At 73.0% G+C, this 56,478-nt stretch carries 53 protein-coding genes and 1 pseudogene (1 of these 54 cut by a window edge); 39 read left to right on the top strand and 15 right to left on the bottom strand.

Annotation, left to right across the window (positions count from 1 at the left end; translation table 11 throughout):
• Positions 1-154: 154 nt before the first annotated feature.
• From dop to prcA, 5 genes are all read left to right on the top strand, one after another.
• A complete protein-coding gene (gene dop, locus AMK16_RS29775) occupies positions 155-1,666 on the top strand; it encodes a depupylase/deamidase Dop (protein WP_073920422.1) in 1,512 nt (503 codons plus the stop codon).
• A gap of 174 nt (positions 1,667-1,840) precedes the next feature.
• Positions 1,841-2,053, top strand: coding sequence for a ubiquitin-like protein Pup (locus AMK16_RS29770; RefSeq protein WP_030233608.1), 213 nt, complete (start codon positions 1,841-1,843; stop codon positions 2,051-2,053).
• Between the two features lie 117 nt (positions 2,054-2,170).
• A complete protein-coding gene (locus AMK16_RS29765; RefSeq protein ID WP_079191814.1) occupies positions 2,171-2,683 on the top strand; it encodes an endonuclease VII domain-containing protein in 513 nt (170 codons plus the stop codon).
• Positions 2,635-3,474, top strand: coding sequence for a proteasome subunit beta (gene prcB, locus AMK16_RS29760; RefSeq protein ID WP_073920420.1), 840 nt, complete (start codon positions 2,635-2,637; stop codon positions 3,472-3,474). The genes AMK16_RS29765 and prcB overlap by 49 nt, the downstream gene beginning before the upstream one ends.
• A 46-nt stretch (positions 3,475-3,520) precedes the next feature.
• Complete coding sequence (gene prcA / locus AMK16_RS29755) at positions 3,521-4,285, top strand: proteasome subunit alpha (RefSeq protein WP_073920419.1); 765 nt, start codon at positions 3,521-3,523, stop codon at positions 4,283-4,285.
• A gap of 187 nt (positions 4,286-4,472) precedes the next feature.
• On the opposite strand, the gene AMK16_RS29750 is transcribed toward prcA, so the two are convergent.
• Positions 4,473-5,486, bottom strand: coding sequence for a LacI family DNA-binding transcriptional regulator (locus AMK16_RS29750; protein ID WP_073920418.1), 1,014 nt, complete (start codon positions 5,484-5,486; stop codon positions 4,473-4,475).
• A gap of 146 nt (positions 5,487-5,632) precedes the next feature.
• Here AMK16_RS29750 and AMK16_RS29745 point away from each other — a divergent pair.
• From AMK16_RS29745 to AMK16_RS29690, 12 genes and pseudogenes are all read left to right on the top strand, one after another.
• Positions 5,633-7,002: pseudogene (locus AMK16_RS29745) on the top strand (MFS transporter).
• Positions 7,003-7,011: 9 nt separating this feature from the next.
• Entirely contained in the window at positions 7,012-8,373 is a 1,362-nt protein-coding gene (gene pafA / locus AMK16_RS29740; RefSeq protein WP_073920416.1) for a Pup--protein ligase, read from the top strand.
• A gap of 118 nt (positions 8,374-8,491) precedes the next feature.
• Positions 8,492-9,433 (top strand): FKBP-type peptidyl-prolyl cis-trans isomerase, encoded by a 942-nt coding sequence (locus tag AMK16_RS29735; RefSeq protein ID WP_073920415.1) that lies wholly within the window; start codon positions 8,492-8,494, stop codon positions 9,431-9,433.
• A gap of 71 nt (positions 9,434-9,504) precedes the next feature.
• Positions 9,505-9,885 carry an FKBP-type peptidyl-prolyl cis-trans isomerase gene (locus AMK16_RS29730; RefSeq protein WP_073920414.1) on the top strand — a complete coding sequence of 127 codons (381 nt, stop codon included), beginning with the start codon at positions 9,505-9,507 and terminating at the stop codon, positions 9,883-9,885.
• Between the two features lie 173 nt (positions 9,886-10,058).
• On the top strand, positions 10,059-11,015 hold the full coding sequence (locus AMK16_RS29725) for a helix-turn-helix transcriptional regulator (protein ID WP_073920413.1): 957 nt from the start codon (positions 10,059-10,061) through the stop codon (positions 11,013-11,015).
• A gap of 68 nt (positions 11,016-11,083) precedes the next feature.
• Positions 11,084-12,052, top strand: a complete 969-nt coding sequence (locus AMK16_RS29720) for a helix-turn-helix transcriptional regulator (RefSeq protein WP_073920412.1) — start codon at positions 11,084-11,086, stop codon at positions 12,050-12,052.
• A gap of 15 nt (positions 12,053-12,067) precedes the next feature.
• A complete protein-coding gene (locus tag AMK16_RS29715; RefSeq protein ID WP_073920411.1) occupies positions 12,068-12,295 on the top strand; it encodes a hypothetical protein in 228 nt (75 codons plus the stop codon).
• Positions 12,296-12,321: 26 nt separating this feature from the next.
• Positions 12,322-12,522 (top strand): hypothetical protein, encoded by a 201-nt coding sequence (locus AMK16_RS29710; RefSeq protein WP_073920410.1) that lies wholly within the window; start codon positions 12,322-12,324, stop codon positions 12,520-12,522.
• Between the two features lie 183 nt (positions 12,523-12,705).
• Entirely contained in the window at positions 12,706-12,993 is a 288-nt protein-coding gene (gene tatA / locus AMK16_RS29705; RefSeq protein WP_073920409.1) for a Sec-independent protein translocase subunit TatA, read from the top strand.
• Between the two features lie 47 nt (positions 12,994-13,040).
• The gene (tatC, locus tag AMK16_RS29700) at positions 13,041-14,006 is read left to right on the top strand and encodes a twin-arginine translocase subunit TatC (protein WP_073920408.1); all 966 of its coding nucleotides are present in this window, start codon (positions 13,041-13,043) and stop codon (positions 14,004-14,006) included.
• Positions 14,007-14,135: 129 nt separating this feature from the next.
• Positions 14,136-16,976 carry a DEAD/DEAH box helicase gene (locus tag AMK16_RS29695; RefSeq protein WP_073920407.1) on the top strand — a complete coding sequence of 947 codons (2,841 nt, stop codon included), beginning with the start codon at positions 14,136-14,138 and terminating at the stop codon, positions 16,974-16,976.
• A 90-nt stretch (positions 16,977-17,066) separates the two neighbouring features.
• Entirely contained in the window at positions 17,067-17,750 is a 684-nt protein-coding gene (locus AMK16_RS29690) for a TetR/AcrR family transcriptional regulator (RefSeq protein ID WP_073920406.1), read from the top strand.
• Positions 17,751-17,801: 51 nt separating this feature from the next.
• Here AMK16_RS29690 and AMK16_RS29685 read toward each other — a convergent pair whose 3' ends face one another.
• The 4 genes from AMK16_RS29685 to AMK16_RS29670 all read right to left on the bottom strand — a co-directional run bounded on the left by AMK16_RS29685 (position 17,802) and on the right by AMK16_RS29670 (position 22,679).
• Entirely contained in the window at positions 17,802-18,842 is a 1,041-nt protein-coding gene (locus tag AMK16_RS29685) for an RluA family pseudouridine synthase (protein WP_079191809.1), read from the bottom strand.
• 19 nt (positions 18,843-18,861) lie between these two features.
• Positions 18,862-20,418 carry a serine hydrolase gene (locus tag AMK16_RS29680; RefSeq protein WP_073920405.1) on the bottom strand — a complete coding sequence of 519 codons (1,557 nt, stop codon included), beginning with the start codon at positions 20,416-20,418 and terminating at the stop codon, positions 18,862-18,864.
• Positions 20,419-20,884: 466 nt separating this feature from the next.
• Positions 20,885-21,724 (bottom strand): siderophore-interacting protein, encoded by an 840-nt coding sequence (locus tag AMK16_RS29675; RefSeq protein ID WP_073920404.1) that lies wholly within the window; start codon positions 21,722-21,724, stop codon positions 20,885-20,887.
• Positions 21,725-21,773: 49 nt separating this feature from the next.
• Positions 21,774-22,679, bottom strand: coding sequence for a 5'-3' exonuclease (locus tag AMK16_RS29670; protein WP_073920403.1), 906 nt, complete (start codon positions 22,677-22,679; stop codon positions 21,774-21,776).
• A 318-nt stretch (positions 22,680-22,997) separates the two neighbouring features.
• Here AMK16_RS29670 and AMK16_RS29665 point away from each other — a divergent pair, with 318 nt between their 5' ends.
• Positions 22,998-23,546: a helix-turn-helix domain-containing protein gene (locus AMK16_RS29665; RefSeq protein ID WP_073920445.1), complete on the top strand. Its 549-nt coding sequence runs from the start codon at positions 22,998-23,000 to the stop codon at positions 23,544-23,546.
• Between the two features lie 15 nt (positions 23,547-23,561).
• On the top strand, positions 23,562-24,278 hold the full coding sequence (locus AMK16_RS29660) for a helical backbone metal receptor (protein WP_073920402.1): 717 nt from the start codon (positions 23,562-23,564) through the stop codon (positions 24,276-24,278).
• 38 nt (positions 24,279-24,316) lie between these two features.
• Here the strand turns inward: AMK16_RS29660 and AMK16_RS29655 are convergent, their stop codons facing one another.
• The gene (locus AMK16_RS29655) at positions 24,317-25,438 is read right to left on the bottom strand and encodes a TDT family transporter (protein WP_079191808.1); all 1,122 of its coding nucleotides are present in this window, start codon (positions 25,436-25,438) and stop codon (positions 24,317-24,319) included.
• A gap of 70 nt (positions 25,439-25,508) precedes the next feature.
• Here AMK16_RS29655 and AMK16_RS29650 point away from each other — a divergent pair, with 70 nt between their 5' ends.
• The gene (locus AMK16_RS29650) at positions 25,509-26,432 is read left to right on the top strand and encodes a LysR family transcriptional regulator (RefSeq protein ID WP_073920401.1); all 924 of its coding nucleotides are present in this window, start codon (positions 25,509-25,511) and stop codon (positions 26,430-26,432) included.
• Between the two features lie 140 nt (positions 26,433-26,572).
• On the opposite strand, the gene AMK16_RS29645 is transcribed toward AMK16_RS29650, so the two are convergent.
• From AMK16_RS29645 to AMK16_RS29635, 3 genes are all read right to left on the bottom strand, one after another.
• Positions 26,573-27,280 carry a gamma-glutamyl-gamma-aminobutyrate hydrolase family protein gene (locus tag AMK16_RS29645; RefSeq protein ID WP_073920400.1) on the bottom strand — a complete coding sequence of 236 codons (708 nt, stop codon included), beginning with the start codon at positions 27,278-27,280 and terminating at the stop codon, positions 26,573-26,575.
• A gap of 53 nt (positions 27,281-27,333) precedes the next feature.
• Entirely contained in the window at positions 27,334-28,809 is a 1,476-nt protein-coding gene (gene eat / locus AMK16_RS29640) for an ethanolamine permease (RefSeq protein ID WP_073920399.1), read from the bottom strand.
• 110 nt (positions 28,810-28,919) lie between these two features.
• Complete coding sequence (locus tag AMK16_RS29635; protein ID WP_073920398.1) at positions 28,920-29,666, bottom strand: FadR/GntR family transcriptional regulator; 747 nt, start codon at positions 29,664-29,666, stop codon at positions 28,920-28,922.
• An 82-nt stretch (positions 29,667-29,748) separates the two neighbouring features.
• Here AMK16_RS29635 and AMK16_RS29630 point away from each other — a divergent pair, with 82 nt between their 5' ends.
• From AMK16_RS29630 to AMK16_RS29620, 3 genes are read left to right on the top strand one after another with little or no spacing between them, the layout of a single operon-like run.
• Positions 29,749-31,176, top strand: coding sequence for a glutamine synthetase family protein (locus AMK16_RS29630; protein ID WP_073920397.1), 1,428 nt, complete (start codon positions 29,749-29,751; stop codon positions 31,174-31,176).
• A gap of 17 nt (positions 31,177-31,193) precedes the next feature.
• Entirely contained in the window at positions 31,194-32,570 is a 1,377-nt protein-coding gene (locus tag AMK16_RS29625; RefSeq protein WP_242438983.1) for an aldehyde dehydrogenase family protein, read from the top strand.
• A gap of 5 nt (positions 32,571-32,575) precedes the next feature.
• On the top strand, positions 32,576-33,370 hold the full coding sequence (locus AMK16_RS29620) for a 3-oxoacyl-ACP reductase (protein WP_073920395.1): 795 nt from the start codon (positions 32,576-32,578) through the stop codon (positions 33,368-33,370).
• A 156-nt stretch (positions 33,371-33,526) separates the two neighbouring features.
• Here AMK16_RS29620 and AMK16_RS29615 read toward each other — a convergent pair whose 3' ends face one another.
• Positions 33,527-34,729 carry an amino acid deaminase/aldolase gene (locus AMK16_RS29615; protein ID WP_073920394.1) on the bottom strand — a complete coding sequence of 401 codons (1,203 nt, stop codon included), beginning with the start codon at positions 34,727-34,729 and terminating at the stop codon, positions 33,527-33,529.
• A 232-nt stretch (positions 34,730-34,961) separates the two neighbouring features.
• Between AMK16_RS29615 and AMK16_RS29610 the strand changes: the two genes are divergently transcribed.
• Genes AMK16_RS29610 through AMK16_RS29600 form a run of 3 tightly spaced genes read left to right on the top strand, consistent with a single transcriptional unit; the run spans position 34,962 to position 37,729 of the window.
• On the top strand, positions 34,962-35,768 hold the full coding sequence (locus AMK16_RS29610; protein WP_073920393.1) for a hypothetical protein: 807 nt from the start codon (positions 34,962-34,964) through the stop codon (positions 35,766-35,768).
• Positions 35,765-36,967: a type VII secretion-associated serine protease mycosin gene (gene mycP / locus AMK16_RS29605; protein WP_073920392.1), complete on the top strand. Its 1,203-nt coding sequence runs from the start codon at positions 35,765-35,767 to the stop codon at positions 36,965-36,967. The genes AMK16_RS29610 and mycP overlap by 4 nt, the downstream gene beginning before the upstream one ends.
• 21 nt (positions 36,968-36,988) lie before the next feature.
• On the top strand, positions 36,989-37,729 hold the full coding sequence (locus AMK16_RS29600; protein WP_073920391.1) for an SseB family protein: 741 nt from the start codon (positions 36,989-36,991) through the stop codon (positions 37,727-37,729).
• 202 nt (positions 37,730-37,931) lie between these two features.
• Here AMK16_RS29600 and AMK16_RS29595 read toward each other — a convergent pair whose 3' ends face one another.
• Positions 37,932-38,309 carry a DUF1844 domain-containing protein gene (locus AMK16_RS29595; protein ID WP_073920390.1) on the bottom strand — a complete coding sequence of 126 codons (378 nt, stop codon included), beginning with the start codon at positions 38,307-38,309 and terminating at the stop codon, positions 37,932-37,934.
• 373 nt (positions 38,310-38,682) lie between these two features.
• Here AMK16_RS29595 and infC point away from each other — a divergent pair, with 373 nt between their 5' ends.
• From infC to AMK16_RS29550, 9 genes are all read left to right on the top strand, one after another.
• The gene (gene infC / locus AMK16_RS29590) at positions 38,683-39,420 is read left to right on the top strand and encodes a translation initiation factor IF-3 (RefSeq protein WP_073920389.1); all 738 of its coding nucleotides are present in this window, start codon (positions 38,683-38,685) and stop codon (positions 39,418-39,420) included.
• A 103-nt stretch (positions 39,421-39,523) separates the two neighbouring features.
• The gene (gene rpmI / locus AMK16_RS29585; protein ID WP_073920388.1) at positions 39,524-39,718 is read left to right on the top strand and encodes a 50S ribosomal protein L35; all 195 of its coding nucleotides are present in this window, start codon (positions 39,524-39,526) and stop codon (positions 39,716-39,718) included.
• 101 nt (positions 39,719-39,819) lie between these two features.
• The gene (gene rplT, locus AMK16_RS29580) at positions 39,820-40,206 is read left to right on the top strand and encodes a 50S ribosomal protein L20 (protein WP_073920387.1); all 387 of its coding nucleotides are present in this window, start codon (positions 39,820-39,822) and stop codon (positions 40,204-40,206) included.
• 200 nt (positions 40,207-40,406) lie between these two features.
• The gene (locus AMK16_RS29575) at positions 40,407-41,267 is read left to right on the top strand and encodes a TrmH family RNA methyltransferase (RefSeq protein WP_073920386.1); all 861 of its coding nucleotides are present in this window, start codon (positions 40,407-40,409) and stop codon (positions 41,265-41,267) included.
• A gap of 56 nt (positions 41,268-41,323) precedes the next feature.
• The gene (locus tag AMK16_RS29570; RefSeq protein ID WP_073920385.1) at positions 41,324-42,472 is read left to right on the top strand and encodes a sensor histidine kinase; all 1,149 of its coding nucleotides are present in this window, start codon (positions 41,324-41,326) and stop codon (positions 42,470-42,472) included.
• Positions 42,473-42,627: 155 nt separating this feature from the next.
• Positions 42,628-43,755: a phenylalanine--tRNA ligase subunit alpha gene (gene pheS, locus AMK16_RS29565; RefSeq protein ID WP_073920384.1), complete on the top strand. Its 1,128-nt coding sequence runs from the start codon at positions 42,628-42,630 to the stop codon at positions 43,753-43,755.
• Complete coding sequence (gene pheT / locus AMK16_RS29560) at positions 43,755-46,283, top strand: phenylalanine--tRNA ligase subunit beta (protein WP_073920383.1); 2,529 nt, start codon at positions 43,755-43,757, stop codon at positions 46,281-46,283. Before pheS ends, pheT begins: the two co-directional genes overlap by 1 nt.
• A 454-nt stretch (positions 46,284-46,737) precedes the next feature.
• A complete protein-coding gene (locus AMK16_RS29555; protein WP_073920382.1) occupies positions 46,738-48,078 on the top strand; it encodes a transcriptional regulator in 1,341 nt (446 codons plus the stop codon).
• A gap of 62 nt (positions 48,079-48,140) precedes the next feature.
• Positions 48,141-48,668, top strand: coding sequence for an NUDIX domain-containing protein (locus tag AMK16_RS29550; RefSeq protein ID WP_443333618.1), 528 nt, complete (start codon positions 48,141-48,143; stop codon positions 48,666-48,668).
• A 211-nt stretch (positions 48,669-48,879) separates the two neighbouring features.
• On the opposite strand, the gene AMK16_RS29545 is transcribed toward AMK16_RS29550, so the two are convergent.
• On the bottom strand, positions 48,880-49,782 hold the full coding sequence (locus AMK16_RS29545) for a 3-hydroxybutyryl-CoA dehydrogenase (RefSeq protein ID WP_073920380.1): 903 nt from the start codon (positions 49,780-49,782) through the stop codon (positions 48,880-48,882).
• 154 nt (positions 49,783-49,936) lie between these two features.
• Between AMK16_RS29545 and AMK16_RS29540 the strand changes: the two genes are divergently transcribed.
• Positions 49,937-51,193, top strand: coding sequence for a glycoside hydrolase family 10 protein (locus AMK16_RS29540; protein WP_073920379.1), 1,257 nt, complete (start codon positions 49,937-49,939; stop codon positions 51,191-51,193).
• Positions 51,194-51,196: 3 nt separating this feature from the next.
• Here AMK16_RS29540 and AMK16_RS29535 read toward each other — a convergent pair whose 3' ends face one another.
• Entirely contained in the window at positions 51,197-51,394 is a 198-nt protein-coding gene (locus AMK16_RS29535) for a DUF1918 domain-containing protein (RefSeq protein WP_073920378.1), read from the bottom strand.
• Positions 51,395-51,451: 57 nt separating this feature from the next.
• Entirely contained in the window at positions 51,452-52,357 is a 906-nt protein-coding gene (locus AMK16_RS29530) for a DMT family transporter (protein ID WP_073920377.1), read from the bottom strand.
• On the opposite strand from AMK16_RS29530, the gene AMK16_RS29525 reads away from it, so the two are divergent.
• Entirely contained in the window at positions 52,356-53,819 is a 1,464-nt protein-coding gene (locus tag AMK16_RS29525) for an aminotransferase-like domain-containing protein (protein WP_073920376.1), read from the top strand. The genes AMK16_RS29530 and AMK16_RS29525 overlap by 2 nt on opposite strands.
• Before the next feature lie 267 nt (positions 53,820-54,086).
• Positions 54,087-54,662, top strand: coding sequence for a histidine phosphatase family protein (locus tag AMK16_RS29520; RefSeq protein WP_073920375.1), 576 nt, complete (start codon positions 54,087-54,089; stop codon positions 54,660-54,662).
• Between the two features lie 208 nt (positions 54,663-54,870).
• On the opposite strand, the gene AMK16_RS29515 is transcribed toward AMK16_RS29520, so the two are convergent.
• Positions 54,871-55,602: an SDR family NAD(P)-dependent oxidoreductase gene (locus tag AMK16_RS29515; protein WP_073920374.1), complete on the bottom strand. Its 732-nt coding sequence runs from the start codon at positions 55,600-55,602 to the stop codon at positions 54,871-54,873.
• A gap of 95 nt (positions 55,603-55,697) precedes the next feature.
• Here AMK16_RS29515 and AMK16_RS29510 point away from each other — a divergent pair, with 95 nt between their 5' ends.
• On the top strand, positions 55,698-56,478 hold the 5' portion of the coding sequence (locus tag AMK16_RS29510; RefSeq protein ID WP_073920373.1) for a LysR family transcriptional regulator. Its footprint extends 68 nt past the window's final position; the window shows 781 of its 849 coding nt (coding positions 1-781); its start codon is at positions 55,698-55,700; its stop codon lies beyond the right edge, outside the window.

Raw genomic sequence — 56,478 nt, 5'->3', positions numbered from 1 at the left:
TGATCTCCCCACGAGCGCGCAGTGGTCCTAGGCTCTTGCGTACCGCCGGCCGCGCAGTGCGGGGACGGGCCACGCACGAGGACACGCACCGGAGCACCAGCGGTACTTGAGCGCCGCTCCCGGAAGGGGAGCGCCGCCGGGCAAGGAGGGCCGCATGACCGTACGGCGAGTAATGGGGATCGAGACGGAGTACGGGATCTCCGTTCCGGGGCACCCGAACGCCAATGCCATGCTCACCTCGTCCCAGATCGTCAACGCCTACGCGGCGGCGATGCACCGGGCGCGACGCGCCCGCTGGGACTTCGAGGAGGAGAATCCGCTGCGGGACGCCCGCGGCTTCGACCTCGCCCGCGAGGCCGCCGACAACAGCCAGCTCACCGACGAGGACATCGGCCTGGCCAATGTGATCCTCACCAACGGCGCACGGCTCTACGTCGACCACGCGCACCCCGAGTACAGCTCCCCGGAGATCACCAATCCGCTCGACGCCGTGCTCTGGGACAAGGCCGGAGAACGGATCATGGCCGAGGCGGCCGTCAGGGCCGCCCAGCTGCCCGGCGCCCAGCCGATCCACCTCTACAAGAACAACACCGACAACAAGGGCGCCTCCTACGGCACGCACGAGAACTACCTGATGAAGCGGGAGACCCCCTTCTCGGACATCGTGCGCCACCTGACCCCCTTCTTCGTCTCCCGCCAGGTCGTGACGGGAGCCGGACGCGTGGGAATCGGCCAGGACGGCCGCGAACACGGCTTCCAGATCAGTCAGCGCGCGGACTACTTCGAGGTCGAGGTCGGACTCGAGACCACCCTCAAGCGCCCCATCATCAACACCCGCGACGAGCCGCACTCCGACGCCGAGAAGTACCGCCGGCTCCACGTGATCATCGGCGACGCGAACCTCTCCGAGATCTCCACCTACCTCAAGCTCGGCACGACGTCCCTGGTCCTGTCCATGATCGAGGACGGGTTCATCACCGTGGACCTGGCCGTGGACCAGCCGGTGCGCACCTTGCACCAGGTCTCCCACGACCCGGACCTCCACCACCTGATCACGCTGCGCAGCGGCCGGACCCTGACCGCCGTACAGCTCCAGATGGAGTACTTCGAGCTGGCCCGGAAGTACGTGGACGAGCGGTTCGGCTCCGACGCGGACGACCAGACCAAGGACGTGCTGGGGCGCTGGGAGGACGTGCTGGGCCGGCTGGAGACGGATCCGATGAGCCTGTCCGGGGAGCTGGACTGGATCGCGAAGCGGGAGATCCTGGAGGGCTACCGGCGCCGGGACGGGCTGGACTGGGACGCGGCGCGGCTGCACCTGGTGGACCTCCAGTACGCGGACGTGAGGCCCGAGAAGGGCCTCTACAACCGCCTGGCGGCCCGCGGCAAGATGCAGCGGCTGGTGTCCGAGCAGGACGTGGAACGGGCGCAGAGCAAGCCTCCGGAGGACACCCGGGCCTATTTCCGGGGCCGGTGCCTGGAGCAGTACGCGGACGACGTGGCCGCGGCCTCCTGGGACTCGGTGATCTTCGACCTCCCGGGCCACGACTCGCTCCAGCGGGTCCCGACGCTGGAACCCCTGCGGGGCACCCGGGCGCACGTCAAGGAGCTCCTGGACCGGTGCCGTACGGCGGAGGACCTGGTGCGGGTGCTTTCGGGGCGCTGAACGCGGCTGAAAGGCCCCCGGCGAGGGAATCATGGGGACAGCCGGACTTGTGGAAGTGCCGGGACGAATGTCGGACCCTCCTTGTAGGGTCCGACGTAGGGTCTGATCTTGAGGGATCCCGAATTCGCGGGGTCTCTCGACGTGAGCGTGCGAACCGAGCGGGGTGAGGTAGACATGGCGACCAAGGACACCGGCGGCGGACAGCAGAAGGCGACGCGCTCGACCGAGGAGGTCGAGGAGGCGGCGGTCGAGGAATCGACCGACCTCAAGGAGCGCCAGGAAAAGCTCTCCGACGACGTCGACTCCGTACTTGACGAGATTGACGATGTCTTGGAGGAGAACGCCGAGGACTTCGTGCGCTCCTTCGTTCAGAAGGGTGGAGAGTGATTCTGCCTTCGAATTGAAGGTAATACTCCTCGTGGAGGGTGAGTGTCGGAGGCTGAGAAGCGGTGCGTGAGATGTGGGGAGACGAAGCCCCGCAGCTCCTTCGCTGCAAACAAGGCGATGCGCGACGGCTTGCAGGTCTACTGCAGGCCGTGCGTGGCCGACTATCACCAGGAGCGCCAGAAAGCCAAGGGTCGGAATGTGCGTCCACGCGTTCCTGCCCCGCAAGGGCACAAGTACTGCCGCCGTTGCGGGGAGGTCAAACCGCATTCCGAATGGGACCGCAACAAGACGGCATCGGACGGCTTGTCCACTCGCTGCAAGGTATGTCGTGCGGCGGAGGGCCGGGCGGGGCATCTCAAGCGTTCCTATGGCATCACCGAGGCTCAGCGTGACGAAATGATTGCAGCTCAAGGCGGACTTTGCTGTATTTGCCTAAAGGCTCCGGCTGTGCATGTGGATCACTGCCACGCGACGGGTAAGGTCCGAGGCGTACTGTGCTTCAACTGCAACTCGGCCATCGGCAAGTTGGGAGACGATCCCGACACTCTGCGTCGGGCCATCTCATACCTGGAGGGACACGCGTGGAAGCCAACAATCTTGGCACAGGGCGTCTACCGGCAGCCTTCCTGACGCCGGGGTCGTCGTCCTTCATGGACTTCCTGGGCGCGCACTCGCCCGAGATGCTCCCGGGCAACCGCAAGCTGCCGGAAGGCGTGATCGAGGCACCGCACGGGACGACCATCGTGGCCGCCACCTTCCCCGGCGGGGTCGTGCTCGCCGGTGACCGGCGGGCGACCATGGGGAACATGATCGCGCAGCGGGACATCGAGAAGGTGTTCCCGGCCGACGAGTACTCCGCGGTGGGCATCGCCGGTACGGCTGGCCTGGCGGTGGAGATGGTCAAGCTGTTCCAGCTGGAGCTGGAGCACTTCGAGAAGGTGGAGGGGACGACCCTTTCGCTGGAGGGCAAGGCGAACCGGCTGTCGACCATGATCCGGAGCAATCTGGGCATGGCGATGCAGGGTCTGGCCGTCGTGCCGCTCTTCGCCGGTTTCGACGAGGCCAAGGAGAAGGGCCGGATCTTCTCCTACGACGTGACCGGCGGCCGTTCCGAGGAGCACGGCTACGCGGCGACCGGCTCGGGTTCGATCTTCGCCCGGGGCTCCATGAAGAAGCTCTACCGTCCCGACCTGACGGAGGAGCAGGCCACCACGCTGGTCGTGCAGGCGCTGTACGACGCGGCCGACGACGACTCGGCCACCGGTGGGCCGGACCTGTACCGGCACATCTATCCCATCGTCACCGTCATCACCGACGAGGGCTTCCGCAGGCTGACCGACGAGGAGTCGCAGGAGCTCGCCCGTACGGTCACCAACCGCAGGCTGGAGCAGCCCGACGGCCCGCGCGCCGCCCTGCTCTGACCATCCGCCGTTCCGTAGGAGCCCAGAAGAAAGGGACGGACAGCCGGTGTCGACTCCGTTCTATGTGTCACCCCAGCAGGCCATGGCCGACCGGGCGGAATACGCCCGCAAGGGCATCGCCCGCGGCCGCAGCCTTGTCGTGCTGCAGTATGCCGACGGCATCGTGTTCGTCGGCGAGAACCCCTCCCGTGCGCTGCACAAGTTCAGCGAGATCTACGACCGGATCGGCTTCGCGGCCGCCGGCAAGTACAACGAGTACGAGAACCTGCGGATCGGCGGTGTGCGTTACGCGGATCTGCGCGGATACACCTACGACCGCGACGATGTGACGGCCCGTGGTCTGGCGAACGTGTACGCGCAGACGCTGGGCACGATCTTCTCCTCGGCGGGCGAGAAGCCGTACGAGGTGGAGCTGGTGGTGGCCGAGGTCGGTGCGACCGCCGCGGGCGACCAGATCTACCGGCTCCCGCACGACGGGTCGATCGTCGACGAGCACGGCTCGGTCGCGGTCGGCGGCAACGCCGAGCAGATCAGCACCTTCCTCGATCAGCGGCACCAGGACGGGATGACCCTGGCGGAGGCGCTGAAGCTGGCGGTGCAGGCCCTGTCCAGTCAGGCCGGGGGCGCGGACAAGGCGATCCCGGTCGAGCGGCTGGAGGTGGCGGTCCTGGACCGGACGCGGGCGCAGCAGCGGAAGTTCAAGCGGATCCGCGGGCGGCAGCTGGCGCGGCTGCTGGAGGCGGACGTGCCGGCGGCGGCGCAGGCGGACGCCGTGTCGAACGACGAGAGCCCGGACGACGAAGCGGAGTAGCGCACGGCGGTACCGGGCTCGGTGCGAGGCCCCGGTCGGTCCCTCAGGGGGGCGGCCGGGGCTTCGTCGTGTCCGGGGCCGTGTCCGGGGTCGTGCCGGGCCGGGCCGTCCGCGGTGGGGACGGCGGGACGGGGGCGGGATGGGACCGGGTCGGGACAGGACGGGACCGGGTCGGGAGGGGACGGGGTCAGGAGGGGACGGAGGTCGGGGCCGGGCCCGAGGAGCCGCGCACGATGAGCTCGACGGGGAGGTCGGGGGCCGTCCAGGAGGCGCCGTCGAGGACGGCGAGGAGGGCGCCCATGCCGTGTTCGCCGACGCGTTCGGCAGGGAGGCGGACCGTGGTCAGCTCCGGTTCCACGGCGGTGGCGAGGGCGAGGTCGTCGAAGCCGGTGACGGAGAGGTCCTCGGGGACGCGCAGGCCGAGGCGGCGGGCGGCCTTGCAGGCGCCCGCCGCGAGGATGTCGTCGTCGCAGACGACGGCGGTGGGCCGGCCGTGGTCCCGGGGGGCGGTTAGGGCGGCCTCCACGGCCGCACGGCCGCCGTCGACGGTCAGGGGGGCCGGCACGGTGCGCAGCTCGGCGTGGGGCGTCAGGAGGGCGGCCAGGGCGTCGGCGCGGACGTGGAAGGTCCAGGAGTCGACGGCGGAGGCGAGGTGCAGGAAGCGCCGGTGGCCGAGGGCGAGGAGGTGGGCGGCGACCTGGCGGGCGCCGTCGGCGATGGCGAGGTTGACGTGGGCGGCGGCGCTGGTGGCGGTGGGGTCGCTGTCCAGCATGACCAGGGGGAGGCCGTCGCCGCCGAGGGCGTCGAGGGCGTGGACGGCCATGGAGGAGGCGATGACCCCGTCGAGGGCGGCGCGGGCGGAGGCGAAGGGGTCGCGGGCCGGTCCGGTGCCGTCGGGGGAGGGGTAGAGGACGACGCCGAAGCCGTGTTCGGCGGCGACGCGGGCGGCGCCGGTGTAGACGCGGGCGAAGAACTCGTTGGTGAGGGCGGGGACGACCAGGAGGGCGGTGCGGGTGGAGCCGAGGCGGAGGTTGCGGGCGGCGAGGTTGGGGCGGTAGCCCAGCGTTGCGGCGGCTTCGCGGACCAGGCCGGCGGTGCGCTCGGAGACGCGGCCGCGCCACTTGTCGCCGAGGACGAGGGAGACGGTGGCCTGGGAGACCCCGGCTGCGGTGGCCACGTCCCGGCTGGTGGGTCTCGTCACACGGGGCTCCTGGAACGCGGGGTCGGCGGGGGTGGGCGGGCCTGCGGGGGGTCGGCTGCCTGGACCGGGGGACTGCGGCCATGGTACGTATATGAGTGACGTTATACGTATTACCCCGGCTGGATCCGGGCAGAAGGGGGCGGGACATGGCCGCGGGTTACGCGGAACTGCTCAGGACCCGGCACGCCGCGAGGTTGCTGGTGGGCACGCTGATAGGCCGGCTGCCCAACGGCACGGCGCCGATCGCGATCGTGCTCTTCACCCGTGCCGAGGGGGGCAGCTACAGCCTGGCGGGCGCGCTCGCGGCCGCCTACGGCGTGGCCAACGCGGTGGGCCAGCCGCTGCTCGGTCGGGCGGTGGACCTGTTCGGCCAGCCGCGGGTCCAGCTGCCGGCCGCGGTGGTTTCCGCGCTCGGCATGGTGTGGCTGTCCGTGTCCGGGACGGGGTCGGCGGCGGCCGCGTACGCGGCGGTGGTCGTCGCGGGCCTCTTCACGCCTCCGCTGGAAGGCGGCCTGCGGGCGCTGTGGCCGACCGTGCTGGGTGGCAAGGAGGAACGGGTGCACGCCGCCTATGCGATGGACGCGGTGGCCCAGGAGGTTATGTTCACCGTCGGCCCGCTGCTGGTGACGCTCTTCGTCGCGCTGTGGTCGCCGGCCGGGGCGCTGCTCGCCCTCAACGCCATCGGCGTGCTGGGTGCGCTGTCGGTCGTGGTCAGCGAGCCGTCCCGGCGCTGGCGTTCGGCGCCGCGCGAGGCCCACTGGCTGGGCGCGCTGCGCTCGCGGGGGCTGCTGGCGCTGCTGGGGGCCTTCTTCTTCGTGGGTACGGCGCTCGGGTCGATCACCGTGGCCGGTGTGGCGTACGCCGACGACCACGGCGGTCAGGCGGTGTACGGGTGGCTGATGGCGGCGGTCGGGCTGGGCGCGCTGATCGGCGGGGTCTGCTACGGGGCGCGCCGGTGGACGGGCGCCTCCGAGCGGCGGCTGCGGATGCTGGTGGCACTGCTGGCGCTCTGCTACCTGCCGCTGATGCTGACTCCGGCACCGGTGGCCATGACGGTCCTGGCGGCGCTTTCCGGTGTCTTCCTGGCGCCTTCCCTCGCGTGCGCGTTCATCGTCGTCGACCGGCACGCCCCGGCGGGCACGGTGACGGAGGCGTTCTCCTGGCTGGTGACCTTCTTCGGCGTGGGGGCGGCCATCGGGACGGCGGGCGCCGGGCCGGCGGTGGAGCTGGGCGGCACCGCCGCGGGCTTCGGGGTGGCCGGCGCGGCCGGTGTCGCGGCGTTCCTGGTGCTGACGGCCACTCAGCGGGCGCTGGCAACCCCGGGCCGGGGCCGGGAAGTGGCGGGCTCCGCTGAGGGGCCGTCCGAGGGGTCCTGCGCGGCGCCGTCCACGACGCGGTCGGCGCCCTGATCCAGGGGGCGGCGGGCGGGTGGCGGGCGGGCGTGTCGGACGGGCGATCGGAAACTGATCGGAACGGCGCTCTCGAACCCGGTTTCAGAAGGGGGCAGAAGGCGTAATGTTCAGTCATGGACCGCCGCATTTTCGGGCTGGAGAACGAGTACGGCGTCACGTGCACGTTCAGGGGACAGCGCCGACTGTCTCCTGACGAAGTGGCGCGCTACCTCTTCCGCCGTGTTGTGTCATGGGGCCGCAGCAGCAATGTCTTCCTGCGGAACGGCGCCCGCCTGTACCTCGACGTGGGTTCGCATCCGGAATATGCAACTCCCGAATGCGACAACGTGACCGAGCTGGTCACGCACGACAAGGCCGGCGAGCGCATTCTCGAAGGCCTGCTCGTCGATGCCGAACGCCGCCTGCACGAGGAGGGAATCGCGGGCGACGTCTATCTCTTCAAGAACAACACCGACTCGGCGGGCAACTCGTACGGCTGCCACGAGAACTACCTGGTGGCCCGGCACGGGGAATTCTCCCGCCTGGCGGACATTCTCATTCCCTTCCTCGTCACGCGGCAGCTCATCTGCGGCGCGGGCAAGGTGCTCCAGACCCCCCGGGGCGCGGTCTACTGCGTGAGCCAGCGGGCCGAGCACATCTGGGAGGGCGTCAGCTCCGCCACCACCCGCTCGCGGCCGATCATCAACACCCGCGACGAACCGCACGCGGACGCCGAACGCTACCGACGGCTGCACGTGATCGTCGGCGACTCGAACATGTCCGAGACGACCATGCTGCTCAAGGTCGGGGCCACCGATCTGGTGCTGCGCATGATCGAGGCGGGCACCGTGATGCGGGACCTGACCCTGGAGAACCCGATCCGGGCCATCCGTGAGGTCAGCCACGACATCACCGGACAGCGCAAGGTGCGCCTGGCGAGCGGCCGGGAGGCCTCCGCGCTGGAGATCCAGCGGGAGTACTACGACAAGGCCGTGGACTTCGCCGAGCGCCGGGGCATCCGTACCGGCGTGGTGGACCAGGTGCTGGAGCTGTGGGGCCGCACCCTCGACGCGATCGAGGCGGAGGACCTGGACCGGATCGGGACCGAGATCGACTGGGTCATGAAGTACCAGCTGATCGAGCGGTACCGGGCCAAGCACAACATGACCATGTCGAACCCGCGGGTGGCGCAGATAGACCTCGCCTACCACGACATCCACCGCCGGCGCGGGCTGTACTACCTGCTGGAGCGCAAGGGGCAGGCGGCGCGGATCTGCAACGACCTCAAGATCTTCGAGGGCAAGTCGGTGCCCCCGCAGACGACGAGGGCGCGGCTGCGCGGCGACTTCATCCGCCGGGCGCAGGAGCAGCGGCGGGACTTCACGGTGGACTGGGTGCACCTGAAGCTGAACGACCAGGCGCAGCGGACCGTGCTGTGCAAGGACCCTTTCCGGTCGGTGGACGACCGCGTGGAGAAGCTGATCGCCGGCATGTAAGCGCAGGATGTGACATCGCACCGATCTTGGCCAGGGCCTCGTACGGATCTCGTACGGGGCCCTGCCCACGGCTTAGAGTGGCGGGCGACCACCTTGCCGTCTGAGATCTGAGGAACACGTGCGCCGACTTGCCGGCCTGCTTGTCGTACCCCTTCTGCTGCTGTCGACAGCGGCCTGTGGCGACGACAAGGGCTCCGACTCCGCCCAGATGAAGAACGGGGTGCCCGCGATCAGCAAGGGCGCCAAGTTCGGGGAGACGCCCACCCTGTCCAAGGGGCAGGGCGAGCCGCCGAAGGAACTGAAGGTGGAGACCCTCAGCGAGGGCACCGGCCCGGTGCTGAAGAAGGGCGACATCGCCCAGGTCAACTACCTCGGCCAGGTGTGGGACGGCAAGGAGCCCTTCGACGCCAGCTTCGGCAAGGGCAAGCCCTTCGACGTCACCATCGGCGCCGGCATGGTCATCAAGGGCTGGGACCAGGGCCTGGAGGGCCGCAAGGTCGGCAGCCGTGTCGAACTCGTGATCCCGCCGGCTCTGGGCTACGGCGAGCAGGGCTCGGGCGACAAGATCAAGCCCAACGCCACCCTGGTCTTCGTCGTGGACATCGTCAAGGGCACCTCCGTCCCGGCCTCGGCCACGGGCAAGGAGGTCGCGCAGGACAACAAGGACCTGCCCAAGGTCGGCACGAACACGGACGGCAAGGAAGTCTCCGTGACCGTCCCGAAGGACACCGCCGAGCCCGCCAAGCTGGTCTCGAACTACGTCCTGGACGGTGACGGCCCGGCGGTGAAGGACTCCGACAGTGTCGTCGTCAAGTTCAACGGCAAGACGTGGAAGGACGACAAGACCTTCGAGTCCACCTACGCCACCGACACGACCGTCACCTGGCCGATGGCGGAGCTCTCCGTCAAGGGCCTGAAGGAGGGCCTGCTCGGCAAGAAGGTCGGCAGCCGGATCTTGCTGGTCATCCCGCCGGACATGGCCTTCGGTGACAAGGAGCAGGGGACCATCCCGGCCAAGTCGACGCTGGTCTTCAGCCTCGACATCCTCGCCGTGATGTAAGACTGTTCCGGTCGCCTCCCGGCCGGGTGCCGGGAGACGCCCCCTGTTCGTACGTATGAGGAGCACTTTCCGTGAGCGACAAGCTCGAGAAGCCCGAGATCGACTTCCCCGAGGGCGAGGCCCCCAAGGAGCTCGTCAAGGAGGACATCTGGCTGGGCGACGGCGAGGAGGCCAAGCCCGGCGACCGGGTCTCCGTCCACTACGTGGGCGTGGCCTTCTCCACCGGCGAGGAGTTCGACGCCTCCTGGAACCGTGGCTCCGCGCTCCAGTTCCAGCTCGGTGTCGGCCAGGTCATCGCCGGCTGGGACCAGGGTGTCCAGGGCATGAAGGTCGGCGGCCGCCGCAAGCTCGTCATCCCCGCGCACCTGGCCTACGGTGACCGCGGCGCGGGCGGTGCGATCGCCCCGGGCGAGACGCTGATCTTCGTCTGCGACCTGGTGAAGGTCGGCTGATCCGGACGTCCGCGATCGGCTGATCCGCACGTCCGCGATCGGCCGATCCGCACGTCCGCGCTCAGCGCAGGGGCCCCCGCCGACTGGCGGGGGCCCCTCGCTTTTGTCCGGGCGCGCCGGGGCGGTACGGTCAGCGGTCACGAGGGTGTGTCGAGGACGGGGGAACGGCGTCGATGGCGATTGCCAAAGCCGAGCGGCTGATGAATCTGGCGCTGTGTCTGCTGGGGACCCGCCGGCCGCTCAGCAAGCGCGAGCTGCGCGGTTCCATCGAGGCCTACCTGGAGGCCGGCAACGACGAGTCCTTCAACCGCATGTTCGAGCGGGACAAGGACGACCTGCGCGAACTCGGCCTGGTCATCGAGACGGTGGAGAACCTGGAGGGCGAGACCGGCTACCTGGCCCGCCGCGACAGCAACCGGCTGCCGCCCGTCGCCCTGGACGCCGAGGAGGCTGCCGCCCTGGGCCTGGCGGCCAAGGTATGGCAGCAGGCCCGCCTCGCCGGAGCCGCGAGCGGCGCCCTGCAGAAGCTGCGCGCCGGTGGCATGCCGGAGGCCGAGGACCCCTACGAGGGCCAGCACAGCGCCATCGAACCGCGCATCCCCGTCCACGAGGCGGCCTTCGAGCCGCTGATGCTGGCCTGCCGGGACCGGCGGCCGGTGGTCTTCGACTACCGCAAGTCCACCGCCGCCCGGCCCGAGGCCCGGCAGGTGGAGCCGTGGGCCCTGGAGTGCTGGCGCGGCCACTGGTACCTGGCCGGCTTCGACCGCGACCGCGGCGCCGAGCGGGTCTTCAGGCTCTCCCGGATCACCGGCAAGGTGCGCTCCCGCGCCGGCAGGTACACGGCCGAGGTGCCGGACGTGGTCACCGTACGGGAGACCGTGGAGAGCTGGGCCGGGGAGAGCGCCGACCGCTCCGCGCTGATCCGGCTGCGCGCCGGGGCGGGTTACCCGCTGCGCGCCAAGGCCACCTCCGTGCGCGAGGGCGCGGACGGCTGGGACGAGCTGGAGATCCCGTACGGGCACGGACTGGACGCCTGGCTGGTGGAGTTCGGCCCGGACGTCGTGGTGGTGGGGCCGGCCGACCTGCGCTCGGACGTCGTGGACCGGCTGCGCGCCGTGGCCAAGGGCTGAGAGGGGCCCCGCGCGAACCGCGGGCCGCACGAACCGAACCGCACGCCCTGAGGGGGAGACGTACCAGCATGGCTGCCAACGCCATCGACCAGACCCGCCGGATGCTGTCCCTGGTGACCTACCTGCGCGAGCGCCCCGGCGCGCACGTCGCCGACGTCGCCCGCGCCTTCGGGATCACCGAGGACGAGCTGATCTCGGACCTCGACGTGCTCCCCATGTGCGGGACCAGCTTCCGGGGCGGGGACCTGCTCGACATCGACACCGACGGGGAGCGCATCTGGTGGCGCAACCCCGACGCCTCGGGGGAGTCCACCGCCGAGCCGCTGCGCCTGGCCGCCGACGAGGCGACCGCGCTGCTGGTCGCCGCCCGCGCGGTCGCGACGCTGCCCGGGCTGCGCGAGAGCGACCGCGACGCGCTCCTGCGGGCCACCGCCAAGCTGGAGGCGGCGGCCGGCGAGGCCGCCGGGGCCAGCTCCCGGCTGTCGGTGACCTTCGAGTCCGAGGGCGGGGTCTTCGCCGACGTGGACCGGGCCATCGCGGAGCGCCGCCGGCTGTGGCTGCGCTACTACTCGCCCGCGCGCGACGAGCTCACCGAGCGCAAGGTCGACCCGATCCGGCTCTTCGCGGTCGGGCACACCTACATGGAGGGGTGGTGCCACCTCTCCGAGGCCCGGCGCACCTTCCGCCTCGACCGGGTCGCGGAGATCCGGCTCCTGGACGAGCGGGCCGAGCCGCCCGCCATCGAGCCGCGCGACCTGTCCGAGGGCCTGGTCCAGCCCGCCGCGGAGGACCCCGAGGTCGTGGTCGAGGTGGGCCCGGGCGGGCGCTGGGTCGCCGAGTACTACCCCCACGACAGCGCCGAGGAACTGGCCGAGGGGGGCCTGCGGATCACGCTGCGCAGCCCGGACCCGGCCTCGCTGCGCCGGCTCGCGCTGCGGCTCGGCCGGGAGGGACGGATCGTGGCCCCCGCAGAGCTGGCGGAGAGCGCGCGGAAGGCGGCTCGAGAAGCACTCGCGGGGTACGGGGAACAGGTCTGAGGGGAGCAGCGGCCGATGTCGCCTACGTCCGGAGCCGTCGCGTTCAAGGCGGCCTGTCCCGACTGCCGCGCCCGCTTCGAGCTGGAAGCGGGCGCCTTGCGGCTGGCCATCGGCGGCAGCCGGCGGACCACCTTCTACTCCTTCACCTGTCCCGAATGCGGCGCTGCGGTCCGTAAACCCGCAGGTGAGCGGATTGTGGAACTCCTGACGGGCGGCGGGGTGCGCACCCTGCGCAGCGTGTGAGGGCGGCGGTGGCCTAGGCTCGTCCCATGCTGTGGCCCATGTTCGCAATTGCCCTCGGCTTCCTCGGGCTCGTCGTCCTCGCCGTGCCCGCGGTCCGTGTCTTCGTGGCGGTCCGCAGGCTTTCCGCGCAGGTCGCACGGGCCAGCGGGCGGATCGCCGACGCGTCGGAGGATCTGGAGCGGGCCGCGGCCGATCTGGCCCGGGCGGGTCGCGCCGCACGACCGTGAAGCAGGACGAACACGGGTGACGGGGGCGTCGGCGACCGGCCCGCGCGCAAGCGGGGGTACCCCGGGGGATTGCCGGGCGTTAACCCCCGGGGGTTACGATCCTTGCCTGAGCGGTTACCGGATATGGGTCCGGACCGACCAGGGCCACCACAACCAGCCGTTTCGGTGAGAAGGAAGACACACATGATCGGCAATCTGAAGCCCCTCGAGATCCTTCTGATCATCGCTGTCATCGTCCTGCTGTTCGGCGCCAAGAAGCTCCCCGAGATGGCGCGCTCGCTCGGCAAGTCGGCCCGCATCCTCAAGAGCGAGGCGAAGGCCATGAAGAAGGACGGCGAAGCAGAGGACGCGGCCCCGGTCGCGGACCAGGCCCCGCAGCAGCCCGTCGCCCCGCGCACCATCCAGGCCGCGCCCGGCGACGTCACCAGTTCCCGGCCCGTCAGCGAGCCGAACCGCACCACCCAGGGCTGACACCAGCCGGACGCGTCAGTCATCTGCAACGAGACAAGGGACGTGGGTTGCTCAAGTCTGCCCGCAAGCAGGGGAAGCAAGGACGACAGGCCAAGGACGCCGAAGGGCGCATGCCTCTCGTCGAGCACCTGCGTGAGCTGCGAAACCGTCTGCTGAAGTCGGTCCTGGCGATCCTCGTGATCACCGCCGTGGCGGCCTTCTTCTACAAGGACCTCATCGACTTCATGCTGAAGCCGATGCTGGACTCCGTCGGCTGCACCGACGGGGTGGTCTCCCAGCGCAACGGTCGCCCCTGCGCCGACATGACCGTGAACGGTCTGATCGCGCCCTTCTCGATCGCCCTGAAGGTCTCCCTCACCGCGGGCGTGGTCCTCTCCGCGCCGGTGTGGCTCTACCAGCTGTGGGCCTTCACCGCCCCCGGCCTGCACAGCCACGAGAAGAAGTACGCGGTCAGCTTCGTCGCGGTCGGCGCCCCCCTCTTCGGCGCCGGTGCGGTCCTCGCGTACAAGATCCTTCCGCAGACCGCCGTCATCCTGCTCGACTTCACCCCCGAGAACGCGCGCAACCTGCTGCCGGTCGACGACTACCTCGACCTGGTCACGCGGATGGTCGTCGTCTTCGGCCTGGCCTTCGAGCTGCCGCTGCTGCTGATCCTGCTGAACGTGACCGGTGTGCTCACCGCGAAGCGGCTGGCGAGCTGGTGGCGCGCCATGGTCCTGGGCATCACGGTCTTCGCCGCCTTCGCGACCCCCACGGGCGACCCCCTCACCATGCTGTCGCTGGCCGCCCCTATCGTGGCCCTGTACTTCGTCGCGCTCGGCATCTGCCTGGTCAACGACCGCAGGCGGGCGCGCGGCAACCCCGACGCGGGCCTGGACGACGACGAAGCCTCCGAGCTGGACCTGACCCCCGCCCCGATCGGCGCCCTGGAACCGGTCCCCGCCCCGGCGGCCCTGCCGGGCCGCACCGACGGCGTGGGCGAGCGGCTCGACGGGTACGACGACGCGACCTGACGGGCGGCCGCCGGGAGGCGCCGTCCGGGACCGTCCGGGCGCCGCCCCCGCCTGCCCGGGGCGGTACGGGCCCTCCCCCCTAAATGATCGCGACTGTTGTCAGGGGCGACGGGTAGGCTCGACAGCAAGATGACCGAAGAACTCTCACCCGCCGAGCGGTACGCCGCTGCCCGGATCCGCGCCGCCGAAGAGGCCACCGCGCTGCACCCCTTCCGGGACATGTACGAATTCGATCTGGACCCCTACCAGGTCGAAGCCTGCAAGGCGCTGGAGGCCGGCAAGGGCGTCCTGGTGGCCGCGCCGACCGGCTCGGGCAAGACGATCGTCGGCGAGTTCGCCGTGCACCTGGCCCTCCAGCAGGGCCGCAAGTGCTTCTACACGACGCCCATCAAGGCCCTGTCGAACCAGAAGTACGCCGACCTCGCCAGGCGCTACGGCGCCGACAAGGTGGGCCTGCTCACCGGCGACAACAGCGTCAACTCCGAGGCGCCGGTGGTCGTGATGACCACCGAGGTGCTCCGCAACATGCTGTACGCGGGCTCGCAGTCGCTGCGCGGCCTCGGCTACGTCGTGATGGACGAGGTGCACTACCTCTCCGACCGGTTCCGCGGAGCCGTCTGGGAAGAGGTGATCATCCACCTGCCCGAATCGGTGACCCTGGTGTCGCTGTCGGCCACCGTGTCCAACGCGGAGGAGTTCGGCGACTGGCTGGACACCGTGCGCGGCGACACCGAGGTGATCGTCTCGGAGGAGCGGCCCGTACCGCTGTGGCAGCACGTCATGGCAGGCCGCCGGATCTACGACCTCTTCGAGGAGGAGTCGGACCACGGAGGCCGCGGCTCCGCCCGCCGGGAGGTCAATCCCGACCTGCTGCGCATGGCCCGCGAGGAGAACAGCCGCACCTACAGTCCCAAGGACCGCCGGCGCGGCAAGATGGTCCGCGAGGCGGACCGCGAGCGCGAGCGCCGCTCCCGGGGCCGGATCTGGACGCCCTCCCGCCCCGAGGTCATCGCCCGCCTCGACGGGGACGGCCTGCTGCCCGCCATCAACTTCATCTTCAGCCGGGCCGGCTGCGAGGCCGCCGTGCAGCAGTGCCTGTACGCGGGCCTGCGGCTCAACGACGAATCCGCGCGGCTGAAGGTCCGCGAGATCGTCGAGACGCGCACCGCCTCCATCCCCACCGATGACCTGCACGTCCTGGGCTACTACGAGTGGCTCGAAGGCCTGGAGCGGGGCATCGCCGCGCACCACGCGGGCATGCTGCCCACCTTCAAGGAGGTCGTGGAGGAGCTCTTCGTACGGGGCCTGGTCAAGGCCGTCTTCGCCACCGAGACCCTGGCGCTGGGCATCAACATGCCCGCCCGCACGGTGATCCTGGAGAAGCTGGTCAAGTGGAACGGCGAACAGCACGCCGACATCACCCCCGGTGAGTACACCCAGCTGACCGGCCGGGCCGGCCGGCGCGGCATCGACGTCGAGGGCCACGCCGTGGTGCTGTGGCAGCGGGGCATGGACCCGGTGGCGCTCGCCGGGCTGGCGGGTACCCGTACGTATCCGCTGCGCTCCAGCTTCAAGCCGTCGTACAACATGGCCGTGAACCTGGTCAGCCAGTTCGGGCGGCACCGCTCGCGCGAGCTGCTGGAGACCTCCTTCGCGCAGTTCCAGGCCGACCGGTCCGTCGTCGGGATCTCCCGGCAGGTGCAGCGCAACGAAGAGGGCCTGGAGGGCTACCAGGAGGGCATGACCTGTCACCTGGGGAACTTCGAGGAGTACGCGCAGCTGCGCCGCGACCTCAAGGACCGGGAGACGGAGCTGGCCAAGCAGGGCGCGGCCCAGCGCCGGGTGCAGGCCGTCGGTTCGCTGGAGAAGCTCAAGCCGGGCGACATCATCCACGTGCCGACGGGCAAGTTCGCCGGGCTCGCGCTGGTCCTGGATCCGGGCGTGCCGGCCGGGCGGGTCAACGGGCACCGGGGGTACGAGTACGCCGAGGGCCCGCGCCCGCTGGTGCTCACCGCCGAGCGGCAGGTCAAGCGGCTCGCCGCGATCGACTTCCCGGTTCCGGTGGAGGCCATCGACCGGATGCGCATCCCCAAGACCTTCAACGCCCGCTCACCGCAGTCCCGTCGCGACCTCGCCTCCCAGCTGCGGACCAAGGCCGGGCACATCGCGCCGGAGCGGCGGGGCCGCGGCCGGGCGGCCGCGGCCGACGACCGCGAGATCGCCCGGCTGCGGGCCGAGTTGCGGGCGCACCCGTGCCACGGCTGCGACGAGCGCGAGGACCACGCCCGCTGGGCGGAGCGCTACCACCGGCTCAAGCGGGACACCCAGCAGCTGGAGCGGCGCATCGAGGGCCGGACGAACACCATCGCCCGCACCTTCGACCGGATCCACGCGCTCCTGACGGAGCTGGACTACCTGCGCGAGGACGAGGTCACCGTGCACGGCAGGCGGCTCGCCCGGCTCTACGGCGAGCTGGACCTGCTCGCCTCCGAGTGCCTGCGCGCGGGCATCTGGGAGGGCCTGAGCCCGGCCGAACTGGCCGCCTGCGTCTCGGCGCTGGTCTTCGAGGCGCGGCAGTCCGACGACGCGGTCGCGCCGAAGGTGCCGGGCGGCGCGGCGAAGGCGGCGCTCGGCGAGATGGTCCGCATCTGGGGCCGGCTCGATGCCCTGGAGGAGGAACACCGCATCAACCAGGCGGAGGGCGTGGGCCAGCGCGAGCCGGACCTCGGCTTCGCATGGGCGGCGTACCAGTGGGCCAGCGACAAGAGCCTGGACGAGGTGCTGCGCGAGGCCGAGATGCCGGCCGGCGACTTCGTGCGCTGGTGCAAGCAGGTCATCGACGTGCTGGGGCAGGTCGCGGCGGCGGCTCCCGCGTCCTCGGGGGACAGCGGCAGCACGGTGGCCCGCAATGCCCGCAAGGCCGTCGACGCGCTGTTGCGGGGTGTAGTGGCCTACAGCTCGGTCGGCTAGGCGCGTTTGGGGGTTCCTCCGAGAACGGGCCCGGCTCGATCTGATCTCCAGCCATGATCGAATCGCCGTGCCCTGTGCGACGATCGAGCCATGAGTGCGGGAGCGGACGAAGGGCCGAGACGGGTCGGCCGGCCACGCGCCGACCGGCTGAGACCGCAGAGCGGCCGGCCGCCGCGCGAGGAACTCCTCTGCGCGGCGGCCGAGTTGTTCACCGCCCGGGGATACGCGGCGACCACCACGCGGGCAGTCGCGGAGCGGGCGGGAATGCGCCAGGCAACGATGTACCACTACTTCGGCGGCAAGGAGGAACTCCTCGCCGAGCTGCTGGAGTCCACGGTGGCGCCGTCGCTGGTGCTGGGCCGGCAGTTGCTCGCCGATTCCGGGCGGCCCGCCGCGCGGCGGCTGTGGGAGCTGTGCCGCTCTGACGTACTGCTGCTGTGCGGGGGCCCGTACGACCTCGGGGCGCTCTACCTGCTGCCCGAGGTGCGGGGCGGGCGGTTCGCGCAGTTCCGCCGGATGCGGGGCGAACTGAAGGGCGTCTACGGGATGTTGCTGGGCGCGGCCCGTGCGGACGCCCGGCCGGCCGGTGACCGGGCCGGCCTCGCGATCCGCAACGACCTGGTCTTCGGGCTGATCGAAGGCGTCATGCTGATCCACCGGTCCGCTCCCGCGCGGCCGGTGGCCGTCTTCGCCGAGGCCACGGCCGATGCGGCGCTGCGGATCGCCGGCGTCGAGGCGGCCTGCCGGGAGCCGGTGGCCGGTAGCGCCTCCTAGGCGCGTCCCGCGCGTCTGGCGTCTCTCCTGCCTCCGGTGCCCCTCGTGTGGCTAGGGCCTGTGGGGCTGACCGTGCCCTTCCTGCCCTCGGGCCGCTGCCGGGTCGCCGCCGGGTGCCGGGGCCGTGGTGTCCGGGGTGCCGGCTTCCCAGCCGGCGCGGTCGTGCCAGGCCTGGAGGGTGCGGCCGCTCTCGAAGCGGTGGGCGGCCCCCGTGACCGGATCGGTGAACTCCAGCACCCGGGACAGCAGTTGGAGGGGGCGCCGGTAGTCCTGCGGATCGGGATCGGTCACCCGCGGGTACACCGGATCGCCGAGGATCGGCAGCCCCAGGGCGTTCATGTGCACCCTCAGCTGGTGGGTGCGGCCGGTGTGCGGCGTCAGCCGGTAGCGGCCCAGTCGGCCCCGCGTCCCGGTCAGCTCTACGACGGTCTGCGCATTGGGCTCGCCGCCGGGCACCTCCGTCGCCGCGATGACCCCGCGGGTCTTCTCGATGCGGCTGCGAACGGTGCGCGGAAGGCTGATCCGGGGATCGTGGGGCGCGAGGGCCTCGTACTCCTTGTGGACCCGCCGCTGCTGGAAGAGGAGCTGGTACGCCCCGCGGTCCCCGGGCCGGATGCTGAACATCACCAGCCCTGCGGTCAGCCGGTCCAGCCGGTGCGCCGGGCTCAGGTCGGGCAGGTCCAGCTCGGCGCGCAGCCGGGCGAGGGCGGTCTGGGTGACGTGGCTGCCGCGCGGAGTCGTCGCCAGGAAGTGCGGCTTGTCCACGACCAGCAGGTGCGCGTCGCGGTGGACGACGCGGAGCGCGAAGGGCACCGGCGGCTCCGCGGGAAGGTCGCGGTGGAACCACAGGAAGGCGCCCGGCTCGTACGGGTCCCCGGCGCGCAGGACACGGCCGCCGGGGCCCAGCACCCGGCCGGCCCGCAGCAGGGCGCCGATGGCCTCCGCGCCCGGGCCGCCGGCGTAGTGGGCGTCGAGGTAGCTGCCGAGGTCGGGCCAGGCGCCCCGCGGATCCGGGGGCAGGCGCAAGCGGACCGGGTCGATTCCGGAGCGCTGGGGGAGGGGCGAAGGAGGTGCCTGGGCTCTGCGTCTCATCGTGGGACAGGCTATGCGGCTACTGACGGGTGAAGGTGCCCAGGTGGTTGTGGTCCAGGTACTCGATCCGGACCGTGCCGTCGGTGAAGGTCACCCCGGTGCGGCCGACCGCGTTCTCGCCCGTCGTCTCGAAGCTGAAGGTGTCGCCGTCGTAGTGGGCGAGCGGGAAGCGCAGGGGCTTCGGGCCGAGGGCGAGGGTGAGCGCGCCCTTGTCGTCGGCGCTCACCGTGAGCTTGCCGTAGTACGGGTTGTCGTAGGCCCCCGTGTACGCGGCGCTGTTCTGGGCGGGCCTGGCGGAGGCGGGCGGGTGGGCGTAGTCGGTGGCGGAGCGGCCCGCCTGGTCCATCTGCGCGTACAGCGCGCCGGCCAGGCCCAGCCAGTCGGCGGTGGCCTTGCCGCGCTCGGCGACGTCGAAGAAGTCCAGCGCGACGGCGTCGGCGAGGCCGACGGGGGCGCCGTTGGTGAGGACGACGATGCCGAGGCGCTCCAGCGGGAGCATGGTGACGTTGGCGTTCGCGCCCAGCTCGAAGGCTCCGGAGTGGCTCAGGCGCAGTCGGCCGGCGTCGTCGTAGGAGACGTTCCAGCCGAGGCCGTAGAAGCCGGTACGGCCGGCGGGCCCGGAGGGCGGCTGCGACACGATGGCGGGCAGATGCGTGCGGGCGAGGGTGTCGGCCGGGACGATCCGCTTCCCGTCGAGGGTGCCGCCGGCGAGCTGCAGGCGCAGCCAGCGGGACATGTCGCGGGCGGTGGAGCTGACCCCGCCGGCCGGGGCCTGGGCGTCGGGGTCGCGGACGTAGCGGGGGCTCCAGGTGCCGTCCGGGTTCCTGACGTGGGTGGCGGCGTGGTCGGGGGCGTCGGCGAAGGCCGAGAACTCGGTGCTCGTGTGGGCCATGCCGGCGGGCTTGAACAGGGTGTCGGCGCTGAGCTTCTGCCAGCTGGTGCCCTTGGCGCGGGCGACGGCCTCGGCGGCGGCCGTGAAGCCGAAGTTGGTGTAGGCGTAGGTCGCGCGGAAGGGGGCGAGGGGTTCGAGACGCAGGTGGTCGAGGATGTACGACTGGTCGTATCCGAGGTCTTCGAGGAGGTCGCCGGCGTGGTCGGGCAGGCCGCTGCGGTGGGAGAACAGGTCGGCGGTCGAGACGTGGTCGGTGACCCAGGGGTCCTTGAGGGAGAAGCCGGGGAGGGACGTGTGGCGGTCCCACTGGTCGGGGTCGGTCAGGGTGCCGGCCACGACGGTGGAGGAGACAGGCTTGGAGAGGGAGGCGATCTGGAAGACCGTGTCGGGATCGACGGTGGCGCTCTCGCCGGTGCGGCGCACGCCGAAGCCCTTGAGGTGGACGACCTTGTCGTTGTGGACGACCACCACGGAGACGCCGGGGACGCCGGTGCGGCGCATCATGTCCTGGACGGTCCCGTCGAGGCGGGCCGTCGCCTTGTCGACCTGGGCGTCCGTGAGCCGGGGTTTCGGCGCGGGCGGGGGGCTGGGGGCCGCCGATGCCGTCCCCGCTGCCGCTGTGGTGGCCAGCAGGGCGGTGGCGGCCGCCGATGCCGCGAGGGTGCGGAGGCTGGGCGTACGCATGAGGCCATTGTCCCGCCGGACGGGTGAGGGCGCGCGGGGTGGCGGGGCGGTGGGGGTGCGGTGCGGTGCCGCCGCCGCTGGGTTTGGCTGTGGAGGCGGCGGGGCGGGCCGTGGTGGGGTGCGGCGGCGTTGCCGGGGCGCTGCCCCGGGCCCCGCGCCTCAAACGCCGGCGGGGCTGGGTTTGGCTGCGGCGTCGGCGGGGCTGGGTGTGGCTGTGGAGGCGGGCGGGGCGGGGTGTGGCTGCGACTGGGCGGGGCTGGTGGGCCGTGGTGCGGCGGCGTTGCCGGGGCGCTGCCCCGGGCCCCGCGCCTCAAACGCCGGCGGGGCTGGGTTTGGCTGCGGAGGCGGGCGTGGCCGGGTGTGGCTGTTGAGGCGGGCGGGCCTGGGTGTGGCTGCGGCGTGGGCGGGGGTGGGTTTTTGTTCCCGGGGCCTGCGGTTCGATCGTGTGCGGAGCCGGGAACGGGGGTCAGGCTGCTGTGGCGTGGTCCTGTTCGGCTTCCACCGCGGCGTTCCAGTCCCGCTTGATCGCACGCCAGCCTTCGTCCGTCTCGCCCAGGCGCCAGTAGCCCGAGATCGACAGGCGTTCGCGCGGGATGCCCCGCTCCATGCGGAGGTGGCGGCGCAGGTCCTTGACGAAACCCGCCTCGCCGTGGACGAAGGCGTGCACGTCCGCGGACGGGAACTCCAGCGACGTCACCGCCTCCACCAGCGCCTCGCCGATCGGGCGGTCGCCGCGGTGGATCCAGACCGGGGCGGTCCCGTCCGGCGTCGAGACCTTCTGCTCGGCCTCCGGGCCCTCCACCTCCACGAAGGCGTGGACCCGCGCGCCCGCCGGCATCCGCTCCATGGCCGCCGCGATCGCCGGCAGCGCGCTCTCGTCGCCGACCAGCAGGTGCCAGCCGGCCGTCGGCTCCGGGGCGTAGGCGCCGCCCGGGCCGAGGAAGCGTACGGTCTCGCCCGGCTGGACCCGCGCCGCCCACGGGCCGGCGAGGCCCTCGTCGCCGTGCACGACGAAGTCGAGGGCCAGCTCCCGGTGCTCCGCGTCCCAGCTCCGCACGGTGTACGCGCGCTGCCGCGGCCACTGGGCGCGAGGGAAGTCGGTCCGGATCCGGTGCAGGTCCCACGGCTCGGGGTAGGCCACGCCCTGCGGCGGGAAGAGGATCTTGATGTAGTGGTCGGTGAACTCGCCCGCGTCGAATCCGGCCAGGCCGTCACCCCCCAGCACGATGCGCACCATGTGCGGCGTCAGCCGCTCGGTGCGTACGACGACGGCGGTGCCGACGGTGCGGGCGCGTCCTTCTGCCACGGTGTCTCCCCTGACTCCCCTGAAACTTAGGATGACCTAAGTTAGCATCTCAGTGGCGCAGCGCGCCGCTCAGGCGCGACACGGCGCCTCCCAGGCCCCACCGGCGGGCAAGGGCCTCGACCAGATCGGGCTGGGCCGGGACCGCCGGAAGCGCCGGGTCGAAGGCCGGCAGCGGGACGTCCGCGGCCACCTGGACCACCTTGGGAGCCACCGCCAGATACGGCCGGGATTCGTCCAGGCGCCTGCGCTGCGCGGGGGTCAGCTTCGAGGCGGGGTCGTCGATCGCCGCGATGATCCCGGCCAGCGAGCCGTAGGCGTCCAGGAGCTTGGCCGCGGTCTTCTCGCCGATTCCCGGGACCCCGGGCAGGCCGTCGCTCGGGTCCCCGCGCAGCAGCGCCAGGTCCGCGTAGCCGGGGCCGTCCACGCCGTACTTCTCGCGCAGCCACGCCTCGTCCGTCACCTGGAGGCTGCCCACCCCCTTGAGGGGGTACAGCACCCGGCGCCGCTTGGCGTCGTCCACCAGCTGGTAGAGGTCCCGGTCGCCCGTGACGATGTCCACCGGGCCGCTCGCGCGGGCGGTGAGCGTGCCGATCACGTCGTCCGCCTCGTAACCGGCCACGCCCACACGGGCGATGCCGAAGGCGTCCAGGGCGGTCTCGATGATCGGCACCTGCGGGGCGAGCGTGTCGGGGGTCTCCTCCACGTCCGGGCCGCTCTCCGTCTCCTGCGCCACCCGGTGCGCCTTGTAGGAGGGGATCAGCTCCACCCGCCACTGCGGCCGCCAGTCGGCGTCCATGCAGGCCACCAGATCGTCCGGCCGGTGGTCCTGGACCAGCCGGCCGATGAAGTCGAGCAGTCCGCGCACGGCGTTGACCGGGGTGCCGTCGGGGGCCTTCACGGAGTCCGGCACACCGAAGTAGGCCCGGTAGTAGAGGGAAGCGGTGTCCAGGAGCATCAGGCGTCGTGTCGTCACGCAGACGATGATGCCGCAACGGCGGCGGCGGCTCCCGGCCACCGTGACGGCCGGTTCTCCCGCCCGCCCGGGGGCCACGGACGGTGAGCGGACCGGTACGGGAGCGGTACGGGAAGAGCCGTGCACGCGAAACCGGGGGCGGTTGCTGCGTAAGGTGCTTACAGCACACCGATGCGCGACGGACATGGGGAGGGCAGCCCCGAAATGGACGACAGGGACGGCAAGGACGGCCCGGACGCCAAGGACGACAGGGACGACAAGGGCAAGGACAAGGACAAGGACGGCAAAGAGCCGCTCCGGGTGGGCGTCGCCGTGCGCAAGCGGCGCCGCGCGCTCCACCTGACCCTTGCCGCCGTGTCGGCGCGCAGCGGCCTCTCGGTCCCCTTCCTGAGCCAGATAGAGAACGAGCGGGCCCGGCCCAGCATGCGTTCCCTGGAGCGCGTCGCGGACGCGCTGGAGACCACGGCCGTCGAGCTGCTGGCCGCCTCCGACACCGCGCGCACGGTGGACCTCGTGCGGGCCGGGGACGATTCCGCGCTCACGCCGGTGCCGGGCGTACGCCCCCTGGTCCGCGGCCACCACCAGCTGCACGCGCTGGAGTTCACCGGGGACCAGGACGCCGGCGGTGAGTACCAGCACCGCAACGACGAGCTGATGTACGTGGTCTCCGGCGCCTGCCAGGTGGAGGCCGAGGGGCGCGCCTACCGGCTGGAGACCGGCGACGCCCTGTTCCTGTCGGGCGGTGTGCGCCACCGGTGGCGGGCCGTCACCGAGGACACCCGGTTCCTGGTGGTCGCGGTGGGCGAGCACATCCACGCGACCTCCGAGCCGCCTTCCCCGGGCACCTGAGGGGACGGGAAGGACGTGCGCGTCGTCTCGCTGGTGCCGTCGCTGACCGAGGCGGTCGCGGTGAGCGCGCCCGGTGTGCTGGCGGGCGTCACCGACTGGTGCACGCACCCCGCGGACCTGGGCGACGCGGTCCGGATCGGCGGGACGAAGAACCCCGACGTGCGCAGGATCACCGGGCTGCGCCCCGATCTGGTGATCGCCAACGAGGAGGAGAACCGGGCCGCGGACCTGGCGGCGCTGGGGGAGGCCGGGATCGAGGTGCTGGTCACCGAGATCCGGGACCTGCCGCAGGCGCTGCGCGAGCTGGAGCGGGTACTGGTGGGGGCGCTGGGGCTGACGAGGCCGAAGTGGCTGGCGGATGCCGAGGCCGCGTGGGCCCGGGTGGAGCCGGCCGGCGTACGGCGTGCCGTCGTACCGGTGTGGCGGCGGCCGTGGATGGTGCTGGGCCGCGACACCTTCGCCGGTGACCTGCTGGCGCGGCTGGGGGTGCGCAACGTCTACGCCGGGCACGCCGAGCGGTATCCGCGGGTGCCGGTCGAGGAGCTCGCCGCCGCCGGCTGCGATCTGGTGGTGCTCCCCGACGAGCCGTACCGCTTCACGGCCGAGGACGGCCCGGAGGCGTTTCCGGGCCTGCCGGCAGCGCTGGTCAGCGGCCGGCACCTGACCTGGTACGGGCCTTCGCTGGCCGAGGCTCCGGCGCTCCTGGGCCGGGCCCTGCGCGCGGCGGGCTGAGCCTTCGCCCGGGCGGCGGTTCCGTCCCGGTGGGACGGTCAGGCGCCGAGGAGGCGGCCGGTGCACAGACCGCGCAGGGTGTGGGCCGCCGCGACCAGCCAGGCGGTGAGCAGGCCGAGGAAGAGGGCCGCGGCGAGCCACGCGAAGGCGGCCAGACCGGTGTGGCGGGCCAGGCCGGCGGCGCCGGTGACGCAGGTGCCGACGGGGAAGGTCAGCGCCCACCAGGTCATCGCGAAGCCCATGCCGCCCCGGGCCGCCCGGATCAGCATGGCCGCGGCGAGCACCAGCCAGAGCAGGGCGAACCCCATCGCGGGGACCCCGTAGACGACCGCGAAGGCGCCCAGCGCTTCGGCGTAGGGGGCGCCGATGGACCGGGGCGCCACGTCGGCGAGCTGGTTGACGGCGGTGGTGGACTGACCGAGCGGGCCGAGGACCAGGAAGAGCGTCGGCGTCAGGGAGAGGGGGAGCGGGCCGCCCACCAGCAGCCGGCCGAAGACCAGGGGGAGCATCAGCAGGGTGGCCAGGAGACTGATGCCGAACATGGCGTAGCAGGCGAGCAGCAGTCCCTCGCGGGGCTGGCCGGCCGGCAGGTGGGGGATCAGCAGCGGGCCCTGCGCGGCGGAGACCATCGGGGCGACCAGGGGCAGCAGCCAGACGGGGGTGGCCTGCCGGGCCTCGACCCCGTGCCGGACCACCATCAGGTACGGGACCGCCACCGCCATCACCAGGCCGATCACGGTGCCGGCGGTGAACAGCACGGCGTCTGCGGCGACGGCGGCGCCGGTCCCGACGAGGTCCTTGCCGACGACGAGGGTGCCCCCGCCGACGGCCAGCAGCGCCATCGGGAGACAGCCGTAGAAAGGGGCGACGGCGGGGTCGAGGAGATGGGCGCGGGCCTGGTCGCGGTGGCGGATCCAGTGGCCGGCGCGGGCGGTGAGCAGCACGGCGAGGGCGGCGGCCGACAGGGCCCAGACGATCTGGCAGGCCGCGCGCCGGCCGGGGAGCTGATAGGGGAGGGCCGCGCCGGCGACGGCGACGATGGCCGTGCCCATGACGGTGGCGTACCAGTTGGGGCCGAGCTGCCGCAGGGCTTCGTGGGCCCGGGGGGCGGTCTCGGGGGTGGAGCGCGGGGTGCGGGGTCGCACGAGGGTGGTGGCCATGGGACGAGCCTCGTGGCGGGACGGTCCGCCCGGCAGAGGTCATCTTTCTATCAGGTCATAAACTGACGTTATGGGTGATGAGGAGCGGGTTCCGCTGGCGCACCGCGTGCCGGACCTGGGCGCGCTGGAGTTGCTGCTGGAGGTGGCGCGGGTCGGCAGCCTCAGTGGCGCGGCCCGGCGGCTGGGGATAACCCAGCCCGCGGCGAGCAGCAGGATCCGGGCGATGGAGGTACGGCTCGGGGTGGCCCTGGTGGACCGCTCGCCGCGGGGCTCGACGCTGACGGCGGAGGGCGCGCTGGTCACGGACTGGGCGCGGCGCGTGGTGGAGGCGGCCGAGGCGCTCGACGCGGGGGCGCAGGCGCTGCGGGGCCGGCGGGATTCGCGGCTGCGGGTGGCCGCCAGCATGACCATCGCGGAGTACCTGCTGCCGGGCTGGCTGATCGCGCTGCGCGGACAGCGGCCGGACACGGCGGTGTCGCTGCACGCCGGGAACTCAGCGGTGGTCGCGCAGCGGGTCCTCGCGCACGAGTCGGACCTCGGCTTCGTGGAGGGGCTCACGGTGCCGGAAGGGCTCGACTCGGCGGTGATCGCGCAGGACCGGCTGGTGGTGGCGGTGGCGCCGGGCCACGCGTGGGCGCGGCGCTCCCGGGGCGTCGGGGTGGCGGAGCTGGCGGCGGCCCCGCTGATACTGCGGGAACGGGGGTCGGGGACCCGGCAGGTGCTGGACGCGGCGCTGGCCGGGTGCGGGGGACTGGCGGCGCCGCTGCTGGAACTGGCGTCGACCACGGCGGTGAAGGCGGCCGCGCTCAGCGGCGCCGGGCCGTGCGTGCTGTCGGAGCTGGCGGTGGGGGACGAGCTGGCGGCGCGCCGGCTGGTGGAGGTGCCGGTGGAGGGGGCGGTGCTGGGGCGCGCGTTGCGCGCCGTGTGGCCGGTGGGGGCGCGGCCGGCGGGGCCGGCGCGGGACCTGCTGTCGCTGACGCGGGGGGTCGTGTAGCGCCGGCCGCCGCCGGAGGGGGCGTGGCATGGTGCGGCGCCGTTGCCGGGGCTCCGCCCCGGACCCCGCGCCTCAAACGCCGGCGGGGCTGATCTTGCCTGATGGTGTCCCTGGCGGGGCTGATCTTGCCTGTTGGTGCCTCAGAGCGCCGGGGCTGCCGTGCGGGCGTCGGCGGCTGCGATCAGGGAGGTCATCACGCGGGTGTCCGTGGCGCGTTCCGGGTGCCATTGGACGCCCAGGACCCAGCGCGCCGGGTCGGGGAGTTCGATGGCCTCCACCGTGCCGTCGGCCGCGTGGGCGGACGCCACCAGGCCGCGGCCCAGGCGGTCGACGGCCTGGTGGTGGTAGGTCGGCACCTGCGTCTCCTCCGGGACCAGCGCGGCGTACCGGGTGTCCGGGACCGGGCGGACCGGGTGCCAGGACATGGCGCCCGGGACGTCGAAATGGCCGTCGAGGTGCTGGATCAGCGTGCCGCCCAGAGCCACGTTCAGCGCCTGCATGCCCCGGCAGATGCCCAGCACCGGCACGTCCGCCTCCAGCGCCGCGGCGAGCAGGGCCAGCTCCCAGCGGTCGCGGACCGTCGCGGGCGCACCGGTACGGGAGTCGCGGGCCGCGCCGTAGTGGACCGGGTCCACATCGGGGCCGCCCGCCACGACCAGGCCGTCCACCCGGCTCAGCACCTCGGCCGCCGCTGCCGGGTCGTCCGGTGGGAGCAGTACGGCCGCCCCGCCCGCCGCCTGGACGAGTTCGTAGTACCCGGTCGGCACGAGGGAGGTCGGGACGTCCCACACGCCGTAACGGGTGGAATCCTCCACGTAGGTGGTGATGCCGATGAGCGGCCGTGGCACGGTCCGTACCTCCAGGGGGCAGGGGGGGCGGCGGATTCGCCGGTGACAGGATTTCAGTCGCGGGCCAGTTCCGCCTCGGCTTGCGCCAGAGCCGCGAACTCCTCCTCGGGGGCCGTGGCCACGAGGCGGTGGCGACTGTAGAACGCGAAGTAGGCGAGGGCGACCGCGTACACGGCCAGGGCGATGAAGGCGGCGTCCTTGTCCACCAGGAAGGTGGCGACCAGGGCCGAGAGGGCGAGGACGAAGGCCACCGAGGAGGTCAGGATCCCGCCGGGGGTGCGGTACGGGCGTTCCAGAGCGGGTTCCCGGCGCCGCAGCACGATGTGCGAAAGCGCCATCAGGGCGTAGGAGATGGTCGCGCCGAAGACCGCGATGTTCAGCATCCGTGCGCCGTTGCCGGTGGCCGCGGCGAGCGCGAAGCCGAGGGCGCCGGGGATGACCAGACCCAGGTACGGGGCCTTGCGGCTGGAGGTGAGCGAGAGGAAGCGCGGGAGGTAGCCGGCCCGGGACAGGGCGAAGAGCTGGCGCGAGCCCGCGTAGATGAGCGAGAAGAAGGAGGCCACGAGCCCGGCCAGGCCCGCGTAGTTGACGAAGCGGCTCAGCGCGGTCGGGCCGCCGTCCCCCTCCAGCGCGACGACCAGCGGGTTGCCCGCCTCCTTGACGGCGTCCGCGCCCTGGGATCCGGTCGCGGCGAAGAAGGTGATCAGTGCCAGCAGCGCGAGGACGCCCATGGAGATGGCGAGGGCCCGCGGCATGGAGCGGACCGGGTCCTTGGCCTCCTCGGCGGCGAGCGGCACGCCCTCCACGCCCAGGAAGAACCACATGCCGAAGGGGAAGGCGGCCCAGATGCCCAGGACGCCCAGCGGCAGCCAGGAGTTCGCCCCGAGCGCGCCGTGGTCGACCGGGATGTCGTCCAGGGCGCCGGCGTCGAACCCGGTGAAGGCGCCCGCGGCGAAGACGAGCAGCGCGGCGACGGCGATGGCGGTCACGACCAGGCTGAAGCGCAGCGCCTCGCCCACGCCCCACAGGTGGACCCCGATGAAGACGACGAAGCAGCCCAGGTAGACGGGCCAGCCGGAGGTGAGGCCGAACAGGCCCAGGGACTCCACGTAGTCGCCGATGAAGATGACGATCGCGGCCGGGGCGAGGATGTACTCGATGAGGATGGCGGTACCGGTGAGGAAGCCGCCCCACGGGCCCAGCGCCCGCCGGGCGAAGCCGTAGCCGCCGCCCGCCGTCGGCAGGATGGTGGACAGCTCCGCCAGTGAGAAGACCAGGCAGGCGTACATGGCGCCCATCAGGACGGTGGCGATGGCGAGACCGCCGAAACCGCCCTTGGCGAGGCCGACGTTCCAGCCCGAGAAGTCACCGGAGACGACGTACGCGACGCCGAGACCCGTCAGCAGCAGCCAGCCGGCGCTGCCTCGGCGCAGGGTGCGGCGCTCCAGGTAGTCGTCGCGGTCGCCACCGCCGGGGGACGGATCGGGTGCGGTTACGGCTTCCGGTCGTGCCTCGATGTCGTCGGCCATCCGTGCGCTCCTGCCTCGGGGCAATGGTTGTGGAGCGTACCTTTGCCGTAACGGGGTGGAGAGCGCAAGACCTCTGCGCGGATCCGGCGCGACGAAGACCTTTCCGCGGTTCAGGCGAGGAAGCCCCGCAGGAGCGCCGCGGTGCCGCAGCAGTGCTCGCGCATCGTCTCGCGGGCCCCGGCGGCGTCCCGCTCCAGCACCGACTCCACCAGCGAGGTGTGCTGCTGCTGCGAGTGCTCCAGGTTGCGCACCAGCAGCGGGATGCAGTCCAGCAGGTCGTTCACCGTGGCCCGGACGGCCGCGTACTGGGCCGTCAGGCTGGCGGACCCGGCCAGTTCGCACAGGGTCAGGTGGAAGAGGGTGTCCCGGCGCCGGTAGTCGGCGAGCGGGGCGTCGTGGGTCGCGGCCAGCGCGGCGAGCAGCCGCTCGGCGTCCGCCTCGGCCAGCCCCTGGGAGGCGCAGAGCCCGGCCGCCCCGACCTCCAGGACTTCGCGGAAGCGCAGGGCGTCCTCGATGTCGACGCCCGCGACGCGCCGGCGCAGTTCCTCCTCGGTCCCGCCCGCCGGGGTGTCGGGGCGGGGCAGCACAAACGTTCCGCCGTACCGCCCGCGCCGCGCCTCCACCAGCCCCTGGTCCTGGAGCACCTTCAGCACCTCGCGCAGCGTGACCCGGCTGATCCCCATCCGCTCCGCCAGCTCGCGCTCGGGCGGGAGGCGTTCGCCGCCCGGGACCAGGCCCAGCCGGACCACCTGGAGGATCTGCTCCAGCGCCTCCTCGAAACCGTTGCCCGCCCGTACCTGCCGCAGCACGGGATTCAGCCTCGCGATGGCGCCGCCCCCGCTCGCCGTGTCGGTCATCTCGGCTCGGCCCCTCCCCTTCCCAAGCAATGGTTCTGTTCAATACCTTAGGCCCCCTCGGCTCACCGAAGGAGAGATTCCCGTGGTTGACCGCAAGCCCCCGCTCGCGCCCGAGGAGCTGCGCTCCCTGGTCGCAAGCGGCGAGATCGACACAGTCGTCCTGGCCTTCCCCGACATGCAGGGGCGGCTCCAGGGCAAGCGGTTCGCCGCACAGTTCTTCCTCGACGAGGTCCTCGCGCACGGCACCGAGGGGTGCAACTACCTCCTCGCCGTCGACACGGACATGAACACCGTCGACGGGTACGAGATGTCCTCCTGGGACCGGGGCTACGGCGACTTCGCCATGCACCCCGACCTCGCCACCCTGCGCCGCATCCCCTGGAACCCCGGCAGCGCCTTCCTCCTCGCCGACCTCGCCTGGAACGACGGCTCGCCCGTCGTCGCAGCGCCCCGGCAGATCCTGCGCCGCCAGCTCGAGCGCCTCGCCGAGCACGGCTACACCGCGATGGTCGGCACCGAGCTGGAGTTCATGGTCTTCCAGGACACCTACGAACAGGCCTGGAACGCCAACTACCGCGGCCTGACGCCCGCCAACCAGTACAACATCGACTACTCCGTCCTCGGAACCGGACGCATCGAGCCCCTGCTGCGCCGCATCCGCAACGAAATGCAGGCCGCCGGCCTGACCGTCGAATCGGCGAAGGGGGAGTGCAACCTCGGCCAGCACGAGATCGCCTTCCGCTACGACGAGGCGCTGACCACCTGCGACCAGCACGCCGTGTACAAGACCGGAGCCAAGGAGATCGCCGCCCAGGAAGGCGTCTCGCTCACCTTCATGGCCAAGTACGACGAGCGAGAGGGCAACTCCTGTCACATCCACCTCTCGCTGGGCGACGCCGACGGACGCAACGCGATGGCCGCGGACCCGGCCGCGGACGGGAACGGACACGGGAACGGGCACGGACACGGGAACGGGCACGGGCCCGACGACCACGGCGGCATGTCCCCCGTGATGCGCCACTTCCTGGCCGGCCAGCTGGCCGCGCTGCGCGACTTCTCCCTTCTCTACGCCCCCAACATCAATTCGTACAAGCGTTTCCGGCCGGGATCCTTCGCACCCACCGCCGTCGCCTGGGGCGTGGACAACCGCACCTGCGCGCTGCGCGTGGTCGGCCACGGCCGCTCCATGCGCTTCGAGAACCGCCTCCCCGGCGGTGACGTCAACCCCTACCTCGCCGTCGCGGGCCTGGTCGCGGCCGGGATCCACGGCATCGAGAACCGGCTGGAACTCCCCGAGGCCTGCGCCGGCAACGCCTACACCGCGCAGTACGCACACGTCCCCACCACCCTGCGCGAAGCCGCCGAGCTCTGGGAGAACAGCGAGATCGCCAAGGCCGCCTTCGGACCCGAAGTGGTCGCCCACTACCGCAACATGGCCCGCGTGGAACTGGACGCCTACGACTCCGCCGTAACGGACTGGGAGCTGCGCCGCTCCTTCGAACGCCTGTAACCCCTACCGAGAAGTCTGTGAGGCACCACGTGTCCGATGTGCTGGAAGTGTTGAATCCGGCCACCGAGGAAACCGTCGCCGTCGTCCCGGCCGCCACACGGGACGACGTCGACGCCGCCGTCGCCCGGGCCGCCGCCGCACAGCGCGGCTGGGCGGCGGCCGCCCCGGGCGACCGGGCCCGGCTGCTGCGCCGCTTCGCCGCGGTCGTCGACGGCCACATCGAGGAACTGGCCGCGCTGGAGGTCCGCGAAGCCGGCCACACCGTCGGCAACGCCCGCTGGGAAGCCGGCAACGTCCGCGACCTGCTCGAATTCGCCGCCGGAGGAGTGGAACGGCTCTCCGGGCGCCAGATCCCGGTCGCCGGCGGCATCGACGTCACCTTCCTCGAACCCCTCGGCGTCATCGGCGTGATCGCCCCCTGGAACTTCCCCATGCCGATCGCCGCCTGGGGTCTGGCCCCCGCCCTCGCCGCGGGCAACGCCGTCATCCTCAAGCCCGCCGAAACCACCCCGCTGACCGCGCTGCGGCTGGCCGAACTCGCCCTGGAAGCCGGGATCCCCGAACACCTCTTCCAGGTGCTCCCCGGCCACGGGGCCGTCGCGGGCGACGCGCTCGTCGAACACCCCGGCGTCGCGAAGATCGTCTTCACCGGCTCCACCCGCGTCGGCAAGCAGATCATGGCCAAGTGCGCCGACCGGGTGAAGCGCGTCACCCTCGAACTGGGCGGCAAGAGCCCCAACATCGTCTTCGCCGACGCCGACCTCGAAGCGGCCGCGGCCGCCGCACCGATGGCCTTCCTCGACAACACCGGCCAGGACTGCTGCGCCCGTACCCGCATCCTCGTCCAGCGCTCCGCCTACGACCGGTTCCTGGAGCTGATCGCGCCCGGTATCGAGGGCGTGGTCGTCGGCGACCCGTCCGACGAGAAGACCCAGATGGGGCCGCTGATCTCCCGGCCGCAACTGGAGCGCGTACGGTCCTTCGTCACCGACGGCCTCACCGCGATCCGCGGCACCGCCCCCGAGGGACCCGGCTTCTGGTACCCGCCGACCCTCGTCACCGGCGCCGACCCCGGGGCGCCCGTCGCCACCGAGGAGGTCTTCGGCCCGGTCGCCGTCGTCCTTCCCTTCGAGGACGAGGAGGACGCCGTACGCCTGGCCAACGCGACCGAGTACGGACTGTCCGGCTCCCTGTGGACCCGCGACATCGGCCGCGCGCTGCGCGTCTCGCGCGCCGTCGCCGCCGGCAACCTGTCCGTCAACTCCCACAGCAGCGTGCGCTACTGGACCCCCTTCGGCGGCTACAAGCAGTCCGGACTGGGCCGCGAACTCGGGCCCGACGCCCTCACCGCTTTCACCGAGACCAAGAACGTCTTCATCAGCACGGAGGCCTGAACCGCATGTCGAACGAGAACAACCAAGAGATCGTCTGCCGCCGCCTCGTCGGCCGCACCGCCGTCATCACCGGAGCCGGCAGCGGCATCGGCCTGGCCACGGCCCGGCGACTGGCCTCCGAGGGCGCCCACGTCGTCTGCGGCGACATCGACGAGACCGCGGGCAAGGCCGCCGCCGAAGCGGTCGGCGGCACCTTCGTGAAGGTCGACGTGACCAGCCCCGAGGAGGTCGAGGCCCTGTTCAAGACGGCCTTCGACACCTACGGCTCGGTCGACATCGCCTTCAACAACGCCGGCATCTCGCCCCCGGACGACGACTCGATCCTCACCACCGGCCTGGAGGCCTGGAAGCGCGTCCAGGACGTCAACCTCACCTCCGTCTACCTGTGCTGCAAGGCCGCCCTGCCCTACATGCAGCGCCAGGGCCGCGGCTCGATCATCAACACCGCCTCCTTCGTGGCCGTCATGGGCGCGGCCACCTCACAGATCTCCTACACCGCCTCCAAGGGCGGCGTCCTTGCCATGTCCCGCGAACTGGGCGTGCAGTTCGCCCGCGAGGGCATCCGCGTCAACGCCCTGTGCCCGGGGCCGGTCAACACCCCCCTGCTGCAGGAGCTCTTCGCCAAGGACCCCGAGCGCGCCGCCCGGCGCCTCGTGCACATCCCGCTGGGCCGGTTCGCCGAGCCCACCGAGATCGCCGCCGCCGTCGCCTTCCTCGCCAGCGACGACTCCTCCTTCATCAACGCCACCGACTTCCTCGTGGACGGCGGCATCTCCGGCGCGTACGTCACTCCGCTGTAGGCCGTGGCCCGGTGGCCCCGTGGCCCGGCGGCCCGGTGGCCCGGCGGCCCGGTGAGTCCCGTGGCTCCGGCGGGCCCCCGGGCGGCCGCGCTACGGGCACCCCTGCGCGACCACGGCGGCGTCGTCCCGGAGCGGGCCGACACCGTCGTGCGACCGTCAGAGGAAGGTACGGCCCTCACCCCGGTAGGTGGGGGCCGAGGCCGTCACCCGGTCTCCCTCGACCAGGTGCAAGGTGTCGAAGCGCTCGCACAGTTCGCCCGCCTTCGCGTGGCGGAACCAGACCCGGTCGCCGATCAGCAGGTCGTCGGCCGGGCTGCCCAGCAGCGGGGTCTGCACCTCGCCCGCGCCCTCCTGGGGGTCGTAGCGCAGCCCCCGGGGCAGGTACGGGACCGGCAGCCGGTCGGCGCCGGCCGCGCCGGAGGCGGGATAGCCGCCGCCGAGCACGGTGACCACGCCCACGCCCGGCCGCCGCACCACCGGCTGGGCGAAGAGGGCGGCCGGACGGCCCCGGAACGAGGTGTAGTTGTCGAACAGCCGGGGCACGTACAGGCCCGAACCGGCGGCGATCTCCGTCACCGCGTCCTCGGCGGCGGTGTGCTGGACACTGCCGGTACCGCCGCCGTTGACGAACTCCAGATCCGGCACGACCGCGCGGACGGCCCGCACCGCCTCGGCGCGGCGGGCCGCGAGCTCCCTGCGGGCGGCGCCCTGCATGAGCCGGATGGCCCGCGAGCGCAGCGGCCGGCCCGCCAGCGCGTCCCCGACCCCCGCGACGTGGCCCTCGTACCCCATCAGCCCCACCACCCGGAAGCCCGGCCGGGCGCCGACCGTACGGGCCAGCGCCGCCAGTTGCTCCGGCTCGCGCAGCGGGGACCGGCGGGCGCCGACCCGTACCCGTCCGCCGAACACGTGCAGGGCGGTGTCCAGCTCCAGGCAGACCCGGACCTCCTGCGTGCCGCCGTCCCGCGACCGGTCGATCAGCTCCAGCTGCGCCGGGTCGTCGACCATGACGGTGACGGCGGCGGCCAGCTTGGGATCCCCGGCCAGCTCGGCGAAACCGGCGCGATCGGCGGACGGATAGGCCAGCAGTACGTCCTGGAACCCGGACCGGGCCAGCCACAGCGACTCGGCGAGCGTGTACGACATGATCCCGGCGAACCCGGGCCGGGCCAGGACCCGTTCGAGCAGCGCCCGGCACCGGACGGACTTGCTGGCCACCCGGACGGGCTTGCCGGCGGCCCGGCGCACGAGGTCGTCGGCGTTGGCGTCGAAGGCGTCGAGGTCCACGAGGGCGAGCGGCGCGTCCAGGTGTCCGGTCGCCCGGTCGTAGCGGGCGCGGGCGGCGGCGGGGGATTCCATGCCGTGGGATTCCATGGCGGGAGCTTGCCAGACCCGTCTACCGATGGGTAGGGCCCGCAACCGTCTCCCCGCGCCCCGCGCCCCCCGCCCCCGGCGCGGGCCCCCGGCGCCGCCCCCGGCGGGGACGGCCCCGGGCCCGCCGGCGCCGCCCGCCGCAGCCCCCTCGGCCCCGCCGGGGACCCCGTAGAGTACGGGCAGGCAGCCGTACGGAAGCGGGGGGCGGAGCCGCCGGATGACCACGTCGACACCGCGGACCGCGGTCCTGGGCGCTCCCGGTCCGCCGCCGCCCGCGCCACCCCCGTACCCGGCCGATCCGCCGCGCCGCCGGCCCGGACGGGTCCTCGCCGCCGCGCTGTGCGCCCTCCTGGGAGCCGGCCTCCTCGGCGGGGCCGCCACCGGCACCTGGCTCGAACACCGCTCCGCGCACCGGCCGTTGTCCGCCGACGCCGCCTACCGCGAGGCCGGTTCGCTGTGGCGGTCCGCGCCCGTCGACTCCCTCTTCCCGCCGGTCCTCGCCGCCCCCGCGGCCGGCCCCGGCGGTTCCGACCGGACCTGGACCCGCATCGCGCTCGCCCCCGACGCCGACTGCCCGGCCGCCCTGGCCGCCGACTGGCAGGGCCCGCTGGCCGCCACCGGCTGCACCCGCGTCCTGCGCGCCACCTACACCGACGCGACCCGCAGCTCCCTCGTCACCGTCGGCATGGTCTTCACACCCGCCGGCGCTCCCGGGATGGCCGCCCTGCGCGGGCACCTGCCCGCCCCGCCCGCCTACGGCTTCGCCGACGCCCAGCGCGCCGCCTGGACCGCCTCCGTGCTCGACGGGGCCCCCGTCGTCGTCTACACCGTCTCCGCCTTCGCCGACGGCCGCGTCGTGGACGCGCCCCGCCCCGCGCAGGACGCGATGACGAATGACGCCACCGGAGCCGTCGCCCGGGCAGGCCTCGGCCACGAGGCCAAGGCGGTGGCCGACCGCATCGGCGAGGGCCTCTCGTCGCTCGCGGTCCCGCCCGCCACCCCCGCCCCCAAGGCCGCGCGGTGACGCCCCGCCGCGCCGCCGGCAGGGGCGCCGCCCTCGTCGTCGCCGCCCTGGTGGCGGCCGCCGCCGCGCCCCCCGCCGCTGCCGCCGACACCGTCCGCGACCGCCAGTGGGGCCTCACGGCCCTGCGCGCCGAGGAGGCCTGGGGCACCACCCGCGGCGACGGCGTTACCGTGGCCGTCCTCGACACCGGGGTGGACGCCTCCCACCCCGACCTCGCCGGCCAGGTCCTCGACGGCACCGACCTCATCGGCACGGGCGCCGGCCGCGGCGACCGCGCATGGGCCCGCCACGGCACCGCCATGGCCGGCATCATCGCCGGGCACGGCCACGGCGCCGGCCGCGGCCAGGGCGTCCTCGGCATCGCACCGGGGGCCCGCATCCTGCCGGTCCGGGTGATCCTGGAGGAGGCCGACCCGGGCCGTGCCCAGGCCCGTGACGGCAAGGGCGGCGCCCTCGCCGACGGCATCCGCTGGGCGGCCGACCACGGCGCCGACGTGATCAACCTGTCCCTCGGCGACGACAGCGACTCCGCCCACCACGCGGCGGGGGAGGACGAGGCCGTCCAGTACGCCCTCGCCAAGGGCGTGGTGGTCGTCGCCTCCGCCGGCAACGGCGGCGAGACGGGCGACCGCGTCTCCTACCCGGCCGCCTACCCGGGGGTGATCGCCGTCACCGCCGTCGACCGGCGCGGGCGCAAGGCCCCTTTCTCCACGCGCAACTGGTACGCCACCGTGAGCGCCCCCGGCGTGGACGTCGTCATCGCCGACCCCGACCGCTCCTACTACGAGGGCTGGGGGACCAGCGCCGCCGCCGCGTTCGTCTCCGGCGCAGCCGCCCTCGTCAGGGCCGCCCACCCGGACCTGTCCCCGGCGCAGGTCAAGAAGCTGCTGGAGGACACCGCCGCCGACAGCCCGGCCGGCGGCCGCGACGACGCCCGCGGGTACGGGACGGTGGACCCGGTCGCCGCCCTCCAGGCGGCCGGGGCCGTGCGGCCCGAGGGGCCCGTCCCCGCGCCCGCCGCGGCGGAGCGGACCTACTTCGGGCCCGGCCCGGAGCCCGCCCGGCCGGCCGAGCGCGACGCCCGGCTGGGGGCCCCGCAGGCCGCGGCCGCCGGCGCCGTGCTGCTCGTACTGGCCGCCGTACTGGCCCGGCGGCCGCGGCGGGGCACCCGGGGCCGGGACCCGCACCGGGCACAGTAGGGTCGGGTAACTGTGGCGAACATGGCGAACAAGAACATTCCCGACCCGGGCTTCTCCGACGACGACGGCTCGGCCGATCCCCGGCTGAGCGCGGCCCTGGCCGCCTGGGCCGCGGACCGGGCGAAAGAGCCGGAGGTGCTGGCCGCCCTCAAGGAGGCCCGGCTGCTGGTCCCGGTCGTCGCAGTCCTCGGCGAAGTGGAGACCGACCCGGCGACGGGGCTGGCGCGCGAGAAGACCAGCGACATGGCCGTCCCGACCCTGCGGGCGGGCGACCGGCGGGCACTGCCGGCCTTCACCTCGATCGCCTCGCTCGCGCTCTGGGACCCGGCCGCCCGGCCGGTGGCCGTCCCGCTGCACCAGGCACTGGCGGCCGCCGCGCACGAGAAGGCCGACACCGTGGTGCTCGACCTGGCCGGACCGGTCACCTACCAGCTGACCGGCTCCGCGCTGCTCGCGCTGGCCGAGGGTCGCACGGACGCGGGGCCGGCCGCCGACCCCGCCGTGCGGGAGGCCGTACGGGCCGCCGTGTCGGCCGAGGGGTCCGTGCTCCGCGCCCACCTGGTTCCGGGCGGCGCGGACTGCGACGGCACCCTCGCGATCGTGCTGGCCGCGGACGGCCCGGCCCCCGAGGTCGCCCGGCGCCTCGCGCGGGCGCTGGCGGCGGACGAAACCCTGCGGGCCCGGCTGGTGCGCGGGCTGGACCTGGCGCTGCTGCCGCCGGACGCCCCGGCCCCGCCCGGCGAGGCACTCTTCCTGCGCTGAGGGGTCCGCGGCGCGGCCGCCGCACGACGACGGCGTCGCATGTGACGACGGGCACGCGCACGCACGACGGGCACGCGCACGCACGACGGGGCCGCGCACGCATGACGCGCACCGCGCGACGAGGACGGCGCCCCCGCGGCATGACGAAGGGGTGGCCCCGGAACGGTCTGCCGGTGCCACCCCTGGCGTCTGCGGCGGCGGCTCAGCCGAAGACGGGACCGGTGAACTTCTCGCCCGGCCCCTGGCCCGGCTCGTCCGGGACGATCGAGGCTTCGCGGAAGGCCAGCTGGAGCGACTTGAGGCCGTCGCGCAGCGGGGCCGCGTGGAAGGAGCTGATCTCGGTGGCGCTGGCGGTGACCAGGCCGGCCAGGGCCGTGATCAGCTTGCGGGCCTCGTCGAGGTCCTTGTGTTCGGAGTCCGGCTTGTCCAGGCCCAGGTTGACCGCCGCGGCGCTCAGCAGGTGCACGGCCACCGTGGTGATCACCTCGACCGCGGGGACGTCCGCGATGTCGCGGGTCATGGCGTCGTAGTCGGGTGCGGCGTCGGCAGGGTGGTCGGCGGGGGGTGTCGCGTCAGTCATGCCCACACGATAAGCCGGGCGGGCCGGGCCCCCGACCGGCGGGCCGGGCCCCGGCCCGGGCACCGGGTGAGCGGTTCTGGCGCGGAATGCTATATTGGGCTACGACCGGCCGGAGACCTGTGTCCCCGGCCCACAAGTGGAGGCTCCGATCTCCCACCCGACCACCCTCCGGGGCGGCGGGTCACCGGTCAGGCGGTATCCATCGTTCCGTACGGACGATGGAAAGCTGCCCGAGTCTGCGCCCCGCGGTTCGCACGCGGCGGTGCTCCGGTCCTTTTGGAGCCCCTGCCTGTGCCCGGCGGGGCTTTTTTCATTCTCCCCGCTGTGGTCGGTCTGACGGAAATACACGTCAGCGGCTGTCTGCCAGGCAGCCGTGTGGTGCTACCGAGGAGGATCCATCAGCACCGAGCCCCGCATCAACGACCGGATTCGCGTTCCCGAGGTACGACTCGTCGGTCCCAGCGGCGAGCAGGTCGGCATCGTGCCGCTTGCCAAGGCGCTTGAGCTCGCGCAGGAGTACGACCTCGACCTGGTCGAGGTCGCGGCGTCCGCACGCCCGCCGGTCTGCAAGCTCATGGACTACGGCAAGTTCAAGTACGAGTCGGCCATGAAGGCCCGTGAGGCGCGCAAGAACCAGGCGCACACGGTCATCAAGGAAATGAAGCTCCGGCCGAAGATCGACCCGCACGACTATGACACCAAGAAGGGTCACGTCGTCCGGTTCCTCAAGCAGGGCGACAAGGTCAAGATCACGATCATGTTCCGTGGTCGCGAGCAGTCCCGGCCGGAACTCGGCTTCCGACTGCTCCAGCGTCTCGCCGCGGACGTCGAAGACCTCGGGTTCATCGAGTCGAACCCGAAGCAGGACGGCCGAAACATGATCATGGTTCTCGGTCCGCACAAGAAGAAGACCGAGGCAATGGCCGAAGCCCGCGAGGCGCAGGCCGCTCGCAAGGCCGAGCGCCAGGGTGTCGCCGTCACCGACGACGAGGCTCCTTCCGAGGAGACCGTCGAGGCGGAGGCGACCACCACCGAGGCTGCCGCCGAGGTCGAGGCCCCCGAGGCCGCCGCCGACGAGGCGCCGGCCGAGAAGCCGGACACCGAGGCCTGATTCCGGGGCAGCCCGTCTCGGATCACCGACACAACATGACGCTCCCGCGAGCCGGTCCTTGACGGACCGGTGGGGGCGCCACCGACGAGGAGATAACGGCGCTATGCCGAAGAACAAGACGCACAGCGGTTCCAAGAAGCGCTTCAAGATCACCGGCACCGGCAAGGTGCTCCGGGAGCGCGCCGGCAAGCGCCACCTGCTCGAGCACAAGCCGTCCACGCTGACGCGCCGCCTCACCGGCACCGCCGAGATGGCCCCGGGCGACGCCAAGAAGATCAAGAAGCTTCTCGGCAAGTGACGTCCGCCGCTCCCTCCCCGGGAGCGGGACGTCAAGACCGGGACCCCATCGAATTCGGGCCGTGTGAAGACAACCACGGCCCCGCTACAAGGAGTTAAAAAGTGGCACGCGTCAAGCGGGCAGTAAACGCCCACAAGAAGCGCCGGGCGATCCTCGAGGCGGCCTCCGGCTACCGCGGTCAGCGTTCGCGCCTGTACCGCAAGGCCAAGGAGCAGGTCACCCACTCGCTGGTCTACAACTTCAACGACCGCAAGAAGCGCAAGGGCGACTTCCGTCAGCTGTGGATCCAGCGCATCAACGCCGCTGCCCGCCAGAACGGCATGACCTACAACCGCCTCATCCAGGGTCTGAAGGCCGCCAACGTCGAGGTGGACCGCAAGATCCTCGCCGAGCTGGCCGTCAACGACGCCAACGCGTTCGCCGCGCTGGTCGAGGTCGCGCAGAAGGCCCTCCCGGCCGACGTCAACGCCCCCAAGGCCGCTGCCTAAGGGCTAGCCGGTCCCGCTCCACGCGGCCGGCCCCACGGACCCGCAGGCGATTCGCCTGCGGGTCCGTGTGCGTTCGCCGCGCCCCGCCGGGCCGGACCGCCCCCGGCCCGCGCCCCGCGCGCTCCGACCCGCCTGCGATCACCCGCCGGCGGCCGTCCGGAGGCGTGCCCCGGAAACCCCCGAGAGAGAACCCTGAGACCATGCGCACCCCCGCCGAGCTGATCTCCCCCCGATCCCCGCGGGTGGCCGCTGCCAGGCGGCTGGCGCGGCGCAACTTCCGCACCAAGGAGCGCCGGTTCATCGCCGAGGGCCCGCAGGCGGTCCGCGAGGCCGTGGAGCACCGGGGGGAAGCGGGCGCGTCGACGCTGATCGAGCTGTTCGCCACCGTCGAGGCCGCCGAGCGCTACACGGAGATCGTCGACGCCGCGCTCGACGCGGGCGCCCGTGTGCACTACGCCTCGGACGAGGTGCTCGCGGAGGTCTCCCAGACCGTGACCCCGCAGGGTCTCGTCGGCGTCTGCCACTTCCTGGACTCGCCCTTCGAGGACATCCTCGCGGCCCGCCCCAAGCTGGTCGCCGTCCTGGCCCACGTCCGGGACCCCGGCAACGCCGGTACGGTGCTGCGCTGCGCCGACGCGGCGGGAGCCGACGCAGTCGTGCTGACCGACGCCTCCGTGGACCTCTACAACCCCAAGTCCGTACGGGCCTCGGTGGGCTCCCTCTTCCACCTGCCCGTGGCCGTCGGCGTCCCGGTGGAGCAGGCCGTCGAAGGACTGCGCGCGGCGGGCGTAAGGATCCTCGCCGCCGACGGGGCGGGCGAGGACGACCTCGACGCCGAGCTGGACGCCGGCACCATGGGCGGGCCCTCGGCCTGGGTGTTCGGCAACGAGGCCTGGGGCCTGCCGCAGGAGACGCGGGCCCTCGCGGACGCCGTCGTACGGGTCCCGATCCACGGCAAGGCGGAGAGCCTGAACCTCGCCACGGCCGCAGCCGTGTGCCTCTACGCCTCCGCGCGTGCACAGCGGGCGCCCGGAGGGTGCCGCTCCGTGACCCCCAGCTAGTAATGTGGCGGCCCGGGGGGCCCACTGCGCTACTCGGAGATGTGGGGTACGGGGACATGACCGTCGGTACGAACAGCTCACCGGGTGCCGTCAGGTCGGCCGCCCCGCCGGCCCAGGCCGGGCCCGCCGCCGGCGCGGCCGGGCCGCGGGCCGCCGCCGTCCCGGTCGGCGGCGTCGACCCCGACGACCTGCCCGACGGGCTCGTCGTCGCCGACCACACCGGGCACGTCATCTGCTTCAACCGGGCCGCCGGCCGCCTCGCGGCCACCGACCCCTCGCAGGTCCTCGGCACGCGCCTGGAACACGCGCTGCCCCTGGAGGACCTCGAAGGCCGGCGCTGGTGGGCCCTGACCGACCCCTACGGGGGCCTGGCCACCCGGCGCGGCCAGCCCGAGCGGAACCTGCTGCTGCCCGGCGGGCGCGAGGTACTGGTCTCCGCCCGCTACGTCCGCACCCACCCCACCGGCCCGGTGCGCCGCCTCGTGGTCACCCTGCGCGGCACCGAGGCCCGCCGCCGCACCGAGCGCAGCCACGCCGAGCTGATCGCCACCGTCGCCCACGAGCTGCGCTCCCCGCTGACCTCCGTCAAGGGCTTCACCGCGACCCTGCTCGCCAAGTGGGAGCGGTTCACCGACGACCAGAAGCGGCTGATGCTGGAGACCGTCGACGCCGACGCCAACCGCGTCACCCGGCTGATCGCCGAACTCCTCGACATCTCCCGCATCGACTCCGGCCGCCTGGAGGTGCGCCGCCAACCGGTGGACATCGCCACGGCCGTCGCCCGCCACGTCCAGGCCCTCACGGCGAACGGCCAGGCCCCCGAGCGGTTCCTCGTACGGGTCAGCCGCCCGCTCCCCGACCTGTGGGCCGATCCGGACAAGATCGACCAGATCCTCGGCAACCTCCTGGAAAATGCGGTGCGCCACGGTGACGGAACGGTCACCATCGACGTGTCGCCGCACGAGAAGGGAACCGCCGTCACCGTGACCGACGAAGGGCCCGGCATCCCCGAGGAATCGATGGGCCGCGTCTTCACCCGCTTCTGGCGGGGGAGCAAGCGCGGCGGCACCGGCCTGGGCCTCTACATCGTCAAGGGCATCGTCGAGGCCCACGGCGGCACCATCACCGTCGGCCGCGGGCCCGGCGGGGGCGCCCAGTTCCGATTCATCCTGCCCGTGAGCGCCCCGGCCTACCTCACGCAGTAGCACTGCGGAGCGTCTCGCCAGGCGGCCCACGGGCTCCTTCACCCCCAGCGACCTTTAGACTCGTCCTTTGGCACCTTTGTGTCCTTGTGACGAGCGTGCGGGTCGAGCGCGCCGCGCGGGGATCCACCAGCCAGCCATCGGAAGTACGGGAAGAGATGTCGGCACCGAACAAGTCGTACGACCCTGTCGAGGTCGAGGCACTGAAACCGGAAGAGATCGAGCGCATGCGGGACGAGGCGCTCGCCGCCTTCGCGTCCGCCGGCGACCTCGACGCGCTGCGGGAGGCGAAGACCGCGCACATGGGCGACCGCTCGCCCCTGGCGCTCGCCAACCGCGAGATCGGAGCCCTGCCCCCCCAGGCCAAGGCCGAGGCGGGCAAGCGCGTGGGCCAGGCCCGCGGCGCCGTGAACAAGGCCTTCGGGGCCCGCACCGTCGAGCTCGAGGCGGAGCGCGACGAGCGGGTGCTGGTCGAGGAGGCGGTGGACGTCACGCTGCCCCACGACCGCTTCCCCGCCGGCGCCCGGCACCCCCTGACCACGCTGATGGACCGCATCGCGGACATCTTCACGGCCATGGGGTACGAGGTCGCCGAGGGACCCGAGGTCGAGGCGGAGTGGTTCAACTTCGACGCCCTCAACTTCACGCCCGACCACCCGGCGCGCCAGATGCAGGACACCTTCTTCGTCAAGGGCCCCGAAGGCACCGAGGGCGACGAGTCCGGTGTCGTGCTGCGCACCCACACCTCCCCGGTGCAGGCGCGCTCGCTGCTGGAGCGCAAGCCCCCCGTCTACATCGTCTGCCCGGGCCGGGTGTACCGCACCGACGAGCTCGACGCGACGCACACCCCGGTCTTCCACCAGGTCGAGCTGCTCGCCGTGGACGAGGGCCTGACCATGGCCGACCTCAAGGGCACCATGGACCACATGGTCCAGGAGCTGTTCGGCGAGGGCACGACCACGCGCCTGCGCCCGCACTTCTTCCCCTTCACCGAGCCGTCCGCCGAGATGGACATGCAGTGCTACGTGTGCCGCGGCGCCTCGGTGGGCAACCCCGACCGCCCGTGCCGTACCTGCTCCAGCGAGGGCTGGATCGAGCTGGGCGGCTGCGGGATGGTCAACCCCAAGGTGCTCGTCGCCTGCGGTGTGGACCCGGAGAAGTACAGCGGGTTCGCCTTCGGGTTCGGCATCGAGCGGATGCTGATGTTCCGCCACAACGTCGAAGACATGCGAGACATGGTCGAGGGTGACGTCCGTTTCACCCGGCCGTTCGGGAGTGAGATCTGATGCGCGTCCCGCTTTCCTGGCTGCGGGAGTACGTCGACCTGCCCGCGGGTGAAACCGGCCGTGACGTGGCCGCCAAGCTGGTCGACGCCGGCCTCGAGGTCGAGACCGTCGAGCAGCTCGGCGGCGGGCTCAAGGGCCCCCTCGTCGTCGGCCGGGTGCTGACCATCGAGGAGCTCGAGGGCTTCCGCAAGCCGATCCGCTTCTGCACGGTCGACGTCGGCGCCGCCAACGGCACCGGCGAGCCGCAGGAGATCGTCTGCGGCGCCCGGAACTTCGCCGCCGGCGACAAGGTCGTCGTGGTCCTGCCCGGCGCGGTCCTGCCCGGCGACTTCGCGATCGCCTCGCGCAAGACGTACGGCAAGACCTCCCACGGCATGATCTGCTCCGGCGAGGAGCTGGGCATGGGCGACGACGGCACGCACGGCATCATCGTGCTGCCGCCCGAGCACGAAGTCGGCACCGACGCGATCGAGCTGCTCCAGCTCGTCGACGAGGTCCTCGACATCGACATCACCCCGGACCGCGGCTACTGCATGTCCATGCGCGGTGTCGCCCGCGAGGTGGCGACCGCCTACGGCCTGCCGCTGCGCGACCCGGCGCTGATCGACGTGCCCGGCCCCAACTCGTACGGCTACCCGGTCAAGGTCGACGACCCGGCCGGCTGCGACCGGTTCACCGCCCGCACCGTGACCGGTCTCGACCCGGACGCGCGCTCGCCGATCTGGCTCACCCGCCGCCTGCAGAAGGCGGGCATGCGCCCGATCTCGCTCGCCGTCGACGTCACCAACTACGTGATGCTGGAACTCGGCCAGCCGCTGCACGCCTACGACCGCTCCCGCATCGACGGCGCCATCGGCGTCCGCCGCGCCGAGCAGGGCGAGAAGTTCACCACCCTCGACGGCGTCCGGCGCACCCTCGACGCCGAGGACCTGGTGATCACCGACAACGGCGGGCCGATCGGTCTCGCCGGTGTCATGGGCGGCGCCGACACCGAGATCGCCGATTCCGTCACGGACCCGGAGACCGGCCAGGTCACCGGCACCACCGACGTCGTCATCGAGGCCGCGCACTTCGACTCCGTGTCGATCTCGCGCACCGCCCGCCGGCTGAAGCTCTCCTCCGAGGCGTCCAAGCGCTTCGAGCGGGGCGTCGACCCGCAGGCCGCCGCCGCTGCCGCGCAGCGCACCGTCGACCTGCTGGTGCTCCTCGCCGGCGGGACCGCCGAGGCGGGCGTCACCGAGTTCCTCGCCCCGGGCGCGCCGCGCACGGTCGCGATGAGCGCGGACCACCCCGACCGCGTCGCGGGCATGGAGTACGGCCGTGAGACGGTCGTGCGCCGCCTCCAGGAGATCGGCTGCGACGTCTACGGGCAGGACGAGCTCGTCGTCACCGTCCCGTCGTGGCGGCCCGACCTCGCCGAGCCCAACGACCTCGCCGAAGAGGTCATCCGGCTGGAGGGCTACGGGAACCTCCCGTCCACCCTCCCGCAGGTGCCCTCGGGTCGCGGGCTCACCGCACGCCAGCAGCTGCACCGCCGGGTCGGCCGCGCGCTGGCCGGCGCGGGCTACGTGGAGGCGCTGAGCTACCCCTTCATCGGCGAGCAGGTCCTCGACCAGCTCCAGCTTCCCGCCGATGACGCCGCCCGCCGGGTCGTCACGCTGGTCAACCCGATCTCCGATGAGGAGCCGGCGCTGCGCACCACGCTGCTGCCGGGTCTGCTGGGCGCGCTGCGCCGCAACGACAGCCGGGGCAGCCACGACCTCGCCCTCTTCGAGACCGGCTCGGTCTTCCTGGCTTCCGGGCAGCCGGGGGTGGCCGTACGGCTGCCCGTCGACCGCCGTCCCACGGACGAGGAGATCGAGACCCTGAATGCGGCTCTGCCCGCGCAGCCGCGGCACGCCGCGCTCGTGCTGGCCGGCGCGCGCGAGCAGGCCGGATGGTGGGGCAAGGGCCGTCCGGCCGACTGGGCCGACGCGGTCCAGGCGGCCCGGCTGCTCGCCGCCGAGGCCGGCGCCGAACTCGTCGTCCGCCAGGGCCGGTACGGTCCCTGGCACCCGGGCCGCTGCGCCGAGCTGGTCGTCACCGTCGACGGGGCCGAGCAGGTCATCGGACACGCCGGTGAGCTGCACCCGCGCGTCGTGAAGGCGATGGGCCTGCCGGCCCGCACCAGCGCCATGGAGCTCGACCTGGACCGCCTCGCGGCGGCCGGCGGGCAGGCCCTCCAGGCGCCCCGGATCTCCTCCTTCCCGGTGGCGACCCAGGACGTGGCGCTGATCGTGGACGGGTCGGTCCCGGCATCGGCCGTGGAGGCCGCCCTGCGCGAGGGCGCCGGCGAACTCCTCGAATCGCTCCGGCTGTTCGACGTGTTCACCGGCGAACAGGTCGGCGCGGGCAGGAAGTCCCTGGCGTACGCGCTGCGCTTCCGCGCGGCCGACCGCACGCTGACCGCCGAGGAGTCGACGGCCGCGCGTGACGCGGCGGTGGCCCTCGCGGGTGAGCGGACCGGGGCGGTGCTCCGGGGCGCGTAGCGTCCGTGCGCACGACCCGTCGAGGGGCACGTCCGGGGCACCGGGCGTGCCCCTCGCGGCGTTCCGGGCGGCCGCCGCGACCAGGGGGCCGCGCAGCCGGGACTCGGCCCAGGCGCGCCGCACCGGCCGTACCGACGGGCGGCAGGCGGCGGGCGGCGGGCCGGCCGGCCCGCCGGGGCCCGGCGACCAACCGGGCGCCGGCGGAGCCGGGACGCGCCGCCCGCCTGCCATGGAGTGTCGGGCAGACAGCAGGACGGGCGGCGCGGTGACGGGTCGTCGCACTGTTCGAGGGGGAGCCGACGACCCGGGCTGCCTCTTGACGAGGCCCTTAAGTGAAGCGCTCCACGGGGCCCCGGCGGCAGGGTGCGTTTCGCATTTATGCGCGTACGCCGTTCACACCCCGTGTGAACCACGCACCCGTTAGCCTGGATCCGACGAGCCACCGGAGCGGCCCATGCAGCCCAATGTCCTGCTCGACGCCCTCCTCGCCGAGGCGGGCATGTCCCACGCCGGACTCGCCGCCCACGTGAACCAGGCGGGCCGCGCCCGCGGACTGGCCCTGCGCTACGAACACACCGCCGTCGCCCGGTGGTTGAAGGGCCAGCGGCCCCGGGGCCAGGTCCCCGACCTGATCTGCGAGGTCATCGGAGGCCGGCTCGCGAGGCCGCTCGGCCTCGACGACATCGGGCTCGGCGTACCGGACGGACAGAGCTCCCCGCACGCCTCCCCGCTCAACGGCTTCGTGGACCGGGCCGCCGCCCTGTGGCGCTCCGACGGGCAGGCCCGGCACCGGCTGCTGGCCGCGGCGGCCGTGACCGGGACCCCGGCCGTCATCCCGGTCTGGGAATGGGAGAACCCGCCCGAGGACGCCGACGTGTCCCGTGAGGGGCCGCACCGGATCGGGCCCGAGCACATCGAGATCCTGCGGGCCGCCCGGGCGCACTACGAGCTGATGTACCGCCGGGCCGGCGGGGTGGCCACCCGGGACCGGATCGTGCGTTTCCTCGGTAGCGAGACGGCTCCCATGCTGCGCGGCAGCTACCCGGACGCCCTCGGCCGGCGGCTGCACCGGGCCACCGGGTCCCTCGTGGCGGTGGCGGGCATCTGCGCGTACGACTCGGACGCCCACGGGCTCGCCCAGCGCTACTTCCACCAGGCCCTGCGGCTGGCGAAGGCGAGCGGGGACCGCGGACTCGGGGCGTACGTGATCGCGCTGATCGTCAACCAGTCCCTGCACCTGCGGGAGTACCGCCAGGCCGTGGCCTTCGCCGAAGCCGCGCTGCGCGCCGCCGGCCGGCACACGACGCCGGCCCTGGCCGCCGACCTGTACGCGATGCAGGCCAAGGCATACGCCCAACTCGGCGACAGCCGGTCGGCGTTGGCCTGCATCTGCCGGGCCGAGACGGCGGCGGCGCGGATCAGTCCGGGCGCCGAACCGGACGAGACCGGCTACGTGCAGCCCGGGCTCGTCAACGTCCAGGTCGCCGAGGCGCTGCTCAGCCTGGGGGACCTCGACGCCGCGCACGAGCAGGCGACCGCGGCCGTCGGCACCCCCGCGCACGACCGCGGCCGGGTGCACCGGCTGGCGATGCTGTGCGAGATCCAGTTGCGCCAGGGGGAAGCGGAGCGCGCCGTCGCGGCTGCGGCCGAGATGGCGGAGCGGGCCAAGGGGATGGAGTCGCTGCGCCTGCGCGACCGGTTGCGGACGGTCCGCGAACAGCTGCTGACCAGTGGTTGCGCGAGCGCGGAGGAGACCGCGCAGCTCATCGACGGGGCGCTGCGCGTTCCCCTGTGACGGCTCGAACTGCTGCCATGTTGCCACCGAACCGAACGGAAGGTGGCACAACCGTGCAGTGGATGAACCTGAGTGAGCAGACCGTGTACAAGAATCGCTGGTTCGATGTGAACCTCGCCGATGTGGAACTCCCCGACGGCCGGCACCTGGACCACTTCGTGATCCGGCTGCGGCCGGTCGCCGTCGCCACGGCCGTCAACGCGGCCGACGAGGTGCTGCTGCTGTGGCGGCACCGCTTCATCACCGGCAGCTGGGGCTGGGAGCTGCCCGCCGGCGTGGTCGAGGACGGGGAGTCGGTCGAGGCGGCGGCCGCGCGGGAGATGGAGGAGGAGTCCGGCTGGCGGCCGGGCCCGCTCCACCACCTGATGACCGTCGAGCCGTCCAACGGGCTGACCGACGCCCGCCACCACCTCTACTGGGCGGACGGGGCCACCTACATCGGCCACCCCGACGACGACTTCGAATCCTCGCGCCGGGAGTGGGTGCCGCTGGCACTGGTGCCCGCGATGATCGCGCGGGGCGAGGTCCCGGCCGCCAACATGGCGGCGGGGCTGCTCCTCCTGCACCATCTGCGGCTCGGCCCGGCGTGAGGGCGCGGCGCCGGGCCGAGTGTGAGGGCCCAGCGCCCGGCCCAGCGCCCAGCGCCCGGCACGTTCCCGCAGCCCCGAGGGGTAGCCCCGGACACGCCGCGGGAGGAGGCTCCCGGTCCCCCTGCCGTATGCACTCCGGCGCCGGGATCGCGAAGCGGGCGGACGATGTCGGCGATGTCCGCCGAGGCTCGTCCGGCCGCCCGGCGAGCTCTCAGCCGTACGGGTAGAAACCCGCGCCCGTCTTGCGGCCCAGGCGGCCCGCGTCGACCATCCGCTGCAGCAGCGGGGGAGCGGCGTACAGCGGCTCCTTGTACTCGGCGTACATGGAGTCGGCGATCGAGGCGATGGTGTCCAGGCCGATCAGGTCGGACAGCTTCAGCGGGCCCATCGGGTGGGCGCAGCCCAGCTCCATGCCGTTGTCGATGTCCTCGCGGCTCGCGATGCCGGACTCGAACATCCGGATCGCGGAGAGCAGGTAGGGGACGAGGAGGGCGTTGACGACGAAGCCGGAACGGTCCTGGGCGCGGACGGCGTGCTTGCCCAGCACGTCCCGCACCAGGGCCTCGGCCCGCTTGACGGTCTCCTCGCCGGTCGTCAGCGCCGGGATCAGCTCGACGAGCTTCTGCACCGGGGCGGGGTTGAAGAAGTGGATGCCGATGACCTGGTCGGGGCGTGAGGTCGCGACGGCCAGCTTGACCAGCGGGATCGAGGAGGTGTTGGAGGCCAAGATGGCGTCCGGCCGGGTGACCACCTGGTCGAGGACCTGGAAGATCTCCGTCTTGACCTGCTCGTTCTCGACGACCGCCTCGATGACCAGGTCACGGTCGGCGAACTCGCCGAGGTCGGTGGTGAAGGTGAGGCGGGCCAGGGTGGCGTCCCGCTCCTCCTCGCTGATCTTGCCGCGTTCGGCGGCCTTCATCAGGGAGTTGTGCAGCCGGGTGCGCCCGATCTCCAGGGCCTCGCCCGTGGTCTCGGCGACCTTCACCTCAAGACCGCTGCGGGCGCACACCTCCGCGATGCCCGCGCCCATCTGGCCGCAGCCCACTACGCCGACGCGTGCGATGTCGGTCGGGAGGGTAGAGAGGTCCGTCACTTCGTGCCTTTCGCTGCTCATTCATCGCGGGTCCCCCGGCCCTGGCAGTGGTAACTGCGTTCCGGCGCCCGCCACGCCCCCCGACGTTACCCCCGACCTTGACCCCGGTGGCGGGCCGGGGCGGGCATGCTGGGCGCACGCAGAGCATTGTCACGCAACGGAACGGAGTCGTCACATGGCGCACATCGGACGGCGGGGGCTGCTGGCCGGGGCAGCCGGAGTGCTGGCCGCGGCCGCCGCGGGCCAGGCGGGGCCCGCGCGGGCGGCCACCCGCGCGCGGGCGGGGGCGACCGGCCGGGAGGGGCCCGCCGTACAGTTCCGGGGGATGTGGATCGCCTCCGTGTCGAATGTGGACTGGCCCTCGCGGAGCGGGCTTTCGGCGCGGGAGCAGCGGGCGGAGCTGATCCGGCTCCTGGACATCGCCGTGCGCCGCCGCCTCAACGTCGTCGTCCTCCAGGTCCGCCCGGCCGCCGACGCGCTGTGGCCCTCGCCGCTGGAGCCGTGGTCGCAGTGGCTCACGGGCGAGCAGGGGGCGGACCCCGGCTGGGACCCGCTGGGCACGGCCGTCGCCGAAGCGCACGCCCGCGGGCTGGAGCTGCACGCCTGGTTCAACCCGTACCGCGTCGCCAACCACACCGACCCGGATCTGTTGGCCGTCGAGCACCCTGTGCGGCGCAATCCGGACTGGGCCGTCGAGTACGGCGGCAAGCTCTACTACAACCCCGGGCTGCCGCAGGTGCGGCACTTCGTCCAGGAGGCGATGCTCGACGCCGTCTCCCGCTACCCGGTGGACGGGGTGCACTGGGACGACTACTTCTACCCCTACCCGGTGGAGGGGGAGGAGTTCGACGACGACGCGGCCTACGAGGAGTACGGCGGCGCCTTCGAATCCCGCGCCGACTGGCGCCGCGACAACACCGACGCACTGGTCCGCGAGATGTCCGCGCGGCTGCGCGCCATCCGCCCGGCGGCCCGCTTCGGCGTCAGCCCCTTCGCGGTCTGGCGCAACTCCGCCCGCGACCCGCTCGGTTCGCCGACGCAGGCGGGCCTCGGGACCTACGACGACCTGTACGCGGACACCCGCAAGTGGGTCAAGGAGGGCTGGATCGACTACATCGTGCCGCAGGCGTACTGGCAGATCGGACATCCGACCGCCGACTACGCCGCCATCGTCCCCTGGTGGGCCCGGACGGTCGCCGGCACGGGCGTGGACCTGTACGTGGGCGAGGCGCTGTACAAGTGCGAGGCGGACAGCCCCACCGCGGCCTGGCGCGATCCGGGGGAGCTGTCCCGGCACCTGCACTTGACCCGGGGCTACGCCGAGGTCCGCGGCCACGTCTTCTTCTCGGCGAAGCAGGTGGCCGCGGACCCCAACGGAGCGATGGCCCGGGTGGTCGCCGACCACTACGGCTCGGCGGCGCTCCCGCGCTGACACTCAGTGCCGGGGCTCTTCGGGGTGGCTGACCGTGCAGTCGGGCCCGGGAGCCATGAGGGCCTCGTGCCCGTCCTGGAAACGGACCCGGTACGGAGGGGTCCCGTTGTCCCCGAGCACCTGCGTGATCTCTCCCACCTTGTCGTGCTGTCCGACGATCCTGCCGTGCTGCACCAGCTGGTCGCCCTTGGTCGCTCGCATAACTGACCTCCTCGGTGGCGGTCCGATCCGGTGATAGCAGTTTAGGTCGTCGCCCATCTATTTGACCCGTTGTGTCACGGCGATGCAGACGAGCACCGCGCAGGCGGCCACGGGCGCCGCGGGGGACAGCCGCTCGCCGAGCAGCGCCACGGACCAGACCAGCGTCAGCAGCGGCTGGGCGAGCTGGAGCTGGCTGGCCCGCGGCGCGCCGATCTCCGCCATGCCGCGGTACCAGACGTACAGCCCGAGGAAGGTGGAGCCGGCCGCCGCCCAGACGAGGCCGGCCAGCCCGTGGGCGGTGAGGTGCACCGGTTCGTACGCGAGCCCGAGCGCGGAGCCGGCCAGGCTGAGCGGCAGGCACAGCACCAGCGCCCAGCCGACGACCTGCCAGCCGGGCAGGACCTTGGCCAGGCGGCCGCCCTCGGTGTACCCGGCGGCGCACACCAGCAGGGCCGCGAACAGGTAGGCGTCCCCGGCCGAGAGCGAACCGCCGCTCTGCGCCACGGTGAAGCCGAGTACCACCGCGGCCCCGGCAAGGGCCGCGGCCCAGAACCGGCGCGAGGGGCGCGCCCCGGTGCGCAGCGCGGACAGTGCCGCCGTGGTCAGCGGGAGCAGCCCGACCACCACGGCGGCGTGCGAGGTGGTGGAGGTCGTCAGCGCGAGCGTGGTCAGCAGCGGGAAGCCGACGACGACCCCGGCGGCGACCACGGCCAGTCCCGCCCAGTGCTCCCGGCCGGGCAGCGGGACCCGCCGGCCCAGCAGGAAGGCACCGGCGAGGGCGGCCGCGAGGACACTGCGCAGCGCGACCAGCGACCACGGACCGAAGCTCTCCAGCCCCCACGCGGTGGACGGGAAGGTCAGGGAGAAGGCGATCACGCCCAGCGAGGCGAGGAGGGTGCCCCGGCCGCCGACGCCCTTGACCGCTATCGAGGCCGGGAGAGTAGCGCTATTGTGTGCTGTCATGTATGAGCGTAGCAGTGTGGCGGAACTCGCCGAGTCTTTGCGGTCCGAGCTCGACCGCTACTCGGTAGGTGGAAAGCTGCCGTCGAGCCGGGCTCTGGTGGAGCACTACCGGGTCAGCCCCGTCACCGTCTCCCGGGCCCTCGCACAGCTCGCCGCCGAGGGCCTGGTCGTCACCCGGCCCGGCGCCGGCGTCTACCGGGCCCGCCCGCGCACGCACGCCCCCGCGGCCGGGGACACCTCCTGGCAGGAGGTCGCCCTGAGCGCGGAGGGGGCCGGGGACGTCGTCCCGCGGTCGGTGGATGCCACCGGGGTGCTGAGCTCGCTGGCCGCGCCGCCGCCCGGGGTGATCGAACTCAACGGCGGCTACCTGCACCCCTCCCTCCAGCCCGAGCGGGCCATGGCGGCCGCGCTGGCCCGGGCCGGGCGGCGGCCGGGCGCCTGGGGGCGGCCGCCCGTCGAGGGGCTGCCGGAGCTGCGGGACTGGTTCGCCCGGGAGATCGGCGGCACGGTCGTGGCCGCAGACGTGCTGGTCACCGCCGGCGGCCAGAGCGCGCTGGCCACCGCTCTGCGCGCACTGGCCCCGCCGGGAGCGCCCGTGCTGGTGGAGTCGCCGACCTACCCCGGTCTGCTGGCCCTCGCCCGCGCCTCCGGCTGCCGGCCGGTGCCGGTGCCGGTGGATGGCGAGGGGGTCCGGCCGGAGCTCCTGGCCGCCGCCTTCGAAGCGACCGGGGCGAGGGTCTTCGTGTGCCAGCCGCTGTTCCAGAACCCGACCGGGACGGTCCTGGCCCCCGGGCGGCGGGCCGAAGTGCTGCGGATCGCGCGCGCCGCCGGAGCCTTCGTCGTCGAGGACGACTACGCCCGCTCCCTGGCCCACGAGGACGCGGGGCCGCTGCCCGCGACGCTGGCCGCCGAGGACGCCGACGGCGTGGTCGTGCACGTCCGTTCGCTGACCAAGGCCACCTCCCCCAGCCTGCGGGTGGGGGCGCTGGCCGCCCGGGGCCCGGTGGTGGACCGGCTGCGCGCCATCCAGGTCGTCGACAGCTTCTTCGTGCCCCGGCCGCTCCAGGAGGCCGCCCTGGAGCTCGTAGGCGCACCCGCCTGGCCGCGCCACCTGCGGACCGTGGCCGCCGAGCTGCGCCACCGGCGGGACGTGCTCGCGGGGGCCCTGCGGCGGGAGCTGCCGATGCTGGAACTGCCGCATCTGCCCTGCGGCGGCTACCAGTTGTGGGTGCGGCCGGCCCGCGCGGGGGACGACGCGGACTTCGTGGCGGCGGCCCTGCGCGCCGGGGTCGCCGTCACGCCCGGCCGCCCGTACTTCTGCGCGGAACCGCCGGGCCCGCACGTCCGGCTGAGCTTCGCCGGGGTCTCGGGGCCCGGAGAGCTGGTGGAGGCGGCCCGCCGGCTGGGCGCGGGCCCCTTCCCGGAGGCGAACCCGGCGCCCGACGGCCCCCCGACCCCCTGACGTACCGCCCGCCCGTCTTCGGCCGGACGCCGCGGTGGTCGTGGACGCCGGGCCGGGCGGGGGCCTCGGGCCGGGCCTGGGCGCGCGGACTGGGCGGGGGCGCGCGGGCTGGGCGGGGGCGCGGGCCGGTGCGCGCGGCTGGTGGGGGAGTGGCTTCGGTGTGCGCGCGGCCGGTGGGGGAGTGGCTTCGGTGTGCGCCGGGCCGGTGGGGGAGCGGCCTCGGTTCAGACGCTTGACCGCTCGCGGTCGGCGGCTCACCATCGCCGCATGCATGTTCGGGTCTCGCTCGTCGCCGCAGCCCGTAGTTCCGCCCTGCTCGCCGAGCGCTTCGACGACGACCGGCCGCTGGACGGGGCCGGCTGGCGCGCGGTGGAATCCGCCGCACGGGGACTCGTGCCCCTGGGCGCGGCCGAGCTGCGGTACTGCTCGCCCACCCCGCGCAGCCGGGCCACCGGCCAGGCCCTCGGGTACGCGCCGCTGGCGCAGCCCGCGCTCCGCGAATGCGACATGGGCCGCTGGCGGGGGCTGACCCTCGCCGAGGTGACCGCCCGGGAACCGGGAGCCGTGGAACTGTGGCTCAGCGACCCCTGCGCCGCCCCGCACGGAGGCGAGTCCCTGCTCACCTTCATCTCCCGCATCGGCGGCTGGCTGGACACCCGGCCCGCCGACGACGGCGGCGCGATCGTGGCCGTGGCGGAGCCCTCCGTGGTCCGGGCGGCCCTGGTCTACGCGCTGAAGGCGCCCCCGCTGACGTATTGGAACGTGGACGTCCGCCCGCTGTCCACGATGACACTGACCGGCTGGTCGGGGCGCTGGCACCTCTGCCTCCAACCCTCGGCGTAGAAGACCGGCCCCCGTAGGCCCGCATGGGGTTTCCTGCGCCCTGCACATGGTGGAAGCCTTCGCCCTTCTTCGAAGGCCCAGGGCCCAACTCGGCCGGCGGCTTCTCGAACGGTCGCCGCCGCGGCTCGGGCGCGACCAGTATCGACAAGCCCGTTCGAGACGCGCGGGCGAAGTCCCCCCACCCGGCGGGTGAGAGCCGTCAGGCACATCACCAGGGCACTACGCCGGCGTCTTCGAAGAACATGCCGGTCGGGCCGTCGTCGGGCAGAGTCGCGAGTTTGATGGCGATCGCCGCGCCCTGCTCGGGGGTGCGCAGGCCGCGGAAGCCGTTGAGGTCGGTCGCGACGTAGCCGGGGCAGCCGGCGTTGATCAGGATGTTCGTGCCGCTCAGCTCACGGGCGTACTGGAGGGTGACGGCGTTCAGGAACGTCTTCGACGGCGCGTACGCCACGGCCACCGGGCCCGTCGTCTGCTCGGCGGCGGTTCCTGCCTGCCGGGTGAGGGAGCCGACACTGCTGGACATGTTCACGATCCGCGGCGAGGCGGAGCGGCGCAGCAGCGGCATCATCGCGTTGGTGACGCGGATGACGCCGATCACGTTGGTCTCCACGACCGTCCGGATGGTGGCGGGATCGACCCGGGTGGGCTCCTGCGGCATGCCGCCGGTGATGGCGGCGTTGTTGACGAGCACGTCGAGGCGCCCGGCCCGTTCCTCGATCAGCTGTGCGGCGGCGGTCGCGCTCGCATCGTCGGTCACGTCCAGCGGTACGCCGAACGCGTCGACGCCGGCCGCGCGCAGCTTTTCCACCGCGGCCTCACGCCGCTGATCATCACGGGCGCCGACACCGATGCTCCAGCCGAGGGCGCCGAGGCCCGCGGCGATCTCGTAGCCGATTCCTTTGTTCGCGCCGGTGACCAGCGCTATCGTCCGTTCGCTCATGGGAACGATGCTGCCTCGGAAGCCCGGCGGGGGTCCAACACCGATCGGGTGGGCAACGATACCGGCCGAGTATGGATCCGGAGTAGCGTGGCCGTATGGAAACCCGGGAACTGCGGTATTTCGTCGCTGTCGCCGAAGAGCTGCACTTCGGGCGCGCCGCGCAACGGCTCGGGATCGCGCAGCCGCCTCTGTCACGGGCGATCCAGCAGCTCGAGCGCCGGCTCGGGGCAGTACTGCTGGATCGGACCAGCCGCTCCGTCACGCTGACCGAGGCCGGCTCGGTGCTGTTGGACGAGGGCCGGGCGGCCCTCGATGCGGTCGACGCCGCCGAGCGCCGGACCCGCCGCGCCGCCCTTTCCGTGACCGGTCGTCCCGGCCTGGTCTTGGTCACCAAAGCCAGCGCATCCAGGGAACTGCTGGCGAAACTGCTCGACGCGTACGCCGCCGAACCCGGCGCGGTCCCCGTGGACGTCATCCTGTGCGGTCCGGCCGAGCAGGAACGCTTCCTGCGCGAGGGCCGGGCCGATGTGGCGCTGCTGCACCGGCCGTTCGACTCGACGGCCGGCTTCCACACCGAAGAACTCAGCACGGAGGGCCAGGTCGTGGTCCTGCCGGCCGGGCATCCGCTCACCGGCCGGGCCCATGTGCACATGGCAGACATCACCGGCCTGCCGGGCCTGCCCCTGCCACGCTGGCCCGACCCCGACGGCACCTACCCGCCCGGTCCCGGCCCGCAGGTCCGCGACCACGCTCAGTTGTTGCAGCTCGTCGCGCTCGGCCGCGCTTGCGCGGTCTCACCGGAGTCGTGCCGAGCCCAGCTGCCCGGTGACCTCGCCGCCGTGCCCGTGCTGGACGCGCCGACGGTCACCACCGTGA

The organism is Streptomyces sp. CB00455, assembly GCF_001905445.1.
GTDB lineage: Bacteria > Actinomycetota > Actinomycetes > Streptomycetales > Streptomycetaceae > Streptomyces.
Note: the sequence above shows the minus strand (reverse complement) of the source record. Positions and strands in the feature narration are given on the sequence as shown.

Coding starts and splice junctions, on each gene's coding strand:
- AMK16_RS29650 (WP_073920401.1), top strand. CDS start 25,509: ATGGGTGATGAGGAGCGGGTTCCGCTGGCGCACCGCGTGCCGGACCTG.
- eat (WP_073920399.1), bottom strand. CDS start 28,809: ATGGCCGACGACATCGAGGCACGACCGGAAGCCGTAACCGCACCCGAT.
- AMK16_RS29530 (WP_073920377.1), bottom strand. CDS start 52,357: ATGACAGCACACAATAGCGCTACTCTCCCGGCCTCGATAGCGGTCAAG.
- AMK16_RS29765 (WP_079191814.1), top strand. CDS start 2,171: ATGCGCGACGGCTTGCAGGTCTACTGCAGGCCGTGCGTGGCCGACTAT.
- AMK16_RS29615 (WP_073920394.1), bottom strand. CDS start 34,729: ATGGAATCCCCCGCCGCCGCCCGCGCCCGCTACGACCGGGCGACCGGA.
- dop (WP_073920422.1), top strand. CDS start 155: ATGACCGTACGGCGAGTAATGGGGATCGAGACGGAGTACGGGATCTCC.
- AMK16_RS29525 (WP_073920376.1), top strand. CDS start 52,356: ATGTATGAGCGTAGCAGTGTGGCGGAACTCGCCGAGTCTTTGCGGTCC.
- AMK16_RS29635 (WP_073920398.1), bottom strand. CDS start 29,666: ATGACCGACACGGCGAGCGGGGGCGGCGCCATCGCGAGGCTGAATCCC.
- AMK16_RS29535 (WP_073920378.1), bottom strand. CDS start 51,394: ATGCGAGCGACCAAGGGCGACCAGCTGGTGCAGCACGGCAGGATCGTC.
- AMK16_RS29695 (WP_073920407.1), top strand. CDS start 14,136: ATGACCGAAGAACTCTCACCCGCCGAGCGGTACGCCGCTGCCCGGATC.
- AMK16_RS29520 (WP_073920375.1), top strand. CDS start 54,087: ATGCATGTTCGGGTCTCGCTCGTCGCCGCAGCCCGTAGTTCCGCCCTG.
- AMK16_RS29610 (WP_073920393.1), top strand. CDS start 34,962: ATGACCACGTCGACACCGCGGACCGCGGTCCTGGGCGCTCCCGGTCCG.
- AMK16_RS29540 (WP_073920379.1), top strand. CDS start 49,937: ATGGCGCACATCGGACGGCGGGGGCTGCTGGCCGGGGCAGCCGGAGTG.
- pheS (WP_073920384.1), top strand. CDS start 42,628: ATGTCGGCACCGAACAAGTCGTACGACCCTGTCGAGGTCGAGGCACTG.
- AMK16_RS29575 (WP_073920386.1), top strand. CDS start 40,407: ATGCGCACCCCCGCCGAGCTGATCTCCCCCCGATCCCCGCGGGTGGCC.
- AMK16_RS29545 (WP_073920380.1), bottom strand. CDS start 49,782: ATGAGCAGCGAAAGGCACGAAGTGACGGACCTCTCTACCCTCCCGACC.
- AMK16_RS29715 (WP_073920411.1), top strand. CDS start 12,068: ATGTCGCCTACGTCCGGAGCCGTCGCGTTCAAGGCGGCCTGTCCCGAC.
- AMK16_RS29680 (WP_073920405.1), bottom strand. CDS start 20,418: ATGCGTACGCCCAGCCTCCGCACCCTCGCGGCATCGGCGGCCGCCACC.
- AMK16_RS29720 (WP_073920412.1), top strand. CDS start 11,084: ATGGCTGCCAACGCCATCGACCAGACCCGCCGGATGCTGTCCCTGGTG.
- AMK16_RS29710 (WP_073920410.1), top strand. CDS start 12,322: ATGCTGTGGCCCATGTTCGCAATTGCCCTCGGCTTCCTCGGGCTCGTC.
- AMK16_RS29670 (WP_073920403.1), bottom strand. CDS start 22,679: ATGCTCCTGGACACCGCTTCCCTCTACTACCGGGCCTACTTCGGTGTG.
- AMK16_RS29655 (WP_079191808.1), bottom strand. CDS start 25,438: ATGGCCACCACCCTCGTGCGACCCCGCACCCCGCGCTCCACCCCCGAG.
- AMK16_RS29770 (WP_030233608.1), top strand. CDS start 1,841: ATGGCGACCAAGGACACCGGCGGCGGACAGCAGAAGGCGACGCGCTCG.
- AMK16_RS29555 (WP_073920382.1), top strand. CDS start 46,738: ATGCAGCCCAATGTCCTGCTCGACGCCCTCCTCGCCGAGGCGGGCATG.
- pafA (WP_073920416.1), top strand. CDS start 7,012: ATGGACCGCCGCATTTTCGGGCTGGAGAACGAGTACGGCGTCACGTGC.
- rpmI (WP_073920388.1), top strand. CDS start 39,524: ATGCCGAAGAACAAGACGCACAGCGGTTCCAAGAAGCGCTTCAAGATC.
- AMK16_RS29620 (WP_073920395.1), top strand. CDS start 32,576: ATGTCGAACGAGAACAACCAAGAGATCGTCTGCCGCCGCCTCGTCGGC.
- AMK16_RS29550 (WP_443333618.1), top strand. CDS start 48,141: ATGAACCTGAGTGAGCAGACCGTGTACAAGAATCGCTGGTTCGATGTG.
- AMK16_RS29725 (WP_073920413.1), top strand. CDS start 10,059: ATGGCGATTGCCAAAGCCGAGCGGCTGATGAATCTGGCGCTGTGTCTG.
- AMK16_RS29595 (WP_073920390.1), bottom strand. CDS start 38,309: ATGACTGACGCGACACCCCCCGCCGACCACCCTGCCGACGCCGCACCC.
- AMK16_RS29515 (WP_073920374.1), bottom strand. CDS start 55,602: ATGAGCGAACGGACGATAGCGCTGGTCACCGGCGCGAACAAAGGAATC.
- AMK16_RS29600 (WP_073920391.1), top strand. CDS start 36,989: ATGGCGAACAAGAACATTCCCGACCCGGGCTTCTCCGACGACGACGGC.
- AMK16_RS29570 (WP_073920385.1), top strand. CDS start 41,324: ATGACCGTCGGTACGAACAGCTCACCGGGTGCCGTCAGGTCGGCCGCC.
- pheT (WP_073920383.1), top strand. CDS start 43,755: ATGCGCGTCCCGCTTTCCTGGCTGCGGGAGTACGTCGACCTGCCCGCG.
- AMK16_RS29690 (WP_073920406.1), top strand. CDS start 17,067: ATGAGTGCGGGAGCGGACGAAGGGCCGAGACGGGTCGGCCGGCCACGC.
- tatA (WP_073920409.1), top strand. CDS start 12,706: ATGATCGGCAATCTGAAGCCCCTCGAGATCCTTCTGATCATCGCTGTC.
- AMK16_RS29685 (WP_079191809.1), bottom strand. CDS start 18,842: ATGAGACGCAGAGCCCAGGCACCTCCTTCGCCCCTCCCCCAGCGCTCC.